Source organism: Grimontia sp. THUN1695 (genome assembly GCF_059704325.2).
This window is the reverse complement of record NZ_AP046577.1, coordinates 3056588-3113740: the sequence shown is the minus strand read 5'-3', so window position 1 is coordinate 3113740 and position 57153 is coordinate 3056588. Positions and strand designations below refer to the sequence as shown.

General features: G+C 52.4%; 60 protein-coding genes (2 of these 60 only partly in view). 21 read left to right on the top strand and 39 right to left on the bottom strand.

Going from position 1 to position 57153, the window contains the following annotated elements; translation table 11 throughout:
* The 15 genes from fliD to flgB form a co-directional block, all read right to left on the bottom strand.
* Positions 1-157, bottom strand: partial view of a flagellar filament capping protein FliD gene (gene fliD, locus AC6IB1_RS17725; RefSeq protein WP_497567718.1) — the 5' portion only. It extends 1406 nt beyond the left edge of the window; the window shows 157 of its 1563 coding nt (coding positions 1-157); it begins with the start codon at positions 155-157; the stop codon falls past the left edge of the window.
* A gap of 192 nt (positions 158-349) precedes the next feature.
* Positions 350-1648: a flagellin N-terminal helical domain-containing protein gene (locus AC6IB1_RS17720; RefSeq protein WP_497567717.1), complete on the bottom strand. Its 1299-nt coding sequence runs from the start codon at positions 1646-1648 to the stop codon at positions 350-352.
* A gap of 265 nt (positions 1649-1913) precedes the next feature.
* Positions 1914-3209, bottom strand: coding sequence for a flagellin N-terminal helical domain-containing protein (locus AC6IB1_RS17715; protein ID WP_497567716.1), 1296 nt, complete (start codon positions 3207-3209; stop codon positions 1914-1916).
* 245 nt (positions 3210-3454) lie between these two features.
* Positions 3455-4600, bottom strand: coding sequence for a hypothetical protein (locus AC6IB1_RS17710; protein WP_497567715.1), 1146 nt, complete (start codon positions 4598-4600; stop codon positions 3455-3457).
* 55 nt (positions 4601-4655) lie between these two features.
* Positions 4656-5579: a flagellar hook-associated protein FlgL gene (gene flgL, locus AC6IB1_RS17705; protein ID WP_497567714.1), complete on the bottom strand. Its 924-nt coding sequence runs from the start codon at positions 5577-5579 to the stop codon at positions 4656-4658.
* A gap of 17 nt (positions 5580-5596) precedes the next feature.
* Entirely contained in the window at positions 5597-6991 is a 1395-nt protein-coding gene (gene flgK / locus AC6IB1_RS17700) for a flagellar hook-associated protein FlgK (protein ID WP_497567713.1), read from the bottom strand.
* 20 nt (positions 6992-7011) lie between these two features.
* Complete coding sequence (locus AC6IB1_RS17695) at positions 7012-7545, bottom strand: rod-binding protein (protein ID WP_497567712.1); 534 nt, start codon at positions 7543-7545, stop codon at positions 7012-7014.
* Positions 7545-8693: a flagellar basal body P-ring protein FlgI gene (gene flgI / locus AC6IB1_RS17690; RefSeq protein WP_497567711.1), complete on the bottom strand. Its 1149-nt coding sequence runs from the start codon at positions 8691-8693 to the stop codon at positions 7545-7547. Before flgI ends, AC6IB1_RS17695 begins: the two co-directional genes overlap by 1 nt.
* The gene (flgH, locus tag AC6IB1_RS17685; RefSeq protein WP_497567710.1) at positions 8693-9394 is read right to left on the bottom strand and encodes a flagellar basal body L-ring protein FlgH; all 702 of its coding nucleotides are present in this window, start codon (positions 9392-9394) and stop codon (positions 8693-8695) included. Before flgH ends, flgI begins: the two co-directional genes overlap by 1 nt.
* Before the next feature lie 27 nt (positions 9395-9421).
* Complete coding sequence (flgG, locus tag AC6IB1_RS17680; RefSeq protein WP_497567709.1) at positions 9422-10207, bottom strand: flagellar basal-body rod protein FlgG; 786 nt, start codon at positions 10205-10207, stop codon at positions 9422-9424.
* A 27-nt stretch (positions 10208-10234) separates the two neighbouring features.
* The gene (locus AC6IB1_RS17675) at positions 10235-10966 is read right to left on the bottom strand and encodes a flagellar basal body rod protein FlgF (protein WP_497567708.1); all 732 of its coding nucleotides are present in this window, start codon (positions 10964-10966) and stop codon (positions 10235-10237) included.
* A gap of 11 nt (positions 10967-10977) precedes the next feature.
* The gene (gene flgE, locus AC6IB1_RS17670; protein ID WP_497567707.1) at positions 10978-12183 is read right to left on the bottom strand and encodes a flagellar hook protein FlgE; all 1206 of its coding nucleotides are present in this window, start codon (positions 12181-12183) and stop codon (positions 10978-10980) included.
* A 24-nt stretch (positions 12184-12207) separates the two neighbouring features.
* Positions 12208-12879, bottom strand: a complete 672-nt coding sequence (locus AC6IB1_RS17665; protein ID WP_497567706.1) for a flagellar hook assembly protein FlgD — start codon at positions 12877-12879, stop codon at positions 12208-12210.
* Positions 12880-12887: 8 nt separating this feature from the next.
* Positions 12888-13307 (bottom strand): flagellar basal body rod protein FlgC, encoded by a 420-nt coding sequence (flgC, locus tag AC6IB1_RS17660; RefSeq protein WP_497567705.1) that lies wholly within the window; start codon positions 13305-13307, stop codon positions 12888-12890.
* Positions 13308-13314: 7 nt separating this feature from the next.
* Positions 13315-13689 carry a flagellar basal body rod protein FlgB gene (gene flgB, locus AC6IB1_RS17655; protein WP_497567704.1) on the bottom strand — a complete coding sequence of 125 codons (375 nt, stop codon included), beginning with the start codon at positions 13687-13689 and terminating at the stop codon, positions 13315-13317.
* A 213-nt stretch (positions 13690-13902) separates the two neighbouring features.
* Between flgB and flgA the strand changes: the two genes are divergently transcribed.
* From flgA to AC6IB1_RS17640, 3 genes are all read left to right on the top strand, one after another.
* The gene (flgA, locus tag AC6IB1_RS17650; RefSeq protein ID WP_497567703.1) at positions 13903-14523 is read left to right on the top strand and encodes a flagellar basal body P-ring formation chaperone FlgA; all 621 of its coding nucleotides are present in this window, start codon (positions 13903-13905) and stop codon (positions 14521-14523) included.
* 96 nt (positions 14524-14619) lie between these two features.
* The gene (flgM, locus tag AC6IB1_RS17645; protein WP_497567702.1) at positions 14620-14898 is read left to right on the top strand and encodes a flagellar biosynthesis anti-sigma factor FlgM; all 279 of its coding nucleotides are present in this window, start codon (positions 14620-14622) and stop codon (positions 14896-14898) included.
* A gap of 18 nt (positions 14899-14916) precedes the next feature.
* Entirely contained in the window at positions 14917-15351 is a 435-nt protein-coding gene (locus tag AC6IB1_RS17640) for a flagella synthesis protein FlgN (RefSeq protein WP_497567701.1), read from the top strand.
* Positions 15352-15456: 105 nt separating this feature from the next.
* On the opposite strand, the gene AC6IB1_RS17635 is transcribed toward AC6IB1_RS17640, so the two are convergent.
* The 8 genes from AC6IB1_RS17635 to AC6IB1_RS17600 all read right to left on the bottom strand — a co-directional run bounded on the left by AC6IB1_RS17635 (position 15457) and on the right by AC6IB1_RS17600 (position 23264).
* The gene (locus AC6IB1_RS17635) at positions 15457-15894 is read right to left on the bottom strand and encodes a flagellar export protein FliJ (RefSeq protein WP_497567700.1); all 438 of its coding nucleotides are present in this window, start codon (positions 15892-15894) and stop codon (positions 15457-15459) included.
* A 2-nt stretch (positions 15895-15896) separates the two neighbouring features.
* Positions 15897-17237 carry a flagellar protein export ATPase FliI gene (gene fliI / locus AC6IB1_RS17630; protein WP_497567699.1) on the bottom strand — a complete coding sequence of 447 codons (1341 nt, stop codon included), beginning with the start codon at positions 17235-17237 and terminating at the stop codon, positions 15897-15899.
* Positions 17230-17916 carry a flagellar assembly protein FliH gene (gene fliH, locus AC6IB1_RS17625; protein ID WP_497567698.1) on the bottom strand — a complete coding sequence of 229 codons (687 nt, stop codon included), beginning with the start codon at positions 17914-17916 and terminating at the stop codon, positions 17230-17232. Before fliH ends, fliI begins: the two co-directional genes overlap by 8 nt.
* 16 nt (positions 17917-17932) lie before the next feature.
* Positions 17933-18928: a flagellar motor switch protein FliG gene (gene fliG, locus AC6IB1_RS17620; RefSeq protein ID WP_497567697.1), complete on the bottom strand. Its 996-nt coding sequence runs from the start codon at positions 18926-18928 to the stop codon at positions 17933-17935.
* Entirely contained in the window at positions 18915-20576 is a 1662-nt protein-coding gene (gene fliF, locus AC6IB1_RS17615) for a flagellar basal-body MS-ring/collar protein FliF (protein ID WP_497567696.1), read from the bottom strand. Before fliF ends, fliG begins: the two co-directional genes overlap by 14 nt.
* A 17-nt stretch (positions 20577-20593) precedes the next feature.
* Positions 20594-20938, bottom strand: a complete 345-nt coding sequence (gene fliE, locus AC6IB1_RS17610; RefSeq protein WP_497567695.1) for a flagellar hook-basal body complex protein FliE — start codon at positions 20936-20938, stop codon at positions 20594-20596.
* A gap of 68 nt (positions 20939-21006) precedes the next feature.
* The gene (locus tag AC6IB1_RS17605) at positions 21007-22413 is read right to left on the bottom strand and encodes a sigma-54 dependent transcriptional regulator (RefSeq protein WP_497567694.1); all 1407 of its coding nucleotides are present in this window, start codon (positions 22411-22413) and stop codon (positions 21007-21009) included.
* A complete protein-coding gene (locus AC6IB1_RS17600) occupies positions 22410-23264 on the bottom strand; it encodes an OmpA family protein (RefSeq protein ID WP_497567693.1) in 855 nt (284 codons plus the stop codon). The genes AC6IB1_RS17605 and AC6IB1_RS17600 overlap by 4 nt, the downstream gene beginning before the upstream one ends.
* A 785-nt stretch (positions 23265-24049) precedes the next feature.
* Here AC6IB1_RS17600 and AC6IB1_RS17595 point away from each other — a divergent pair.
* From AC6IB1_RS17595 to recG, 12 genes are all read left to right on the top strand, one after another.
* A complete protein-coding gene (locus AC6IB1_RS17595) occupies positions 24050-24940 on the top strand; it encodes a FliM/FliN family flagellar motor switch protein (protein ID WP_497567692.1) in 891 nt (296 codons plus the stop codon).
* 14 nt (positions 24941-24954) lie between these two features.
* Positions 24955-25305, top strand: coding sequence for a flagellar motor switch protein FliN (fliN, locus tag AC6IB1_RS17590; RefSeq protein WP_497567691.1), 351 nt, complete (start codon positions 24955-24957; stop codon positions 25303-25305).
* Positions 25305-26036 (top strand): flagellar type III secretion system pore protein FliP, encoded by a 732-nt coding sequence (gene fliP / locus AC6IB1_RS17585; RefSeq protein WP_005501604.1) that lies wholly within the window; start codon positions 25305-25307, stop codon positions 26034-26036. The genes fliN and fliP overlap by 1 nt, the downstream gene beginning before the upstream one ends.
* Positions 26037-26038: 2 nt before the next feature.
* A complete protein-coding gene (gene fliQ / locus AC6IB1_RS17580) occupies positions 26039-26308 on the top strand; it encodes a flagellar biosynthesis protein FliQ (RefSeq protein WP_005501606.1) in 270 nt (89 codons plus the stop codon).
* A gap of 3 nt (positions 26309-26311) precedes the next feature.
* Entirely contained in the window at positions 26312-27082 is a 771-nt protein-coding gene (fliR, locus tag AC6IB1_RS17575; protein ID WP_497567690.1) for a flagellar biosynthetic protein FliR, read from the top strand.
* Between the two features lie 4 nt (positions 27083-27086).
* A complete protein-coding gene (flhB, locus tag AC6IB1_RS17570) occupies positions 27087-28214 on the top strand; it encodes a flagellar biosynthesis protein FlhB (protein ID WP_497567689.1) in 1128 nt (375 codons plus the stop codon).
* Between the two features lie 9 nt (positions 28215-28223).
* Complete coding sequence (gene flhA, locus AC6IB1_RS17565; protein ID WP_497567688.1) at positions 28224-30329, top strand: flagellar biosynthesis protein FlhA; 2106 nt, start codon at positions 28224-28226, stop codon at positions 30327-30329.
* A gap of 142 nt (positions 30330-30471) precedes the next feature.
* Positions 30472-31095 (top strand): guanylate kinase, encoded by a 624-nt coding sequence (gene gmk, locus AC6IB1_RS17560; protein WP_497567687.1) that lies wholly within the window; start codon positions 30472-30474, stop codon positions 31093-31095.
* Between the two features lie 94 nt (positions 31096-31189).
* Positions 31190-31465 (top strand): DNA-directed RNA polymerase subunit omega, encoded by a 276-nt coding sequence (rpoZ, locus tag AC6IB1_RS17555; protein ID WP_005501616.1) that lies wholly within the window; start codon positions 31190-31192, stop codon positions 31463-31465.
* A 24-nt stretch (positions 31466-31489) separates the two neighbouring features.
* A complete protein-coding gene (gene spoT, locus AC6IB1_RS17550; protein ID WP_497567686.1) occupies positions 31490-33598 on the top strand; it encodes a bifunctional GTP diphosphokinase/guanosine-3',5'-bis pyrophosphate 3'-pyrophosphohydrolase in 2109 nt (702 codons plus the stop codon).
* 63 nt (positions 33599-33661) lie between these two features.
* Complete coding sequence (gene trmH / locus AC6IB1_RS17545; protein ID WP_497567685.1) at positions 33662-34354, top strand: tRNA (guanosine(18)-2'-O)-methyltransferase TrmH; 693 nt, start codon at positions 33662-33664, stop codon at positions 34352-34354.
* Positions 34355-34387: 33 nt separating this feature from the next.
* Complete coding sequence (gene recG, locus AC6IB1_RS17540) at positions 34388-36469, top strand: ATP-dependent DNA helicase RecG (RefSeq protein WP_497567684.1); 2082 nt, start codon at positions 34388-34390, stop codon at positions 36467-36469.
* A 47-nt stretch (positions 36470-36516) separates the two neighbouring features.
* On the opposite strand, the gene AC6IB1_RS17535 is transcribed toward recG, so the two are convergent.
* The 3 genes from AC6IB1_RS17535 to ompR form a co-directional block, all read right to left on the bottom strand.
* Positions 36517-36891: a GntR family transcriptional regulator gene (locus AC6IB1_RS17535; RefSeq protein ID WP_497567683.1), complete on the bottom strand. Its 375-nt coding sequence runs from the start codon at positions 36889-36891 to the stop codon at positions 36517-36519.
* Positions 36892-37023: 132 nt separating this feature from the next.
* Entirely contained in the window at positions 37024-38367 is a 1344-nt protein-coding gene (gene envZ / locus AC6IB1_RS17530) for a two-component system sensor histidine kinase EnvZ (RefSeq protein ID WP_497567682.1), read from the bottom strand.
* A 3-nt stretch (positions 38368-38370) separates the two neighbouring features.
* Positions 38371-39087 carry an osmolarity response regulator transcription factor OmpR gene (ompR, locus tag AC6IB1_RS17525; protein ID WP_005501628.1) on the bottom strand — a complete coding sequence of 239 codons (717 nt, stop codon included), beginning with the start codon at positions 39085-39087 and terminating at the stop codon, positions 38371-38373.
* Positions 39088-39318: 231 nt separating this feature from the next.
* Here ompR and greB point away from each other — a divergent pair, with 231 nt between their 5' ends.
* On the top strand, positions 39319-39804 hold the full coding sequence (gene greB, locus AC6IB1_RS17520; protein WP_005501634.1) for a transcription elongation factor GreB: 486 nt from the start codon (positions 39319-39321) through the stop codon (positions 39802-39804).
* 38 nt (positions 39805-39842) lie between these two features.
* Positions 39843-42170, top strand: a complete 2328-nt coding sequence (locus AC6IB1_RS17515) for a Tex family protein (protein WP_497567681.1) — start codon at positions 39843-39845, stop codon at positions 42168-42170.
* 66 nt (positions 42171-42236) lie between these two features.
* On the opposite strand, the gene AC6IB1_RS17510 is transcribed toward AC6IB1_RS17515, so the two are convergent.
* The 3 genes from AC6IB1_RS17510 to bioH form a co-directional block, all read right to left on the bottom strand.
* Positions 42237-42734, bottom strand: a complete 498-nt coding sequence (locus AC6IB1_RS17510) for an ATP-dependent Lon protease (protein ID WP_497567680.1) — start codon at positions 42732-42734, stop codon at positions 42237-42239.
* Positions 42735-42809: 75 nt separating this feature from the next.
* Positions 42810-43139: a hypothetical protein gene (locus AC6IB1_RS17505; protein WP_497567679.1), complete on the bottom strand. Its 330-nt coding sequence runs from the start codon at positions 43137-43139 to the stop codon at positions 42810-42812.
* 98 nt (positions 43140-43237) lie between these two features.
* A complete protein-coding gene (gene bioH, locus AC6IB1_RS17500; RefSeq protein WP_497567678.1) occupies positions 43238-44020 on the bottom strand; it encodes a pimeloyl-ACP methyl ester esterase BioH in 783 nt (260 codons plus the stop codon).
* 39 nt (positions 44021-44059) lie between these two features.
* Between bioH and AC6IB1_RS17495 the strand changes: the two genes are divergently transcribed.
* Complete coding sequence (locus AC6IB1_RS17495; RefSeq protein ID WP_497567677.1) at positions 44060-44740, top strand: phosphoribosyltransferase family protein; 681 nt, start codon at positions 44060-44062, stop codon at positions 44738-44740.
* A gap of 107 nt (positions 44741-44847) precedes the next feature.
* A complete protein-coding gene (gene nfuA, locus AC6IB1_RS17490) occupies positions 44848-45432 on the top strand; it encodes a Fe-S biogenesis protein NfuA (RefSeq protein WP_497567676.1) in 585 nt (194 codons plus the stop codon).
* A 61-nt stretch (positions 45433-45493) separates the two neighbouring features.
* On the opposite strand, the gene dinF is transcribed toward nfuA, so the two are convergent.
* From dinF to AC6IB1_RS17465, 5 genes are all read right to left on the bottom strand, one after another.
* The gene (dinF, locus tag AC6IB1_RS17485; protein WP_497567675.1) at positions 45494-46834 is read right to left on the bottom strand and encodes an MATE family efflux transporter DinF; all 1341 of its coding nucleotides are present in this window, start codon (positions 46832-46834) and stop codon (positions 45494-45496) included.
* 79 nt (positions 46835-46913) lie between these two features.
* Positions 46914-47831, bottom strand: coding sequence for a heme o synthase (gene cyoE, locus AC6IB1_RS17480; protein ID WP_497567674.1), 918 nt, complete (start codon positions 47829-47831; stop codon positions 46914-46916).
* Positions 47824-48882, bottom strand: coding sequence for a COX15/CtaA family protein (locus tag AC6IB1_RS17475; protein ID WP_497567673.1), 1059 nt, complete (start codon positions 48880-48882; stop codon positions 47824-47826). Before AC6IB1_RS17475 ends, cyoE begins: the two co-directional genes overlap by 8 nt.
* Positions 48883-48891: 9 nt before the next feature.
* Complete coding sequence (locus AC6IB1_RS17470; protein ID WP_497569169.1) at positions 48892-49419, bottom strand: redox-active disulfide-containing membrane protein; 528 nt, start codon at positions 49417-49419, stop codon at positions 48892-48894.
* Complete coding sequence (locus AC6IB1_RS17465; protein ID WP_497567672.1) at positions 49416-50138, bottom strand: SURF1 family cytochrome oxidase biogenesis protein; 723 nt, start codon at positions 50136-50138, stop codon at positions 49416-49418. Before AC6IB1_RS17465 ends, AC6IB1_RS17470 begins: the two co-directional genes overlap by 4 nt.
* A gap of 31 nt (positions 50139-50169) precedes the next feature.
* Between AC6IB1_RS17465 and AC6IB1_RS17460 the strand changes: the two genes are divergently transcribed.
* Complete coding sequence (locus AC6IB1_RS17460; protein WP_497567671.1) at positions 50170-50376, top strand: DUF2909 domain-containing protein; 207 nt, start codon at positions 50170-50172, stop codon at positions 50374-50376.
* 6 nt (positions 50377-50382) lie between these two features.
* On the opposite strand, the gene AC6IB1_RS17455 is transcribed toward AC6IB1_RS17460, so the two are convergent.
* The 5 genes from AC6IB1_RS17455 to lexA form a co-directional block, all read right to left on the bottom strand.
* Positions 50383-51258, bottom strand: a complete 876-nt coding sequence (locus AC6IB1_RS17455; RefSeq protein ID WP_497567670.1) for a cytochrome c oxidase subunit 3 — start codon at positions 51256-51258, stop codon at positions 50383-50385.
* Positions 51259-51274: 16 nt separating this feature from the next.
* Positions 51275-51823: a cytochrome c oxidase assembly protein gene (locus tag AC6IB1_RS17450; protein WP_497567669.1), complete on the bottom strand. Its 549-nt coding sequence runs from the start codon at positions 51821-51823 to the stop codon at positions 51275-51277.
* 9 nt (positions 51824-51832) lie between these two features.
* Positions 51833-53425, bottom strand: coding sequence for a cytochrome c oxidase subunit I (gene ctaD / locus AC6IB1_RS17445; protein ID WP_497567668.1), 1593 nt, complete (start codon positions 53423-53425; stop codon positions 51833-51835).
* Between the two features lie 12 nt (positions 53426-53437).
* The gene (coxB, locus tag AC6IB1_RS17440; protein WP_497567667.1) at positions 53438-54586 is read right to left on the bottom strand and encodes a cytochrome c oxidase subunit II; all 1149 of its coding nucleotides are present in this window, start codon (positions 54584-54586) and stop codon (positions 53438-53440) included.
* 438 nt (positions 54587-55024) lie between these two features.
* Positions 55025-55648: a transcriptional repressor LexA gene (lexA, locus tag AC6IB1_RS17435; RefSeq protein ID WP_497567666.1), complete on the bottom strand. Its 624-nt coding sequence runs from the start codon at positions 55646-55648 to the stop codon at positions 55025-55027.
* 245 nt (positions 55649-55893) lie between these two features.
* On the opposite strand from lexA, the gene plsB reads away from it, so the two are divergent.
* Positions 55894-57153, top strand: partial view of a glycerol-3-phosphate 1-O-acyltransferase PlsB gene (gene plsB / locus AC6IB1_RS17430; protein WP_497567665.1) — the 5' portion only. Its footprint extends 1173 nt past the window's final position; 1260 of the gene's 2433 nt are visible here — the first part of the coding sequence; it begins with the start codon at positions 55894-55896; its stop codon lies beyond the right edge, outside the window.

Genomic DNA, 57153 nt, shown 5'->3' with positions numbered 1-57153 from the left:
TCAGTGCCCCCTGAATTTCTTTCAGGGCATCCATTTCCGCCGTGTTCATGCCTTCCTGGCGGTTTAACTGGTTCTCGACCGGGGCGCGCTCTGCCGCCACGATCGCTTGAATCATCGCTTCGTAATCAATGCCTGATCCGAGACCTGTCATTAACATGGGATACTCTCCAAATACTGGGGGCCACGTCGACCTGCCGCCCTACGACTGTGTCGCGCGGCAGCAGGCCTTGAGCAATCTTTGTGCCAATTTCGCAGCATGAATTTTCAATGGGTTAATAAAAATAAAGCGGAAGTAAACCTTCCGCTTTTGGGTGTTTTATGCGGTAAATTCCGCCCAGACTGAAACGTATTAACGCAGCAGCTGCGACACCATGCTTGGCATCTGGTTAGCCTGTGACAGCACAGTGATCCCTGCCTGCATCATGGTGTTTTGTTTGGTCATATTGGCTGATTCTGCCGCAATGTCCGCATCCATAATACGGCCTTTGGCGACCGCCATATTCTCTGCAATATTGCCCAGGTTATTGATGGTGGACTGAAAGCGGTTCTGGGTCGCACCCAAATCAGCGCGGATAGAACCAACGGCATCAATCATGGCGTCGATCGCTTCCATCGCTTTACCAGCATCTTCAGCAGTAGAAATATCACCCAGCTTTTCAGTATCCAGCGTCACACTGTCTACTTTGACACTGATAACATTATGATCATGGCTCTTAAGTTCTTTACCAAGGCCCTCCATCGCACTTTGGAGAGCTGTCAGATCTTCACCTTGGTTGATGTCTTTAAGCTCACCTTTTGTCATGTCTACATTTTCTTTTAGAGCAGTCGCCAGTGTATTCAGATTAGTTGCTTTTTCCTTACCACCGGCGCTTAACTTGATCTTCACCTGAGTCCCACTATTAGTACCAGCGGATACTTCAGCATCGATACCAATCTCAGCCAATATATTTTCAACTTCTTCTTTTGAAGAAACACCAAGATCAGCTAACGTAATGTCATTCGATTGTTGTGTGTCCGTCAGATCCTTTGCTTTGTCTAAAACTTTACTGACCGCCGCCAGCTTTTTCAGATCTTCTTCAGATGTACTAAGTCCCAACTCCGCCAAACCAGCTTCTACAGCAGCCTGCACATCATATTTAGATAATTTACCTTCTGTTACATCATCTGCAGTCAAGACTTTGCTGTCTACATCCGCACCGACCTGGAAATCTACCCCAGCTTCCAATTTCTCAAACAGGTTTTCACCTTTACCGTAAGTGGTAGTTTCAGTGATACGGTCCAGCTCTTTTTTCATTTGCTGGAATTCTTTGTTCAGCGCTGCGCGGTCTGATTCTGAGTTGGTGCCGTTTTTCGCCTGCACGCCCAAATCACGCATGCGGTGCAGGATATTGGTGTACTCCTGCAGCGCACCTTCCGCCGTCTGCGCCATGGAAATACCGTCGTTGGCGTTACGTTTTGCCACGTTCAGGCCGTTAATTTGTGATGTCATGCGGTTGGCGATTTGCAGACCTGCTGCATCGTCTTTAGCGCTGTTAATACGCAGACCCGTCGACAGGCGCTGCAAAGATGTGTTCAGTGAACTCTGGGTTCCCAGCAGGTTACGCTGTGCATTCATTGATGCAAAGTTGGTGTTGATGGTCATTGCCATAAAGGTTTTCCTCTTTCATCGTCAAAAGGGATGTCAGTGCGGCACCATGGCCATCTGATCCCGTGTTCTTTTTCTGTCGATGAACTAAGACGACCGTTTTTTGGGGGACTTAAATAGAAAATAGAGATGAGCTTCGAGAGGCGAGAATCTATTCTATATTCTTTTGATTTTATTCTGTTTTAAAACAAAAGATAAAAAAGGCGGAAGCATTGCTTCCGCCCTGGTGACAAGGTGGGACAGCCCATCGCCACCCAAACTAAAAATATTAACGCAGCAGCTGCGACACCATGCTTGGCATCTGGTTAGCCTGTGACAGCACAGTGATACCTGCCTGCATCATGGTGTTTTGTTTGGTCATATTGGCTGATTCTGCCGCAATGTCCGCATCCATAATGCGGCCTTTGGCGACCGCCATATTCTCTGCAATATTGCCCAGGTTATTGATGGTGGACTGGAAGCGGTTCTGGGTCGCACCCAAATCAGCGCGGATAGAACCAACGGCATCAATCATGGCGTCGATCGCTTCCATCGCTTTACCAGCATCTTCAGCAGTAGAAATATCACCCAGTTTTTCTGTATCCAGCGTAACACTATCTACTTTGACACTGATAACATTATGATCATGGCTCTTAAGTTCTTTACCTAGACCGGTCATTGCAGTGTGCAATGCCGTCAACGCCTCACCTTGATTGATATCTTTAAGCTCACCTTTTGCCGTGTCTACATTTTCTTTCAATGCAGTTGCAAGAGAATCCAACTTACCTAATGCATCTTTATCACCAGTCTGCAAAGTAACTTTTACTTTTGTACTGTCACTGCCCTGTGCAACCGTAGCACCGATACCTAAATCAGCAAGAACTGCTTTCAACTCTTCTTCACCAGACACTCCTAGATCAGAATAGTTTATGTCTTGAGATTGGGCATTATCAGTTTCAGTTTTCAGCCTCGTGGTAATTTTACTGACTATATCCAACTTCTTCAGATCTTCTTCAGATGTACCCAAACCTAATTCCGCCAAACCTGCTTCTACAGCATCCTGCACATCATATTTAGATAATTTACCTTCTGTTACATCATCTGCAGTCAAGACTTTGCTGTCTACATCCGCACCGACCTGGAAATCTACCCCAGCTTCCAATTTCTCAAACAGGTTTTCACCTTTACCGTAAGTGGTAGTTTCAGTGATACGGTCCAGCTCTTTTTTCATTTGCTGGAATTCTTTGTTCAGCGCTGCGCGGTCTGATTCTGAGTTGGTGCCGTTTTTCGCCTGCACGCCCAAATCACGCATGCGGTGCAGGATATTGGTGTACTCCTGCAGCGCACCTTCCGCCGTCTGCGCCATGGAAATACCGTCGTTGGCGTTACGTTTTGCCACGTTCAGGCCGTTAATTTGTGATGTCATGCGGTTGGCGATTTGCAGACCCGCTGCATCGTCTTTGGCACTGTTAATACGCAGACCCGTCGACAGGCGCTGCAAAGATGTGTTCAGTGAACTTTGCGTTCCCAGCAGGTTACGCTGTGCATTCATTGATGCAAAGTTGGTGTTGATGGTCATTGCCATAAAGGTTTTCCTCTTTCATCGTCAAAAGGGATGTCAGTGCGGCACCATGGCCATCTGATCCCGTGTTCTTTTTCTGTCGATGAACTAAGACGACCGTTTTTTGGGGGACTTAAATAAAAAATAAAGATGAGAAGCGAGAATCTAGCAGAGTAGAGAATAAACGAGAGAAATGAAAAGGAGGGATGCAGGGCGGCAGGCGGGCTGGTGTATGCCTGCGGCGGATAATGTCCACCGCAGTACGGGTATCAGTGGCCGTTTTCGGTATCCAGCAGGGCCACGACATTGTGGCGGGTGGCGTTGGCCTGTGCCAGCAGGGCCGGTACGGCGTTATTGACCAGCAGCAGGGTAATGTCTTTGGGTAACTCAAACCAGCTGGCTTCAATGCTGCCATCCGGGGCGATCAGGGGTGCATGTTCGTCTGGAGTGTAACGTCGCACCAAGGGGCTGGCAGCCAGACTTTGTGCCAGTTCTACTTCCCTCTGTTTTTGTTGTTTATCCAGTGCTTGCAGGGAGTGATGGATTTTCTGTAACAGGCGCTCGATATCCGCCAAGGCCTGGCGGATGGTCTCCGGTTTGCTGAAGTCCAACCCGTCCAGATCGGGGCTGTGTGCTTCCTGCGGCTCGACTTTGGCCTTGACGGGGTTGCCTGCCGGAAGAACCTGACCATTACCCGACACCCAGATCCCGCCTTTGATGTCAGGCCAGCGTCCTTTGTCAATGGTGAAAATCAGCTCACCGTATTTGTCCAACGCCACCTGAATATCACGGGGTGCCAGTGCCTTATTCAAGGTTTCTGCCACGGCTTTGGGGGTGTCATCCCAGCGAATACGCGCCCGAACCGTGCTTGGCTGGCCGTGGTCAAACTGAAAACGCACCACTTCATCCTGATTGCGCCAACTATTCAGACGCACCCCTTTTATGGTAAAGCTGTGTTGATCATTGCTGCCGCGCAAGCGTGGTGACAAGTCATGGTGCAGCACAGGTTCACCGTCGTAGCGGGTGTCTTTGGCCAACCGGGTCAGCCGGCTTTTCAGGTGACTGAGCGACTGTTGCAACTGTGGCTTTTCATTTTCCCGAGCCTGCAAACTGCGGCGGGCAATCTGGCGCAGCTGTTCCAACAGGGCCACAGCCTCTTTCAATGCAGAAGCCGCACTTTGTGCATGGGCAGCCTCTTGATGTTTGACCTTGGTTTCGACCAAGGCTCCGCGCTGCCTCCCTTTCGCCAGCAGTGGACGTTCTGACGACGGCGATGGCTGTTCACGCTTTGCGGTGACACGGGCGGTTTCCGTCACTGGTTGTGACGTTACCGGATCCAGTGTGGCGCCTGACGGTGCCGTCACGGGTGGCTGCTGGATGTTGACTTTGTTGACCAAGACGCCCTCTTTTTTCACTGCATAGGGCAACCAGGGTTTGCCCTTTGGGTTAAACGCGCGGGTGTGTGTACTGTTACATCATCTTGAACAGGGACAGGTTTTGGATCTTGGTATAGGACATTTGCGTTGCCTGTAAGGCGGCCATATGCGTATTCAACCGTAAGATAGCTTCACTGTAATCCAGATCTTCAACGTCGCTGATCAAGTTTTCGTTCATTAATGCATTGTCTTCGTGCGCCCCAGCAATGCGATCCATTGAGGCACGTTGCGCCCCCACGTCTGTCAATACCTGTCCCATTCCCTCTCTCACAGCCGTGATATGGGTTTGGGCGCGCGATACGCTGGCGGTCAGGGCATCTCCGGTCACTGCTGGGTCACGCAAGTCGTCGATCACAGATTCCAGCGTGTTAAAAATATCACTGCCATCATCCGCACCATTGAAGTATAGGTCATGTGCGGTCTGGTTGGCGGGGATCTGGGTCGACTCGGCGACAGAGACCATGCGCTGCTCTTGGTTTCCCTGAAACACATACAAGCCGGTATCAGGATCGCGTGCCACGGCAGGGGTGTCTGTTTTGGTGCCGGAGAAAATATAATCCCCGTTCGGGTTTTGGCTGTTTGCCTCACTCAGCAACTGGTCAAGGATCCCTTCCAGCTCGCTGGCTATCGCCTCACGCCCTGTTTTATCGCTGTTGCTGGCGTTGAGTACACTGGCCACCAGCTCCTCTGCACGCAATAACGCATTGTTGGAGGCGTCAATGTGCGACTCCGTCAGGGTGAGCTGTTTTTCCAGGTTAGTGATATTTTTCTGGAACTGGGCAATGTTTGATTGCTCACGGTTGAGCATCATCACCTGCACAGCACCCAGCGGATCGTCCGACGCGGCCAACATTTTTTTCTGTGAGCCCATTTCTGTCAGAACCCGGTTCACGCCCGCTGTTGATGTCTGGATGCTGGTGAGCATCATCTCATTGAGTTGCGCTGAACTTAAACGCATGGCTGACTCCTCCGCGGTTAGTGGAACATGCCCATGGTGATATCCAACAGCTGCTGTGCCGTTGAAATCACTTTGGCATTCGCCTGATACATTTGGGTGAATTGCATCAAACTCACCGCTTCTTCATCCAGGTTGACACCGCTGACGCTATCACGCGCGTTTTCTGCATGTTTTACCTGGCTTTCTGCTGAAGCCATGTCCGTTTTTGACTGTGAGGTTTTGATCGCCCAATCGCCACACAGACCGGTGTAAGCGGTAAACAGCGTTTTGCCATTGAGCTTGTCAATGGTGTCGCCATATTGCGCTAAATCGGTCTCTGACAACCCTACTTTATCGAGGGTGATCGGCGCATTTTTCAGGCCAATCAATGCCTCCAGATTGTCGCTGTTACCCGGTTCATCCACCGTCCCGTTACCGGCAAAGGCCAGCGCTTTGGGATCGCTGACCAGCAGAGTCAGGTTTTTCGCTGCCCCTTCAATCTGATCCACGCCACCAAACAAGGGCTGTCCTGGCTCACCGTTCAAATCTACCCCTTGGATGTGCTGGGCGTTGAACTGGGTAGCAAAGCTGTAGGCCATCACATCCAGCTCCCGTTCCAGCGACTGGAGGTGACCGTCCCGGTAATTGAGCATGCCGCCAATCGCCCCCCCGGCACTGCTGCCGAGCGTGAATGTGCTCTCACCACGCTTAAGCACCAACCCACCGTCACTGTTTTTCGTCAGTTGGCTGGCACTGGCCCCATTCACCAGTGGCTGGCCTTGATCCAGAGAAACCGACACCGAACCATCACTGTGGTAGGTGGTGTTGATATCCATCATGCTGGATAACTCAGTCAACGTGGCATCCCGCGCATCCAGCAAGCTGGATTTTTCTGCTTCTGAGCCATTCGCTTCACGCAGGCTTTTGTTCAGGCTCGCCAGGTTCGCCATCAGGGTATTGGCTTTGTTCACGTTCGCTTCCAGTTGACCGTCAACCTGTTTCTTCTGGTTTTCCAGCTGTTGGCTCAGGTTGTTAAAGCGATCCACCATCGCCTCACTTTGGCTGATGATGGTCTGACGGTACGCAATATCCTGCGGCTGTGCCGACGCTTCATTCAACGCGGCATAAAAACGATCCAACCCAACATTCAGGCTGGTGTTATCACTGGTCAGCAGCGTTTCGGCCTGGCTGAGGTACTGCGTGGTTGCCTGATGGTAGCCAAACCCGCTGCGCTGACGCTGAATCTGCAGGTGGGTGAAGGTATCTGACATACGTTCAACGCTCGACACCTGAACACCACCATCCTGTGAACCAAAACTGATGCGCTGGCGACTGTAGCCAGGCACCAGGGATTGGTTGATGTTCTGGCCTGTAACAGAAAGACCGGCGCTCGCCGCATTCAATCCTGAAAGGCCAATGTTAAATAAGTTCATAGGTCATCTTTTCCCGTGATTCATTCATCACCATGCAGGGCAAGGGTATCCTCGCCTGCCTGAGGGTTAAATTGACGTTGTTGCAACAGTGAAACCGTGCCTTTTCCCCAATACTGGGCGCTGTGATTGGTCACAGCAGAATGATCAACCGCGTCTGACGTGGTAATGGCGAACGGTTCAACGTTACCGGGGGTGCTTTGGTTATCTATAACGACCGTTTTTTCATCTGTCTTAACCGTATTTTTTTGACTGAGCTGACGCGTCAGCATGTCAGCAATCCCCAGGCTCTGCTGTCGGCTCAATTCCACAGCCAACTGCCCATCCAGCATGTCACGGTAGAAAGTTTGCTGACGACTGTTAAACAGGCCGTCTTCTTCCTCTCTCAGTGCATCAGAGGCTTGACGCATGTGCTTGAGCACTGTTTGTAAAAACAGGGCTTCAAACTGTTGGGACGCTGTCTGTAACGCCGCGTCTTTATCAGGATTGGCTTTGATGTTTTGTAGCGTATGTGTGTCATTAAACAGGCGCTGCATATCGGTATCATTTACTTTCATTACAGGATCACCAATTCACCATCCAGTGCCCCGGCTTCATCCAGCGCGATCAGGATTGCCATCAAATCATTGGGAGAGGCCCCCAGGCTATTCACCGCATCCACCAGCGTTTGCAACGAGGTGCCTTCTTCACTTTCCGGCCAGATAAACACCTTGCCTTTTTCTTCGTCCACCGACACGGTAGAGTCAGGCGTGATCGCGGTGTTCCCCTGTCCAAACGCATTCGGCTGGCTGACATTGAAATTTTCCATCACGCTGACTGTCAGGTTGCCGTGGCTCACCGCAGCAGTATGGATATGCACATCCTGTCCCACCACCACAGTGCCTGTACGGGCGTTAAAGACCACTCGGTCTTTGCGGGTGGTTTCTTCGACGTCCAGCTCTTCAAGCATCGACAGAAAAGTGACACGCTGGCTGGTATCCAGCGGTGCCCGCACACGGATTCGGGCATGACTTTCCGCCACGGCCACATCCGGCCCAAACACTTTGTTGATCGCTTTTTCGACATTGCGCGCGGTACTGAAGTTGGGCTTTTTCAGATTCAGGACCACCTCTTCTTCTGTGGTAAACGAGGTCGGTACTTCCCGCTCGATGATGGCGCCGTTCGGGATAAGCCCCGCCGTCGGGATATTCACGGTAACACCCGACCCACTGCTGCCCTGCGCCTGAATGCCACCGACCACTAAGTTCCCCTGCGCCATGGCGTAGATCTGACCATCAGCCCCTTTCAGGGGTGTTAACAGCAGCGTACCGCCACGTAAGCTTTTGGCATCCCCCAGCGAGGCCACGGTCACGTCAAGCGCCTGCCCTTTGCTCGCCATGGCTGGCAGGGTGGCACTGACCGCCACCGCCGCGACGTTTTTCAGCTTTGGATCCGCGTTGGCAGGCAACTGCACACCAAACTGGCTCAGCATGTTTTTCACCGACTGCTGGGTAAATTTGGTCTGGTTTTTGTCACCAGTACCGCTCAGCCCTACCACCAGGCCATAACCGACCAGCTGGTTTTCACGGATCCCTTTGACATCCGCAATGCTCAATAAAGGACGGGCCATCGCCTGTGTCGAGATCACTGCTGAAAACAGGGTAAGTAATATCAGGGCACCCGTACCGAGATAGCGGGCAAACACGTTGTGTACTGTCTGTTTCATCACATTGGGAACCATGAGCTGTTGAAGAAACGGGTTAACCAGCCTGCTTCATTGGCATCCGCCAATGATCCACGGCCTGAATAAGTAATACGTGCATCCCCCAAACGCTGGGAAGAAACCTGGTTGTTACCGTCAATATCATCGACGCGCACCAATCCAGACAGACGGATAAATTCATCCCCTTGGTTCAGTCGTAACCACTTCTCGCCACGCACGCGCAACACTCCGTTTGGCATCACCTCATCCACCATGACGGTAATGCTGCCCGACAGGGAATTCTGTTGTGAGCTGGATGAGGCACCACTGAAATCGCGGCTGCCGCTCACGCTTACCTCACCCTGAGGGTAAGAGGTACCAAAGAGAGTCGGGACGCCCATTGCGATATCGCTTTTTTTATCAAAGCTGGTACCGGCTTTTTTGCTCGAACGTGTTTGCTCATCCAGCGTAATGGTCAGGATGTCACCCACGCGGAAAGCGCGTCTATCCTGAAACAAGGCCATGGAATAGTTGGCATTGAACAGCCCCCCATCGGGATCCGGGGTATATACCGGCATGTCCATTTTTGGCACCACCTCTTCCGGTTGCTGCTCCACCACTGCGGACACAGGGGCACACCCTACGACCAACAAGCAAAGTAACGCGGATAACCACATTACCATGCCGCTTTGTGAGCGACGGAAAATCGAAAAATTCACTGACATTCTGTTCATCTGCCGACTCTGGTTGGATTACATTGACTGGCTGATAAATTTCAGCATTTGATCTGCACTGGACACCACTTTGGCGTTCATTTCATAGGCACGCTGTGTGGTGATCATATTGACCATTTCTTCCACCACGCTCACGTTTGACCCTTCCAGCGTGTACTGGCTCAAATGCCCTAAACCTTCTTCGCCCGGCACGCCTTCAATCGGTGCACCTGAGGCGCCGGTTTCACGGTACAGGTTGCCGCCAAGGCCTTCCAAACCCGCAGGGTTGGTAAAGTTCACCAGGGTCAGTTGACCGATTTCCTGAGGCGCTGCCTCACCCGGCATCGTGATATTCACAACGCCATCTTTACCCACAGTAAAGCTCAGGGCGTTTTCCGGGATCTCAATATTCGGAACAAGAGGCAGCCCGGCGGCTGTCACCATCATCCCTTCGCTGTTACGGTGAAACTGGCCATTACGGGTATAGGCTGTGCTGCCATCAGGCATTTCAATCTGGAAGAAACCGCCGCCCATAATGGCTAAATCTGTTGCCTGCTGGGTGTTCTGGTACGCGCCGCTGCGCATCAGTTTCTGGGTACCCACCGTGCGTACACCGTTACCCAGTTGAATGCCACCCGGTACTTCATTTTGCTGATCAGCCATGGCCCCAGGCTGTTTTTTGGTCTGGTAGAACAGATCTTCAAACACAACACGGTCTTGTTTGAAGCCGACAGTGTTGACGTTTGCCAGGTTGTTAGAAATCACCTGCATTTGGGTGTCTTGCGCCGCAAGACCCGTTTTACTCACCCATAGTGCTGCGTGCATTGCTTTAAACCTCTGTACTTACTCTTATCAGTTGCCACGAACGAGACGGTTTCCGGTAGAGGCCAGTTCCTCTGCGGTTTTCATCATTTTGATCTGAAACTCAAAGTTACGTGACAGATCAATATTCTTGACCAACGCATCAATGGCGTTGACGTTACTGCTTTCCAAATACCCCACGGCAACCGTTACGCCCTGATCCGCATCGACAGGCTCACCGCTGTAGGTACGGAAAAGGCCATCCTCCCCTTTGCGGAGCTGGTTAGGCTCTGGCTTCACCAGTTTGAGTTTCCCGACTTCCTGCACTGCTGCTGAGCCCGCGGTCACCACAGAAATCGTGCCGTCCTGGCCAATCAGTAATTTTTCGTGTTCAGGGATCGCAATGGGCCCGCTATCACCCAGAACAGGGCGTTCGCCCAGCATCAGATCACCGTTCTCGTTAAGGTGAAAAGCCCCTGCGCGGGTATACGCTTCTCCGTCTTCCCCAACCTGAACTGCGAAAAAGCCGTTGCCACGGATTGCTACATCCAACGGGTTGTCAGTGCGCTTTAACACGCCGGGCGTGAAATCGCTCCAGGTACTGCCTATCCCCGTCAGCGTGCGAGTCTCCAGCCCCTTACCCTGAATCTCGACGCTTTTTGCCAAACCGATATCAGCGCGGAAACCATCGGTGTTCACGTTTGCCAGGTTGTTCGCCAGTACTTGCTGCGCCGTGATCACGCGTGTTGCGCCAGATACCGCTGTAAAAAGTAATTTATCCATGACTTAATCGGTTACATGTTCTGGAACAGGATCTGAACCATTTCCTGGCTTGCCTGAATGGTTTTCGCGTTGGCTTGGTAGTTGCTCTGCGCAGACATCAGGGACACCATCTCTTCGGTCAAATCGACGTTTGAACTTTCATATGCCCCCACACGCAATGCACCAAACTGGCCTGTACCAGGCTGGCCAAACAAGGCAGTGCCTGAGCTAAAGCTTTCTGTCCAACGCGTTCCGCCCGCTTGCTGCAACCCTTCCTGATTCGGGAAACGTGCCAGTACCAACTGGCCTTGAAGCTGCGTTTTCCCGTTGGAATAACGTGCATACACCGACCCGTCTGCATCAAAGTACCAGCCCGCCAGTTTGCCCGGTGCGTACCCGTCCTGTTTGCTTTCGTTAATAGAGAAATCGCTGCCAAACTGGGTAAATTCCGACACGTCCATCTCAATCTTCATCTCTGCTGAGCCGTTTTTTGGGGTTAAGGTCACGGAGATAGGCTTGTCAGGCTCAGTCAGCTTGCCGTTCTCATCAAACTCCAGCTGCGTATTTTTAGGATCTAATTCCTCACCATCGGCCACGTAATGCACATTCCAGGTGTTCTCATCAGTTTTGACAAAGTACTGGGTGATTTCATGTTCACCGCCCAGTGAGTCGTACACCGTGGTGGACGCACTGCAGGTAAAGGTTGACGGGTCATCTTTGTCGAACGGTTTATCTTTCGGAACAATAACCGCTGCACTCGCATCCAGGTTCACGCCCAGCGACACTTTGGTGGTCACTTTCGCGGCCATGTCAGCGGTAGAGATTTGCAAGTCGGTCAGCGCACCGTTTTGGATGCTGCCGGTTTCTGACACCCCATACCCCTGCAGGCGCAGACCGTCTGCGGTCACCAGATAACCATCAGAATCCAGATTGAAAATGCCGTTACGGGTGTACATACGCTGGCCATTTTGTTGCACCATGAAAAAGCCTTCACCGTTGATCGCCAGATCGCTGTTACGGCCGGTAGAGGTAGCGGCTCCACTGGTAAAACTCTGACGCACATTGCTGACTTCAACGCCGCCGAACTCACCGCCACCAAACTGGGGCGCATACACATCCTGAAACTCGGTGCGCGACGATTTGTACCCCACCGTGCCAACGTTAGAAATATTGTGCGAAATGGTGTTGATTTGATCTGATGTTGCGCGCAGACCACTCAAACCAATATTGATAGACATGACTTGGTATCCTCTCTGTAAATGTTATGCTGCGATTTCACGCATGTCGTACATAGACATCTTGCCGATGCCTTTCAGGTTCAGCATGATGACACCGCCATCAGACGGTATATTGACCGACTCAACGTCCGCCGCGATCATCATGCTGTGGGTGTCTGCGCTATCGCCGCGCTCACTCACCACGTCAAAATAAAATTCACCGGTGCCCAACTCCTGTGCGGATAGCTGGAATTCCACCATGCCAGCCGGCCTTGCCCCCAGCTTGATTTCCTCTACCACTTTGCCTTTATCGTCGTATACCACCACTTTGGCGTTATCGACCGCTTCATCAAACTGCACCCGGGCATCTACCGTCTGGTTTTCTTTCAATGTCAGGCCGTTATTCACGTCCATCAGCACTTTCTTGCCCACCAAACTGGTTGCCTGAAGCATTTCTACGTTGGTCATGCCAATGTTCAGGTTGTTCAGGCCCACTTTGACGCTTTCCAGACTTTCTACCGCTGACATCATGCCCAGTTGGGTCAGGTATTGCGTACCGTCAGTCGGGTTTAACGGGTTTTGATTCTGAACCTGTGCCACCATCATGGTGAGAAAGTCATTGCTCGATGGGTTCATCCCATTGGCACCGACTTGCGTTTCACTCGCCACCGACTGATGGCTGTAAAGGGATTCAGATCGTACTTGTGCCAAGCTCATACAAACTCCTAACCTGTCTGTCCAAGACGCAGAATGCTTTGCTGCATGCTGCGTGCACGCGTCATCACATCCACGTTGGTTTCAAAATTGCGTGATGCAGACATCATGTCGGCCATTTCTTCAACCGGGTTGACCTGTGAATAAAACACATAGCCTTCTTTATTCGCCAACGGGTGGTTCGGTTCATAACGGCGTTGCAACGGCGCATTGCTCTCTAACACTTCTTTCACGCGCACCATCGCACCCTGAGTGCCGTTGCCTTTGTCTACCATCACAGTTTCAAAAACCGGACGCTTGGCCCGGTAGCCTGTTTGCTCTGAACCCGACACCACATCGGCGTTTGCAAGGTTGCTCGCCACGGTATTCAGGCGAACCGTTTGCGCCGCCATTGCCGAACCGGCAATATCGTAAATAGTTGAAAAAGACATCGTTTACTTACTGCCCCTTAATTGCTTCACGCAAACCGTTAAGCTTCATGTTCAAAAACGTCATGCTGGTTTCAAATGCCATGGCGTTTTCTGCGAATTTCGCCTGCTCGACACCCAGCTCTACCGTGTTACCATCTTGCGAAGGCTGCATCGGTTCGCGGTACTGCAACGTATAGTGTTGCGATGCATCACGACGTTGGATGTGATTCATCCGCGCCTGATTCGCGATGCTGTCCATGGCTTGTTCAAAGCTGATATCCCGTGCTTTGTAATTTGGGGTATCGACATTGGCTAAATTGCCGGCAATAACCTTGGCACGTTGAATTCTGAAATCGACCGTGTTTAGGTGGACACCCAGCGCTTTGTCAAAATCAATCGTCATAGTGCTCTTCGTCTCAGAAAAATATCGCGGCACCTTTAGCAGCTTCCGTGCCAACATTTACCGGGGCAAATATCAGTGAGTTACAGTAGGTTCCACCCCAATTTTCCGACGAGGCGGAAGCAAAACTTCCTCTTTTCCGCCCTGAAAGGGGGACTGTTTTTGGTCGCCTGGCTGGGAATATTTTCCGCCTCTGCCCATGTCAGTACGCCCGCTGTGAGCCGTACTTCCGTGGTGGCATTTGTTGAGCAGTCGGTTGCTGACTTTGCACGCTCGGTAGGCAGTGACGCCTTCACTGTCACCGTCGATACGTTTGAGGTGCCGGGCACATGTGATACGCCAGTCACGATGGCGCTGAGTGACCCAACCCGCCCTGTCGGGCGCTTTACGGTGATCCTCAGTTGTGAACAGCCGAAATACTGGAAGGTACGGGTAAAAGCAGAAGCGGCGGTCATGGCCGATGTGGTGGTGGCCAAATCGCCACTGAAACGGGGGCAGGCTATTCAGTTGACGGACATCGCCACAAAAGCCGTCAATATTGCCTATATCCGACATGGGTATTTCACTGACACGGAGCCACTTATCGGCAAACAGGTTCGCCGGAATATCTCGCCAGGGCGGATCTTAACGCCTAAGCTTATTGATCGGCCCGTGTGGGTGAAACGCGATCAGGAAGTCATTATCGAGGCCCGCCGGGATACGATGATCGCCCGCATGAAAGGTATTGCACTGGAAAATGGCAGTGAAGGTGACATCATCCGGGTAAAAAACAGCACGTCAGAAAAGGAAATCCAGGCCCGGGTTTCCTCTCCTGGCACCGTAAGTACGATCTTCTGAGCCATTTAAGCCACTTTTTTCATTTATGAGTTTAAGGTCTCGACAAAGTTGGTCGTTCTTCAAAGACCAGAATTCGGAGCATTTGGGCGTTAGGCAATGATCGGAAAAATTGGATTGAATCAATCGGTAAACTACCGACGTGAAATAAACAATACAGAAACAGTGAAAACACAACGTAAGCCAGAATCAAATATCGCGCTAAGTGAAGAAATGCGCACACTGAATGCTGCAAAAGCATCAATGGAAAACACACAAGACGTAGATATGGATAAAGTGGCAGCCATGAAAGCCATGCTGGAACGTGGTGAGATGACTGTCAACCTCGACAATCTGGCGAACAGTATCATCAACTATTACGAACCGGCGAAAAAATAGCCGACACCGGGGGCGAATATGAACGACCGTACCACCCTTGTTAAGACGTTGCTGTCAGATCTGGCGCAGGACGCAGCAAACTATGACAAACTGGATTCCCTGTTGGCAAAGCAGCATGCGCATTTAACCCGCCGTGACAGCCAGGCATTGAATGCGATAAGCGAAACGGTGCTGCCTTTAATGGACGCATTGAACAGCAATGCGCAGCGTCGCGTGACATGTCTGGAAACACTGGGCGTTTCAGCGGATGATGAGGGAATGCGTAAAGTGCTGACGGCATTGCCTGAGACATATGGTCATCAAGGATTGGCACACTGGGAGCGTATTTATGCGTTGGCAAAACGCTGCCAGGAACAGAACAATGCCAATGGCCGTTTATTAGCACAGCAAAAACAGTTGTTCGATAAACTGCTCAAGCCTGAACACGCTTTCAGTTACGCACCCAGCCTATAAATAAGCAAACACCCGCCGACACAAAACAGTATGTCGGCGGGTGTTTATTTGCTTATTCGATCCATTCACCGCACCATCAATCCACATAAAAGTAAAGCGCGCGCGTCAACAGGACTGATGTCGGCGGGCGCTCGCTTGCATCGCCAATTCATCCAGCATTTTCTGCTCGGCTTTGGCTTTTTTCTGGTTAATGGCGTTCATCCTTTTTTCTATAACCTTGTCGCACATTTTCACCTGACGGTGCTGAGTAACGACACGTTCATTCACACTGCGCAGTTCTATCTCTGACAGCATCATTTCCTGCTTTTGCATCAGGCTCAGGTTGTCAAGCTGGCCGCGAAAGCGCGCCGTCCCCTTCATCAGCAAGGACGACACCTGTTCGCCAGCAGAAAACGCGTATTGCGTCTTCAGGTTTTCCAGCAAATTAAGACGCTCCTGATGTGCCTGATGGAGGCGGGCTGCTTCTCCCGCTTGGGTTTTCAAATCATCCAGCCGCTTTTGTTGCTGATCCCGCCAACGGCTAACTGCTGCTATTCTCCGCATGATTAATCAACGCCCGGTATTTGCATGAATTGATCCATGCTGTCCGTGAGCGTAACGTTTTCATGCATGGTTTGCTGAAGAAACTGGCAAATCGACGGGTATGCCTGCACAGCCAGATCAAGCTCGTGATCCGCGCCTTGCTGATACCCCCCTAACGAGATCAACTCCTGAACCTGCCGATAACGGGCATACAATTGTTTCACCCGCTGTGCGCGTTTCAGATGTTCTGATGACACAATTTGCGGCATGGCACGGCTAATCGATTGTTCAATGTCTATCGCCGGATAATGCCCTTGCTCTGCCAACGCACGGTTCAGGACAATGTGCCCATCCAGGATCGCCCGCGCCGCATCGGCAATCGGATCCTGTTGGTCATCCCCCTCTGACAACACGGTATAAAACGCCGTTATCGACCCACCGTCACTGGCGCCATTGCCTGCCCGCTCGACCAGTTGGGGCAGCAAGCTGAATACGGAAGGCGGATACCCTTTCGTCGCCGGGGGCTCCCCTACCGATAAGGCGATTTCGCGCTGTGCCTGCGCATAACGCGTCAGCGAGTCCATCAGCAGCAAGACGTCTTTGCCCTGATCGCGGAAATATTCCGCAATACGGTGACAAAGTACCGAGGCACGCAGTCGCATCAGCGGCGGATCGTCAGCAGGAGAGGCGATCACTACGGCGTTGCGCATGCCTTCTTCACCCAGCGAATGCTCGATAAATTCACGCACTTCCCGTCCACGCTCCCCGATCAATCCCACCACGGTGATCTCGGCAGAGGTATTGCGCGTCATCATACCGAGCAGCACACTCTTTCCGACACCCGAGCCTGCAAACAGCCCCAAACGCTGGCCTTTGCCCACACTCAGCATGGTATTAATCGCACGCACGCCAACATCAAGCTGATGGGTAATAGGCTGACGTTTCAGCGGATTAATGGTATCGCCCTGTAAAGGCACACGCTGTTCGCAACACAATGGCCCCAGACTGTCTAGCGGCTCACCCAATCCGTTGAGTACACGCCCCAACAGGTTTGGACCCACCGGAATTTTGCTGTCACCAAACAGTGGCAAAACGCGGCAACCCGGACGCAGCCCGGTGGTGTGACGGATTGGCATCAGTACCGTCGCATGGCGGTCAAACCCGACAGCTTCCGCTTCCACCATGTCACCGTGATCGGTTTCAATCAAACAGCGCTGCCCCGTGGACAAGCGGCAGCCCACCGCTTCCATGGTCAATCCGGCCATACGCACCAAACGTCCGTAGCTGCGCGCAACGGGAACCTCAGGAATATGCTGACCTGCGCTCAACAGGCGTGCGGACAGTTCCGCGGCATAATCACGCATCGCCCATCACGCTCTCACGTACCGAATCCATGCAGACCTCCAGACGTTCATCGATATCGGCAATGGCCTCAGTATCATCACTGACGACGCGACAGCTTCCTGTTGTCAATAATTCATCCTGTTTCAGCGTCCAGCTTGCTACCGCATCTGGCATTAATTCAATCAGACGCTGGCAGTCCTGCGGATTTAAATACACGGTGACATTTTTCTGTTGCTCAGGGATCTCAGCCAATGCTTCATTGATAAGGCGGATCATATGGCTAGGCTGCAATGTTAATTCGGTACGAATCACCTGGTATGCCACCTTTTCCACCAAATCACAGATCATTTCACTTTGATCACGAACATACTGGTGAAACAGCGTTTCTGTCTGCTTCATCAACTGATCAACCGCGGTGACAGAGCTGTGCATTTGTTCTTTCACTTGCTCTATCCCCTGCTGAATACCTTGTTGCAGCCCTTCCTGCCTACCTGTTTCAACACCCTGGTTCATCCCTTCCTGATAACCTTGGTCGAACCCTTTTTGGTGGCCATCATCAAAGCCACGCTGAAACTCATCCTGATAGATGCCACCTTCATTGCCATACACGTCATCCTCTGCAGAAAACAGCGAGGGGAAATGGTAGTGTCGATACTGCCCAGGCGTTGGATGCATAATTAACGGCGCCCTCTTATTCATACTGAATCCGCCCTTTTTATTCACTGAACAGTTGCAATTCGATTTCTCCCGAATCAGCCAACTGACGCAGCAAGGTAACGATCTCTTGTCGTGCTTCTTCAACCGCACTCGCACGCACGCGCCCACTGCTTTCGATAGCATCTTGCAAAAATTGCGCAGCGCGTTTTGTCATGGTGGCAAAAATCTTGTCCTGCAGGGCTTGGCTTGCGCCTTTCAGTGCCACTGCCAGGGTTTCCTGATTAACATCCTGTACCAGGCGCTCCAGCGTTTCTTCACTCTGCTGCTCAAGAATACTGAAGTTGTACATTTTACTTTCCAGCTTCCCAACCAGCTCAGGATCGTGCTCTTTCATGCCTTGCATGACTTTGAGACTGTAATCAGGCTTGAGACGATTAATGATCGCTGTCGCCTGATCAGTGCCGTCAATCGGCGTGCTGCTTTGCTGCGCAGGCAATTCAAGGAAACGGTTAATCAACACCTGAACCTCTTCCACCATACTTGGATGGATTTCACTGAGGTTCGCAACACGATAAAGCAGATCGTCCATGCTGCTTTCCGGCAGGTGCATCAATACCTCCGACGCCACATCCGGATCGAGGTAAGCCAGAAACACCGCCTGCATTTGTGGGTGTTCGCCACTGATAAGCTCAGCAATTTTTGACGGCTCAAGCCACTGCAACGATTGCAGGTTCTGTTTCAATGTGTCGCCATAAATTGCATTCAGCAAAGGCTCAGACAACGAGCGCCCCAACGCTTTGTCCAGCGTGCGTTCAAGATACGCACGCGACGCACCTGAAATGCCGGACTCCGCTCTGAAATCATCAAAAAATCGACGATATACGTTCGACACTTCATCATTTTTTAATGCAGGAAGGCTGGCCATTGTCATTGTCAGCTGCCGCACTTGTTCGCGGTTAAGCTGCTTCAGCACATTCGCTGCAGCTTCTTCGCCCATACTGAGCAAAAGAATGGCGGCATGTTCTACGCCTGTATTAAGATCAAATGTCTGCATTTTTCGGGGTCATCCACTGTTTCACAACATGGGCAACACGCTCTGGCTCTCGCTCAGATAGCATTTGTAAATACGACGACTGACCTTCAAGTCCCGTTTCTGGTGTCGGCAAGTCTGGCATGTCATTCATCGCAGGCGTTTTACTGCCCTCTGAACCGACCGCCATATCAGTACTCCCGCCCACCAACTCGCCCGCAACGGTTCGACTCAGCGCGCCCTCATTGGCGCCTGCATTCATCGTTTCCAGTGACACGTTCTGCTGACGCGGCGTTGAGGTTGTCAGAGCGCGGACAGCGGGACGAATAACCACCAGCAATATCACCAGAGATACCACCGCTGACAAAATGTAACGCAGGTAATCCAACCAAATATTATCCATCCACCAGGACGGCGTTGACGCCAACAACTCAGGCGCATCCGTATTAAATGGATGCACAAACAGACTCAGCTTGTCACCACGCGCCTCATTCAGCCCCAATGCATCAATCAGCATGGTGCGGATACTCTCGCGTTGTGCATCACTAAAGCTCTCCGCCTCGCCGTTAAGCAACACCGATACCGTCAGGCGTTCAACCGAACCTTGTTGGTACTTGATGTGCTTTAACGTACGGTCAACCGCATAGTCTTTTGACGATTCACCACGCTTGTTAACCAAGGTGTCATCACCGTCTTCTTTCCCTTCTGGCAGTCGGTTACTCTGTGTGCCCGGCACGCCTTCTGGCTCCTTCTGCCCCTCATTATCAAACGAACTGAATTCGTTACGCACCGTTCCTTTCGGGCCATAGGATTCTTCCGTCGCTTCCACGCGGTCAAAATTGACACTTGCCGCGACTTCTACCTGAAAGTTGTTGACGCCCACCATCGGCCGCAGCATTTTGGCGGCGCTTTCAATGTACTCGGCTTCCAGTTTTTGTGTGTAGCTGAGGTACTGGCTGTTCCCCAGTTCACCGATACCGGTCCCCTGCCCAATCTGGTTGGACAATAAGTTACCGTGCTGATCAATCACGTTAACGCGATCAGCCTGTAGATCAGGCACGCTGCCTGATACCAAATTGACGATGGCGGCGATGTTGTCACTATGCAGCACGTAACCTGGCGTCAACACCACCACAACGGATGCCGATGGCAGCTCCTTATTACGACCGACAAACAAGGTTTGCTTGGGAAGCGCCAAATGAACGCGCGCATTACTGACACCATCGAGCGTCATAATTGAGCGGGCCAGTTCCCCTTCAAGACCATGTCGGTATCGGGCGTTTTCGATAAATTGACTGGTGCCTAAGGCAAAATCTTTATTCAGAATTTCCAGTCCGGCAGGTACTTTTGCCTCTATACCCGCCGCAGCCATTGCAATACGCGCTGCCGCCACCTGACTGCGCTCAACCATGATGTTGCCTTTTTGTGGCTCAACGTAGTAGTCGAAGCGATTTTGCTCAAGTGCAGCAATCACCTGATTGCGATCATATTGCTCCTGTTCGCCATAAAGCGGACGGTACTCCCCTCCTTGCCAGAGTCCTAATACCACGGCGACAGCGACTGCAACCGCAATAGTGCCCAGCAGCGCAACAGTGCGGGCGCCACTAAACACACGCTGCGGTGAAACCGCCATATTCAGCGTGGCTAATTTGTTTTTGAGTACGTTGATCACCTACGTCACCTATTACACTACACCGGCATTTTCATGACATCGTTGTAGGCCGTCATCAGGCTGTTTCTCACCTGCACCATGGCCGAAAATGACAAACTGGCTTTCTGGCTGGCAATCATGGCTCCCACCAGATCATCACTTTGACCGGTGTCGACGGCATGCATTTGGGCTGATGCTTCTTTACCCATGTTGTCAACACTGCGAATCGTGCTAGAGATGACATCAGAAAATGACACGTTCCCCACCGCCCCTTGATTGATAGGGTTAGGTGCAATCGACAGGGTATTAATGTCCGCAACCTGCTGGCGGATATCATTAATTTGACTCACAACACTGTCTACGTTCTGCAGTTCTTTTTGCATTTCATCAACCTCAAACGTTTGGTCATACCGTTAATGATGGAACAGGCTTTTTTCGAATCGCCCAGCTCTTACGCCAGTATCTGATCCACATCCCATCCGTTTTCACGCATGGTTTGGATCTTGTAACGCAGGGCGCGCGTCGTCACCCCTAGTGCTTGCGCGGTCTTACTACGATGACCATCAAAGCGGCGCAATGTATCGATGATGGTGTCAAACTCGGCCCGTTTTCTACTTTTCCGCAAAGACGGACTTTCTTCCTGAGCCACATAATGGCGTTGAGACTCTACGGCTGGCTCTGCAAACATGACTGTCTCTTCTCGCTCACTCATTTGCATTTGTGTCGCCAGATACATCGTGCCCGGCAAATTCAAGTCTTCACTGCGAATTTCACATCCACGACTTAATACCAATGCACGTTGAACCACGTTTTCCAACTCACGGACATTCCCCGGCCAACCATAGTTTTCCATTGCCCGTTGTGCGTCATCAGAAAAGCAAATCGACTGGTGAAAATCCGGCATGTACCGTTTCACCATGTGTTCCGCCAGCGGCAGGATGTCTTGTCGACGCTCTCGTAACGGTGCGCACTGCAATGGGAACACATTGAGGCGGTAATAAAGATCAGAGCGAAAACGCCCTTCAGCCACCGCCTGTTCCAAGTTTTGGTTAGTGGCTGCCACCACTCGGATATCCAGCTTGATCTTTTGATTGCACCCCAGGCGTTCCACTTCACGCTCTTGAAGTGCACGTAGCAACTTGGCCTGCATCGTCAGTGGCAACTCCCCGATTTCATCCAGCAACAGGGTGCCATGGTTGGCGATCTCCAATTTGCCCGGATAGGCCTGGGTCGCTCCCGTGAATGCCCCCTTGGCATGGCCAAACAAAATAGATTCCACCATGGTTTCAGGTAACGCCGCGCAGTTAATCGCCACAAACGGCCCTTTTGCGCGGGGAGAGGCATTGTGAATAAAACGTGCCAACACTTCTTTACCTGTGCCGCTTTCTCCTGTGATCAATACAGAAGCATCCGTTTGGGCAACACGCTGTGCCATTTGAAAAAGCTGTCGGTTGTATTGTGATTCCGCGACCACTTCGCCACCCGCGCCTTCCAGCATTTTCAGCCGATTGACCAACTGGGCGAGATGAAACGCTTCAAACGGCGCCAATAAATAATCGGCTGCACCATGCTGCATCGCGCGTGATACAGAACCCGCCTGATCCACGTTCGCCACCACAACCACAAAACCCCCAAACCGATTAAACGGCGCTTTTGTCAGACACTCCGCAACATCTGAGCCATCGTCGAGTTTGCTCGGTACCAGCACCATATCCCAGTGACGTGATGCCATCACGCGTGAAAACGTGTCAAAACAGGGGGCATCCACCAGTTCAAAATCGGTATGTTGTACCTGCACCAGATTGCTCAGGTTTACCGTAGAACTTTGAAGCATCAAGACTTGCCATTTCTGTTTCATGAATCACCCGACACGATTTTTTTGATTAAACGCACTGTGACATATCGTTTTTTATCGCTTTGCTGTTCCTCCGTGACGATGTATCTGTCTCCATGCCAGCGAATTTCTAATTTCGATAACGGCACACCCGACTCAACCAGCAACGAAGCCACTTCCTCCGCACGGCTTTGCGAAAGACGTAAGTTCGCAGAACGGTCTGAATAATCGCCTGCATAACCATCAATCAGTACCTTGTTGATGGTGCTGTCACTGGCAATCAATTCCGCAATTGACGCCAAATCTTTTGCATTACCCGCATCCACCTCAAACGCGCCATTGGCGAAGTTGAGAACGGTATTTCTTGCTGTTCCATAGCTGATAGGGAGTAGTTGTGCGCGACAGGCATTGAATGCCTCTGCAGCAACAGAAAAATTCACATTGGTAATTTGTAAGCTCTGGATATCCCCCTCACGACCTTGAAGACTGAGCCAAATCCAATCTCCATGTGATAACGCGTCATAAATTGGCTGCGCCTTATTGAGAGAGATCCCGCCATCCAAACGTGCCTGGGTTTTGCCAGCGTAAGTCAGAGGTCCAGCCACATCGGTATGCCAAGGTGGGGCAATAGACTCCACCGACATCAAGCTTTTTACCTTATCGCCAGACGTGGGCTGAATTTCAACGCTGACAGACACCCCCGGCTCAGCAACAAAATTGACGTTGCCAAAACCATCAATCCAATACGTCAATTCACAACGGTTATTGTCACCACTGAACAACCAACGGGTGCTATCTAGATCAGAAAACCAAAGTCTTTCCGCAGAGAAAGCCAGTGGTGAAAACAAAAACAACAAACAGAGCAAGCGCCTCATCAGATGCCTCATTCATGCAGTAACTTTTATCTTCAACACAATGCAATCCCCAGAAGGGAGGATTAGATCCAACGCTACACAGTTTTTTCACGAATGCACCGTTGGAGGGTTTGCAACGTCAGGCTAAGGAAAAGACAACGCCAGCGCATCTGACCACAAAACCAGACAAACCCATTCACCTACTTTCAATGCAGGTGACATTCTTTTTTTCATCAATCACCAGATATCGAAAAAGATGAATTGATCATTTTTTAACCATATCAAGCGCGGACAGCTTTAAACCATAATCACTCCATCATGTCAAGAGACATTTAACTTTCATGCATTATAAGCCTCAAAAAAGCCGTGAAAAACCTCTTTGTTTAAAATTTAAACATTCGATATTTTCGTCTTTTTTATTGCTTTAAATAAAAATGTTTTGATTTTTTATTCTAAAAATATTGTTCAATACAGATATTAATTCCTAATAAACAAATAAAATCTCATTTTTTCATAGCATTAGAGCATGTGATATCAATCACCATCAAAACATGAAAATCGATAAAAAGTCGTGCATTTCTCATTGACAAACCGCTGCTCAATATTTAGTCTCCGCACACTTTTTGTCCACTTGCGTTCATGATTTTCGTGAATGGTGCTGTTACATACCGGATAATTTCCGGAAAAAAGAACAGGCAAGTGATTAAGAAAACAGACATTTGATTTGAGCAACAGCGGCCTGCCCCCAGGCATCTGTTATGTCTTCAGAAGTACGACTGCATCGGATTAATTGGTTGTGAGTGGTTATGACAAAGAGAAGCAAAATCATCGCAGAAAACGATCTGGCCGATGTAAGGCCTTACGACCTTACCAGCCCAGAGCACCGCATCGGAGCCGTTCTGGCAACCATTGACAACGTATGCAAACAGTTCGAAACCCTGGCTCAGCAGGTATTCCAACATATTCTGCGTTGTCCGGTTGAATTTAAGCATCAGCAACAACACACCGCGACGCTTCAGGAACACCTGAAAGCCATGAGTGAACAGTCACTTTATCGTGAGTTTACGGTGTCACCACACCACTTCAATGGGGTGCTGGTCATTGAGAAAGAATTGCAGTTTCTCTTGGTGGATTTGTTTTTTGGTGGCAAAGGGGTTGTCAAGGAACACACAACCATCAGTGATACAGAATGGCGCATGATGGAACGTTTCTTTGGTCAAATACTGGACCAATACGCCATCGCCTGGCAATCCGTTTCACCCTGGCAATGTCAGTTGCAGCCCAAAGAGAGTCTGGACCGTGAAAATACGCTTCAAGACAGCCAGCTGCATCAGATCTGCCGGTTTATGATGAATGTCTGTGGTCATCAGGGTTGGATTGATATCAGCTTGCCACTCAACGGGCTGGATTTTCTTCGCTATCAGCACACCACAGATGAAGAGGCGGCGACAGCCCCTGAGCTGCAACACATTGTCAACGCAACATTGAAAAAGGCGCCAATACGCCTGTTAAGCACGCTTTGTGAACGCCAATTATCGCTTGGAGACATCATGGCACTGAAAGTCGGTGATGTGATCCCGGTAGAACTACCCGGTGAAGTGGTTGTTCGGGCAGGCAGGACACCTTTGTTTACGGCCAAGGTCGCTGAACAGAACGCGGCTCTCGTGCTTCAAGTGCAAAACGTAATTGAACAGTAGTAGTTAAGAGCATCATGACTGACTTAAATAACGATTTGAATCTGGATCTTAATGATCTTGATCTGGGTGGCCCGAGTTCAGACGCTCCCGCTCCCGTCAGCAACAACGACATGCGTTTTATTCGCAACATTCCTGTCAATCTGACATTGGAAGTGGCGAGCACCGAACTCAAGGTGGGCGATCTGATGAATATCAACGTCGGCTCGGTGATAGAGCTGGATAAGCTCAGTGGCGAACCGATGGATGTACGTGTAAACGGCACACTGCTCGGTCACGCAGAAGTGGTGGTTGTGAATAACAAATATGGCTTGCGCCTGGTGAACGTTGTCGATGAAAAAGACATGCTGAGAGGATTGGCCAATTGATGCAACAGAAGCCTCTGTTCATTATTTTCTTTTTGTTGTTCAGCTTGCCCGCATTTGGGCAGGACTTGCCTGTGCTCACTGTAACAGGCCCAGACGGTACGGAAGAATACAGCGTGAAGATGCAGATTTTCCTGCTCATGACCATGCTGAGCTTCCTGCCAGCCATGCTCTTAATGGTCACCAGCTTTACGCGGATCATTATTGTGCTGGGTATTTTACGCCAAGCCATTGGCTTGCAACAAAGCCCGCCCAACACCGTGTTGGTCGGCATTGCGCTTATTCTCACGCTGTTTACGATGCGTCCGGTGTTAACCGATATCCATGAGAATGCCGTCAAGCCTTATCAAAATGGGACGCTCTCGCTGCAACAGGCCGTCTCCGTGGCAGAAAAGCCGCTGAAGGCCTTTATGCTGCAACAGACGCGTGAAACGGATCTTGACCAAATTCTGCGGATCGCAAACGAACCACCGCATCAAGCCGGAGAAGACATTGACTTACTGTTACTGATGCCTGCGTTTGTACTGAGTGAACTTAAAACCGCCTTTCAGATCGGTTTTATGTTGTTTGTGCCGTTCCTCATCATCGACATCGTTGTTTCCAGCGTGTTGATGGCGATGGGGATGATGATGCTGTCACCACTGATCATTTCATTGCCATTCAAGCTGATGATTTTTGTGATGGTCGATGGTTGGAGCATGTTGGTTGGTACCCTTACTGCGAGTTTCGGATAATGATGGGATCTGAATTTGTCTCGGCGTTTTTTGGTGACGCCCTGTTCATGATTGTCAGTATGGTTTGTGTCCTTATCCTGCCAGGCCTGCTGGTTGGCCTGGTGGTGAGCATTTTTCAGGCTGCCACGCAAATCAACGAACAAACGTTGAGTTTTTTGCCACGTCTTTTGGTCACGCTCGCAATGCTGGGTTTTGCCGGACCATGGATGATGCGCACTTTCAGCGATCTTTTCGCTCGCCTGTTTCAAGACATTCCCCACCTTATCGGGTAACCCATGTACACGCTCACTGACGCCCAGGTCATGGCGTGGTTTGGTCAGATATGGTGGCCGTTTCTTCGGATCGGTGCCTTTTTGACCATGATGCCGATCTTTGGTGGAATGAATATTCCCGTGCAAGTGCGGATCGGTTTGACGTGGTTGATTGCCGTCATTGCCGCGCCCTTGATGCCGCCTATGCCAGAGGTTGAACCTTTGTCATTGCAAGCCGCATTGTTGTCAGCGAAAGAAATTCTCATCGGCGGCATTATGGCGTTTATGCTGGAGTTGCTATTCTCTGTTTTTATGACTCTCGGCCAAATTCTTTCCACTCAGATGGGATTGGGGATGGCGATGATGAATGACCCCGTCAATGGCGTCAGTATTGCGTCTATCGGTAAGTTCTATCAGCTTTTTGCGATTTTGCTGTTTCTTGCTCTCGATGGTCACCTCATCGCATTGGAGGTGATCGTAACGAGTTTCGATATCTGGCAAGTCGGTGAAACAATGAGTCAAATGGCGCTCAAAACCGTATTCATGCAGTTTAGCTGGATGATAGGCGCAGCTTTGCTACTGTCCTTACCCGCAATGATCGCTATGCTACTCGTGAATATTGCTTTCGGTGTCATGAACCGTGCCGCGCCGCAGTTGAATGTTTTTGCGCTTGGCTTTCCCATGACCTTGCTGCTGGGCCTCGCATGCCTGTTTCTGACCATGTCGGGCATTCCACATAACTTTGCGAATTTCTGTGGTGAGATTCTGGCCCTGATGACGCATTTGGAGGGCTGATAATATGAGCGATAGCAGTGCCCAGGATAAAACGGAACGCCCCAGTGAACAGAAAATTCGCAAGGCGCGCGAGGAAGGTAATCTTCCACGCTCCAGGGAATTGGTCACGGCGTTAATGATGGTTGCCAGCGCGCTGCTGCTCAGCGCCTTTTCATCTGCAATACATCATACGATTGTTTCCGTGTCTGAAATGACACTGAATATCGATAAGGACACGGTTTTCTCTCCAGATAAAATGGGCGAACTTCTGTGGCAAAGTGCCATTTTGGCTACACAAGCCTTGGCACCCTTATTTGCGCTGATCATGCTGGTTTCGATCGGCGCAAATCTGCTTCGGGGTGGCTGGAATATATCGACCAAAGCCATGATGCCCAAGTTGTCGAAACTGAATCCCTTATCCGGTATCAAGCGTATTTTCTCTGCCAACTCTCTGGTTGAGCTGATTAAAAGCATATTGAAAGTCACCTTTATTGGTGGCGCGCTCTATTGGCTTATTAATCACTACTTAAATGAAATCATTGCCCTTCAGCACACCCGCCTCAGTGCGGCTATTCCGGCTTTCCTGGATTTATTATGGACGGGCTTGTTTGTCTATGGCCTGGTGCTTTTATTTATCGCGGTGCTGGAAATGCCCTACTCTTCTTATGAATACATCAAAAAGCTGAAGATGACGAAACAAGAGGTAAAGGAAGAGCACAAAAACACAGAAGGCCGACCGGAAATCAAAGCGCGTATACGACAGCTCCAGCGCCAGATGTCACAACGTGCGTTTGCCAAAACAGTACCGACCGCCGACGTGATTATTACCAACCCAACCCATTATGCGGTCGCGTTGAAATATGATCTCAGCAAAGCTAACGCACCGTTTGTGATTGCAAAGGGTGTCGATCAGGCGGCGCTGCAAATCCGACAAATTGCGCAACAACACGGTTTACCGGTCGTTGAGGTACCGCCTCTTGCCCGCGCGGTGTATTACTCTACCAATGAATGGCAAGAAATCCCGGCACAACTGTATGTCGCTGTTGCCCATGTACTGAACTATGTCTTCCAGTTGGATCAATACAAGAAAGGCAGGCAGAGTAACCGGCCTACGTTTCCTACAGTGGTTGTCCCTGAAGAACTCCGACGATAAGCGGTGATCATGAAAACGAAATTTGCCTCTATCAATCAAGTAGTAGCCAAAGGAAAACTGGGGATCCCTCTCCTGCTGATGACCATTCTGGCGATGGTGATGCTGCCCATGCCACCTTTCTTGCTGGATATCCTGTTCACCTTCAACATTGTGCTGGCATTGATAGTCATGCTGGTCGCCGTTTACAGCAAAAAGCCGCTCGATTTCTCTGTGTTCCCCAGTATTTTACTTGTCGCCACCCTGTTGCGTCTGGCACTGAACGTGGCCTCAACCCGTGTTGTATTGTTGCATGGCCATGAAGGTGGCGATGCCGCCGGTAAGGTGATCCAGGCGTTTGGTGATGTCGTTATCGGCGGTAACTACGTGGTCGGTATGGTGGTGTTCGTTATTTTAATGATCATCAACTTCGTTGTGGTCACCAAAGGGGGCGAACGCATTTCCGAAGTGAGTGCACGCTTTACACTTGATGCCATGCCCGGCAAGCAGATGGCGATTGATGCAGACCTCAATGCCGGCATTATTGATCATCTGGAAGCCAAAGCCCGGCGTGAAACCATTGCCACCGAAGCCGATTTCTATGGTTCGATGGACGGTGCGTCGAAGTTTGTCCGTGGCGACGCCATCGCCGGGATGTTGATCCTGTTCATCAACATCATCGGTGGTATCGCGATCGGTGTGTTCTCTTACGGTTTAGACTTTTCCTCCGCGTTCAAAACCTACGCCCTGTTAACCATTGGTGATGGTCTGGTTGCGCAGATACCATCCCTTTTGCTTGCCACCGCCTCTGCGATCATTGTGACCCGCGTGAGTGATGCGTCAGACCTTTCCGGTCAAATTTCGCGTCAGATGCTGGCCTCTCCCGTTGTTATCTTAGTGGTAGCAGGCATTATGGTAGTGCTCGGCCTGATCCCTGGTATGCCACACCTTGCCTTTTTGAGCTTCGCTGCCGTGCTGGGCCTGGTCGGCTGGAAATTGCAACAACGGACGGAAAGCCCGCAAGTCGCGGAAGATCTGGCCCGTGCAGAGGCCCTGGTTGAAGCCGCTCCTATTGCACAAGAACACCATGAAATCAGTGCCAGTGATATTCCGCGCGTACATGCGATCACACTGAGTGTCGGATACCGGTTGGTGAACCTTATCGATCGTCGTCAGGGTGCAGAGCTGCTTAGTCGGCTGGCAGGCATTCGTAAAACCCTGTCAGAGAAACGTGGCTTTGTGATCCCACAGATTCATGTCCGTGATGATTTAGGGCTGGAGCCAAATGAATATCAAATCGCAGTACGCGATGCGAACGTGGAAAAGGTGGAGCTGGAACTGGACCACCTGCTGGCAATTAACCCAGGTCAGGTATTCGGCGAGATCGACGGCATTTTAACCCGCGACCCGGCTTACAACATGGAAGCCGTCTGGATAAAAACGGCAAACAAAGACAAAGCCATCAACCTGGGGTATACCGTCGTTGACCATGCCACTATCATCTCGACACATATCAGCAAAGTCTTCAACGAGTATGTTGATGAGATTATCGGGCCCGATGAAGTCGACAGCGTGATGAATCGGCTGAGCCAGTTGAACGCGCGTCTTGCCGACGATTTACGACAGAAACTGACACCACAACAATTGTTGCGCGTATTCCGCCAACTGGCCGTAGATGGCGTATCACTGAACGATATCGTGACCATCGCAAACGCCCTGGTGGAATCGTCAGAATTGTCAAAAGACCCCATCTTTCTTGCCGCCGACATTCGCTGTGCACTGCGTCGGAATATTCTCAGTGCGTTAGTCGGCACGGCACGGGAAGTGGCGGCTATTACCCTCTCTGGTGAATTAGAAAAGATGCTATTGGACGCGCTCAGTCAGGCACAGGCCAGTGGACACGTTCAGCTGGATGGCTTTGCACTGGAACCCAGCCTGATCGATAAGCTGCAACGCAGCCTGCCTGACGTATTGGATTCCATGCGCATCAATGGCCATCCCCCTATTTTATTGGTCATGCCGCAGTTACGCCCATTGCTGGCCCGCTACGCACGCGTCTGTGCGCGAGGGCTTTACGTACTCTCGTTCAACGAAATTCCCGATGACAGAAATGTGTCTGTTGTTGGCAATATGGGCTGATAACACACATCACCCAACACGTGGTATGCTTTCTAACACCACAGGAAGCGTGAGAAAAGCACGCAACGCAGTCAAGGTGGATTTTTTTTAGCGGGCGTTCATGGTAACCTGCGCGCCCTTTCATCTCACAGTGATCATGACCATGAGCCAAGGTACGCTTTATATCGTTTCAGCGCCCAGCGGTGCCGGTAAATCAAGCCTGATTTCGGCCCTGCTGAAAGACAATCCCCGTTATGACATGAAAGTGTCTGTGTCCCATACCACCCGCGCAGCACGCCCGGGAGAGGAAAACGGCGTTCACTACCATTTCGTGTCTGTTGACGAATTTAAAGCGCTGATCGAGAAAAATGCGTTCCTAGAGTATGCCGAAGTGTTCGGTAACTTCTATGGCACATCACGCCTGTGGATTGAAGACATGCTGGCAAAAGGTATCGACATTTTCCTCGATATTGACTGGCAAGGCGCCCAGCAAATCCGCGAGAAAATGCCCAATGCAAAAAGCATCTTCATTCTGCCGCCAAGCCGTGAAGAGCTTGAACGTCGCCTGAATGCGCGTGGTCAGGATACCGATGAGGTCATCGCAAAACGGATGGAAGAGGCCCGCTCCGAGATCTCCCACTATAACGAATATGATTACGTTATCGTAAATGATGATTTCGATGTGTCCCTGATGGACATGAAAGCCATCCTTCGCGCCGAGCGGATGAAACAAGACAAGCAATACAGTCGTCATCACGATATGATTGACAGACTACTGGAGCAATAAAGCGCGCTGATAGCAAAAGATGTTTGTTGTTTAGGCCAGTTCGCTTTTGTATAATTTTCGGTCATTTTGATTTTATTACTTACTGGAGTTCTTCATGGCACGCGTAACCGTTCAAGACGCTGTTGAAAAAATTGGCAACCGTTTCGACCTAGTATTGGTAGCAGCTCGCCGCGCACGCCAAATGCAAACTGGTGGTAAAGATGCACTGGTTCAGGAAGAGAATGACAAACAAACTGTTATCGCTCTGCGTGAAATTGAGGAAGGCCTGATCACCAAAGAGATCCTGGATGCCCGTGAGCGTCAAGAGCAACAAGAACAGGAAGCAGCAGAAATGGCTGCTGTCAGCACCATCACAGGAACTCTCCGCTAATCTAACTTCAGGGAAGCAGGCAGATTGTATCTCTTTGATAGCCTGAAAGAAGTCGCTGCACAATATTTGCCGGAGCCTCACCTAGAGGCACTCCGGCAAGCGTATTTGGTCGCACGAGATGCCCACGAAGGGCAAACCCGCTCAAGCGGTGAACCCTATATCATCCACCCTATCGCCGTTGCCCGCATCCTTGCGGAAATGCGTCTCGACCACGAAACCCTGATGGCAGCCCTGCTGCATGACGTGATTGAAGACACCGAAGTCACCAAAGAAGACCTGCAACAGCGTTTTGGCGATACCGTCGCCGATTTGGTGGATGGCGTCTCCAAGCTTGATAAACTCAAATTCCGCGATCGTCAGGAAGCGCAGGCGGAAAACTTCCGCAAAATGATCATGGCCATGGCCCATGATATCCGCGTTATCCTGATCAAACTCGCTGACCGCACACACAACATGCGCACGCTGGGCGCACTGCGTCCGGATAAACGTCGCCGCATCGCCCGCGAAACTCTTGAGATTTTCTCCCCGCTGGCACACCGGCTGGGTATTCACAATATCAAGGTAGAACTGGAAGAGCTCGGCTTTGAGGCCCTCTACCCAAACCGCTACCGCGTATTGCGTGAAGTGGTGATCCAGGCGCGTGGTAACCGCAAAGAGATGATCCAGAAAATCCACGCCGAAATTGAAGGCCGTCTCCAGGATGCGGGCATCAATGCCAAGGTGCTGGGCCGTGAGAAGAACCTCTACTCCATCTACAACAAGATGAAGAACAAAGAGCAACGCTTCCACACCATCATGGATCTCTATGCTTTCCGGGTGATTGTCGACACGGTCGATACCTGCTACCGGGTGCTGGGGCAGATGCATAACCTGTACAAGCCACGTCCGGGCCGGATGAAAGATTACATTGCGGTGCCAAAAGCGAACGGCTACCAGTCCCTGCATACCTCGATGATTGGCCCCCATGGCGTACCGGTTGAAGTACAAATCCGTACCGAAGATATGGATCAGATGGCGGACAAAGGGGTGGCAGCTCACTGGGCATACAAAGACGGTGCAGAGCGCGCCGGTGGTGGCGGCACAACCGCACAGGTCCGGGCACAGCGCTGGATGCAAAGCCTGCTGGAGCTCCAGCAAAGTGCCGGCAGCTCGTTTGAGTTTATCGAAAGCGTGAAATCAGACCTGTTCCCCGACGAACTGTTTGTCTTTACGCCGAAAGGACGCATTGTCGAATTGCCGGTCGGTGCGACGGCGGTGGACTTCGCCTATGCAGTACACACCGATGTGGGCAACTCCTGCGTCGGTGCCCGGGTGAACCGCCAGTCTTACCCGCTCAGCCAGCCGCTGAAAAACGGCCAGACCATTGAGATCATCACCGCCCCCGGTGCACGCCCCAATGCTGCCTGGCTGAATTATGTCGTAACCTCACGGGCGCGCACCAAGATTCGCCAGGTGCTGAAAACCAAGCGCCGCGAAGAGTCGATTATCCTTGGCCGCCGCCTACTCAACCATGCCCTGGGCGAAAAGAACATCCAGGACATTGAGCAGGTCAATATCGATAAGGTCCTCGTGGATCTGAAACTCGAGACCGTCGACGACCTGCTGGCCGCGATTGGTCTGGGTGAGTTGATGAGCGTGGTGATCGCCAAGCGCCTGCTGGGTGATGCAGACAGTCTGGAAGAGCAAGGCGGATGCCTGCCTATCCGGGGCGCTGAAGGCATTCTGCTGACCTACGCCAACTGCTGCCGCCCAATCCCGGGCGATCACATTGTCGGTCACGTCAGTCCGGGCAAAGGTCTGGTTATCCACCGCGAAGAGTGTGCCAATATCCGCGGTTACAGCCAGGAGCCGGACAAATACATGTCCGTGGAATGGGGTGCCGATATCGATCAGGACTTTGCGACTGCACTGCGTATCGATATGCACAACCACCAGGGTGCACTGGCAGACCTGACCAACGCTATCGCGGCCACAGGCTCCAATATCCAGGGGCTGACCACCGAAGAGCGCGACGGCCGCCTGTACACGATTTACGTTAAACTGACGACCAAAAACCGCGTACATCTGGCCAATATCATGCGTCGCCTACGGATCATGCCGAATGTGGTGAAAGTGGTTCGACGAAAAAACTGACCTGAGCGTCCACGATCAACCAAAGCGCCCGCTGATGCGGGCGTTTTTATAAACGGGAAACACATGACACCAGAACGTTTTGCACGCATTCATGAGGTACTGGCCACCCGCCAGCCCGATCTGACAGTGTGCATGGAAGAAGTCCACAAGCCGAATAATATCTCTGCCATTATCCGCACGGCGGATGCCGTAGGCATTCACCAGGTTCACGCTGTCTGGCCGAAAAACAGCAAGATGCGCACCTTGGGCGGCACCTCTGCCGGCGCCCGCAACTGGGTGGATGTTGTCACTCATGACAACACATCGGACGCCTTTGCTGCCCTTAAAGCCAAAGGGATGCAGATTCTGGTCACCAACCTGTCCGAGAGCGCAGTAGACTTTCGAGAGATTGATTACACCAAACCGACAGCTATTGTGATGGGGCAGGAAAAAACCGGGATCAGCCAGCAAGCGCTGGCACAGGCCGATCAAGACATCATCATTCCGATGGTAGGTATGGTACAGTCGCTGAATGTCTCGGTCGCCAGCGCATTGATTCTTTACGAAGCACAGCGCCAACGCCAGAATGCCGGCATGTACCAGCGCACCCGTACCCTGATCCCACAGGCGGAGGTTGACCGAATCCTTTTTGAACGGGGCCATCCGGTGCTGGCAAAAGTGGCCAGGCGCAAAGGCCTGCCGTACCCAGCGCTCGATGAAGAAGGCCAAATCGTGGCAGACCCAACCTGGTGGGCCATGATGCAAGCCGCCAAGTAATTTCAATGCAAATGCAGGAGAGATGAAACCGCCATGCGCGCTTCAATGTTAGATGCCGTCCCCGTCACCTCATTGACCGGTGTGGGCGGGAAAATGGCCGAAAAACTGGAAAAGCTCGGACTGTTTACCGTGCAGGATCTGCTGTTCCATCTCCCCTACCGCTATGAAGACCGTACCCGTATCTGGCCCATCATGAGCCTGATGCCTGGACAACACGCCACTGTAGAAGGGGAGGTGGTCAGCAACAACACCGTCTTTGGCCGCCGCCGCATGCTGACGGTGAAAATCACCGATGGCAACGGCTCACTGACCCTGCGTTTTTTCAACTTCAACGCGGCAATGAAAAACAGCCTCGAACAGGGCAAACGCGTCAAAGCCTATGGTGAAATCAAACGCGGTCAGGGCGGCCTTGAAATCATCCATCCGGAATACAAAATCTTCTCCGAGCCCACCGAGCTCACACTGGAAGAGACCCTGACACCGGTTTACCCGACTACAGAAGGCCTGCGCCAGCTCACGCTCCGTAACCTCACCGATCAGGCACTCAAACTGCTTGATAGTGCTGCCGTGCAGGAATTGCTGCCAGAAGGCTTATACGACAGGCAAATCACCCTGCGTGATGCCCTGAAAATCCTGCACCGTCCCACGCCGGATATTTCTGTCGCCCAGTTGGAAAAGGGCGAACACCCGGCGCAGAAGCGCCTGATCCTGGAAGAGCTTTTAGCCCAGAACCTGTCCATGCTCGCCGTTCGCAGCAAGTTGCAGCAAGATCCGACATTTTCGCTGCCGCCTTCGACCGAATTAAAACCAAAGTTGCTTGCCTCACTGCCCTTCTCTCCAACCGGCGCGCAATCCCGTGTAGTGGCGGATATCGAGCGGGATATGGGGCTGAATAAACCCATGATGCGACTGGTGCAGGGCGATGTCGGCTCAGGCAAAACCCTGGTGGCTGCACTCGCGGCCTTGCAAGCGATTGAGCAAGGTTATCAGGTCGCCCTGATGGCCCCGACCGAACTGCTTGCCGAACAGCACGCCATAAACTTCGCCAATTGGCTGGAGCCACTGGGCATTTCCGTTGGATGGCTGGCAGGCAAACTGACCGGAAAAGCCAAAGAAACCCAGCTTGCCAGTATTGCCAGCGGCGAGGCCAAAATGGTGGTCGGTACCCATGCCCTGTTCCAGAAGCAGGTGGAATTCGACAAGCTGGCACTGGTGATCATCGACGAACAGCACCGCTTTGGTGTCCACCAGCGCCTTGAACTGCGCGAGAAGGGCATGAAGCAGGGCATTCATCCGCACCAGCTTATCATGACCGCCACACCGATCCCCCGTACGCTGGCGATGACCGCCTATGCCGATCTGGATACCTCCATTATCGACGAGCTGCCGCCGGGCCGTACCCCGATCCAGACCGTCGCAGTGCCGGATACCCGCCGCATCGACATCATCAACCGTGTCCACGCCGCATGCATCGGGGAAGGGCGGCAGGCGTACTGGGTCTGTACCCTGATTGATGAGTCTGACGTGCTGGAAGCGCAGGCCGCCGCAGACACCGCCGATGATTTGGCCCGTGCCCTGCCCGACCTGAAAATTGGTCTGGTGCACGGGCGGATGAAAGCAGCCGAAAAGCAGGCGGTAATGCAGGCATTTAAAGCCGGAGAGCTTCACCTTCTGGTGGCAACGACGGTGATTGAAGTCGGCGTGGATGTGCCCAATGCCAGTCTGATGATCATCGAAAACCCGGAGCGTCTGGGACTTGCCCAGCTTCACCAGCTTCGTGGCCGGGTTGGCCGGGGCTCGGTGGCCAGTCACTGTGTGCTGTTGTACCACGCGCCACTGTCAAAAACCGCCACCCAGCGCCTTGGTGTTTTACGTGAAAGCAGCGATGGCTTTGTGATTGCCCAGCGCGATCTTGAAATCCGGGGGCCCGGAGAGTTGCTGGGCACCAAACAAACGGGAATAGCCGAGTTTAAGATTGCAGATCTGGTGCGTGACCAGAAACTGATCCCGGAAGTACAGAAACTGGCGCTCTACCTGCACCAGCACTATCCGGATAACGCCAAAGCCATCATCACACGCTGGCTCGGCAGTAAAGACAAATACAGCAACGCATAAGGGCGGTCTCCCGCCCTTTCATTTCCATTATAAACCCGGTTCCGGTGTTACCCCTCATCCCAGTGTTGCATCACCAGAGCCATTACTTCCGATTTGCTGTAACCCACCTCTCTGGCATCAGCAATCAGCGCGTTCAGCGTTGGCTTGATAAACCCGAACCTGTCTTCCATCCTACCCTGTAAACCCTGACGGGCGACAATCATGCCGACACCGCGTTTACGCTCCAGCCAGCCTTCTTTTTCCATCTTCTGGTAGCAACGGGAAATCGTCATCGGATTGATATTGAGCGCTGCGGCCAACTTTCTGACAGACGTCAGTTTCTCACCAGGGATCAGCGTACCCGCCACAATCTGACGCTGGATTTGCGTCATCAACTGGCGAAACTTTGGCGACGGGTCATGCGGGTCGATGATGATCTTCATATTTGATCCCTGCTGTATCGGCGTTTTATTACAGTATTAGCAGATGACGCAAAAATGAGACATATATATGCATTATTTTCCATATCAGAAAAGAAAAAGTGCAGGACAACCCCGCACTTTTTCTAGGAAGGTTCACAGACGTTTCCGCCCTTGCCGCTTGGTTACCGGCAACACGATTTGGGCCCGTAAACCACCTTGTGAACGCTCACTGAGCTTTAACGCACCATTGTGTTGCTCGACAATGCGTTTGACGATAGCAAGGCCAAGGCCTGTACCTTCAGAGCCTCGCGCGGTGTCACCACGGGTAAAGGGCTGCATCACGGTCTCAACCTGATCAGCAGCAATCCCGGGGCCGTTATCCTCCACCGCAATCCACTGGTGACGGCGATCCGCAGATGTGCCGGTGCTGATTTTCACCCAGCCATCGCCATAACGCACCGCATTCACCACCAGATTGGTCACCGCACGGCGGATAGCCACTTCGTTGGCCTCAAGGTTCCCCACCAACTCCCCTTTCACCACTTCAAGCTCATGACCGGTTGCACCATCAGCCACTGAGACATCTTCCGCCACCAGGTTCAGGTCAATCTCGCTCATGTCCTGAAGCTGTACCGAGCGCAAGTAGTCCATAAACTGATTGATGATCTCGTTACACTCCTCGGTGTCCTTAATCATGCTCTCAGCCAGATAACTGTCTTGCGGTGACATCATCTCTGTCGCCAAGCGGATACGGGTCAGTGGCGTCCGCAGATCATGGCTGACACCGGCCATCAGCAGCGCTCTGTCTTCCTCAAGCTTACGAATACCGTCACTCATCTGGTTAAACGCCCTGGTCACCGCGCGGATATCAGAGGCTCCGCACTCCGGCACAGGAGGGGGAAACTTGCCATGTCCCACTTCCAGCGCTGCCTTTTCCAGCACCGCCAGTGGGCGGTTCTGCACCTTGATAAACATCCATCCCCCGCCAATCACCAGCAGGGCAATAAACATCGAATAGAAGAACAGGGGCTGGAAATCATCCTGGTGCAATTCAGACAGCGGGATACGCATGACATACCCCGGAAACGCTGCGCTCTCAAGCCAGAGCACATAATTTTTCGATTCCAGACTGATGCGGGCTTCCGTCGGAGCATTGAGTTTTTCCGACATGTCGGCGCTCAGGTAATCCACTTCCGCCGCATGCTGAAATTCCTCCATCATCACGGGGTCAGCGTCATCATGCATGGTCACACCCAGCTTTTCTAACAGCTGGCGACGCAGCCCTTCATCGAGGTGGTATACCTTGCCATCCGACAGTGTCATGTCCCCGTTCAGCATCACCTGGATTTCATGGGCAAGGATTTTGTTGAACTGCTTGATACTCGGCAGCAGGGCGTAATTCAAGATGGTGAGATAGGAGAAAATCTGGCTGGCAATCAGAAGGCCAGCCATCACCACGAGTGTACGGGCAAAGTTACTGCGTGGAGAGAAGCGCATGGATTAGGCTTCTCCATCCGGTACGAATACGTAGCCCAGCCCCCATACCGTCTGGATATAGCGGGGTTTGCTGGGATCTTCTTCAATCATGCGGCGAAGTCGCGAGATTTGCACGTCAATGGAACGCTCCATAGCAGAATACTCACGGCCGCGGGCCATGTTCATCAGCTTATCGCGTGACATCGGCTCACGGGCGTTGGTCACCAAGGCTTTCAGCACCGCAAATTCGCCGGACGTCAGGGTCAGCGGCTCATCGTTGCGGAACATTTCGCGGGTACCGAGGTTTAAACGGAACTGGCCAAACTCCACCACTTTCTCTTCACTGGCTGGCGCCCCGGGGGCTTCAACCGTCTGGCGGCGCAAAACGGCACGGATACGTGCCAGCAGCTCACGCGGGTTAAACGGTTTTGGCAGATAATCATCAGCGCCAACTTCCAGACCGACAATACGGTCAATCTCATCGCCTTTGGCGGTGAGCATCAGGATAGGCAACTGGTTATTAGCCTGGCGCAGGCGGCGGCAAATGGACAGGCCATCTTCACCCGGCAGCATTAAATCCAGCACCATCAGGTGGAAATTCTCGCGGGAGAGCAAACGGTCCATCTGCTCGGCATTCGCCACACTGCGCACCTGAAAACCTTGCTCTGACAAATAACGCTCAAGCAGCGAACGTAGACGCATATCGTCATCAACAACCAGGATCTTATGATTATCTTGCATGACTTACCTTTCTCTCCGGAGGGTGGGAACACCACCAATATTAACGCTGATATAAGACACCAGACTATGACACTGTGGGAAGAAAAACTGTTACCAGTTGTAACCCTGCCCCAAAAAAACAATGTGTTTTTCATGCCTCAATATAACGTTGTAAGGCGCGATGACTTTAATCATGGCAGCAAAGCGGTTATAACTCTGGCCAGAAAACCACGATAGCACTCGGAACGCAGAATGAAAAAAACCGATTTGGTTACCCGAGAAGGTTATAACAAACTCAAACAAGAGCTCGATTATCTCTGGAACGAGCGCCGGCCTGAAATCACAAAAATTGTGTCCTGGGCTGCCAGTCTTGGCGATCGCTCTGAAAATGCCGACTACACCTACAATAAACGCCTGCTGCGCGAAATCGACCGCCGCGTCCGCTATCTCAGAAAGCGCCTCGAGGTGTTGCGTGTGATTGACTATAGTCCGCAACAGGACGGCAAGGTGTTTTTCGGCGCCTGGGTCGATGTCGAAAACGACGACGGCGACACCCTTTCTTTCCGCATTGTCGGCCCGGACGAAATTTACGGCCGCAAAGACTATATTTCTATCGACAGTCCGATGGCCCGCGCCCTGATCAAAAAAGAAGTCGATGACGAAGCCGTGGTCGCCACCCCTGAAGGGCCAAAAGTCTGGTACGTCAACCGTATCCGCTACCAGCAAGACGAACAGTAACGTCATGCCCTGGCGTGACAGTGAACCAAAGGAATACCATGACAACCTCTATCTACCAACAAATCGCCACTGAGCTCAATGTACGCGACGCACAGGTGGTAGCAGCCGTCAACCTGCTGGATGACGGCAATACCGTGCCGTTTATCGCCCGCTACCGTAAGGAAGTGACCAACGGCCTTGATGACACCCAGCTGCGTATTCTGGAATCACGTCTCAGCTACCTGCGTGAACTGGAAGATCGTCGCCAGGTGATACTGAAATCGATTGATGAGCAGGGTAAGCTGACCGACGCACTGAAAAAGGACATTCTCGACGCCGACAGCAAAAACCGGCTGGAAGATTTGTACCTACCCTACAAGCCCAAGCGCCGTACCAAAGGCCAGATTGCCATTGAAGCGGGCCTTGAGCCGCTGGCAACCCTGCTTTGGGAGCAACCCGACCACGATCCGGAAACCGAAGCGGCCAACTATCTGAATGAAGAAGCAGGCTTTGCAGATACCAAAGCCGTGCTGGATGGCGCGCGCGCTATCCTGATGGAGCAGTTCGCCGAAGATGCTGCCCTGTTGGATAAAGTGCGCCGCCATTTAAACCAGAATGCCGAAATCCAGTCCCGTGTCGTGGCAGGCAAAGAGGAAGAAGGCGCGAAATTTAAAGATTATTTCGCCCATGATGAACGGCTCAGCAAAGTGCCATCGCACCGCGCCCTTGCCATGTTCCGCGGCCGTAATGAAGGTATCCTGCAACTCTCACTCAATGCTGACCCGGGTCAGGATGAAAAATCCACCGGCTCCTACTGTGAAACCCTTATCTGTGATCACTATGGCGCGAAACTGGGTACCGCCCCTGCCGATCGCTGGCGCAAACAGGTGGTGAGCTTTGCATGGCGCATCAAAATCCTGATGCACATGGAAACGGAGCTGATGGGCAACCTGCGTGAAAGCGCGGAAAACGATGCCATCAAGGTGTTTGCCGATAACCTGAAAGACTTGCTGATGGCTGCCCCGGCAGGTCCACGTTGCACTCTGGGCATCGACCCGGGCCTGCGCACCGGCTGTAAAGTCGCGGTGGTTGACGCTACCGGTAAGCTGCTGGACACCGCCACCATCTATCCCACCCCGCCACAGAACAAGATTGCCGAATCTGCCCGCGTGGTGATGGCGCTGATCAAAAAGCACAAGGTAGATTTGATTGCGATTGGCAATGGCACCGCATCCCGTGAAACCGATGCCTTCGTCGCAGGAATGCTCAAAGATGCCGGCGAAAAAATCCAGACGGTGATGGTCAGTGAAGCTGGCGCATCCGTCTATTCGGCTTCAGAGCTTGCTGCCACCGAATTCCCACATCTCGATGTCTCACTGCGTGGCGCGGTATCTATTGCCCGCCGTCTGCAGGACCCACTGGCAGAGCTGGTGAAAATTGATCCTAAATCTATCGGTGTTGGCCAATACCAACATGATGTCAGCCAGACCCAACTAGCCAAGCGTCTGGATGCGGTGGTGGAAGACTGTGTCAACGCCGTCGGCGTTGACGTGAATAGTGCCTCGGCGGCGCTGTTAACCCGTGTGGCTGGCCTTTCGACCACCATGGCGGCAAACATTGTGGCGTTCCGCGATGAAAATGGCCGCTTTGAGGATCGCAAAACCTTGCTGAAAGTGCCGCGTCTGGGGCCGAAAGCCTTTGAGCAGTGCGCAGGCTTTTTGCGTGTCATGAATGGCAAAAACCCACTCGACGGTTCTGCGGTGCACCCGGAGGCCTATCCGGTAGTAAAACGCATTGCGGAGAAATCCGGCAAAGCGGTTGATGCCATGATTGGCAATCATGACTTCCTACGCACATTGAACGCGGCAGATTATGCCGATGACACTTTCGGCATCCCGACCGTCACCGACATTCTGGCGGAACTTGCCAAGCCGGGCCGCGACCCACGCCCTGAGTTTAAAACCGCGACGTTTGCCGAAGGCGTGAACGAAGTGAAAGACCTGATCCCCGGCATGGTGCTGGAAGGGGTGATCACCAATGTCACTAATTTTGGTGCCTTTGTCGATGTAGGCGTCCATCAGGATGGTCTGGTTCACATCTCAGCCCTGTCCGACAAATTTATCTCGGATCCCCGCGATGTGGTTAAAGCCGGTGATGTGGTGAAAGTGAAGGTGATGGAAGTTGACCTGCAGCGCAAGCGCATTGGGCTGTCTATGCGTCTGAGCGATGAGCCGGGCGCGGACAGCAAGCCTGCACGTGAATCACGTCCACGCAATCAGGATCGCAACGCCAACGGCAATGGCCGTCGTGACAACAACCGTGGTGGGCAACCGTCTGGCTTCGGTGGCGCCTTCGCCGATGCCTTTGCCAACGCCAAGCGCCGCTAGCCCCTGTCTCGCCCAAACCAAAACAGCGCCCGTCAAGGCGCTGTTTTTGTCTCTGGGCGTTTATCCCTAAATCACAATCAGGACTTCCGACGGCAAGTTGGCAACCGTTGATTGCTGGTAACGCATCGCCACCACCGCGCCGGTGCGCTGTGAGGCTTTGAGCTGTTCGATTTTATCCAGCACTTCTTTGGGCAACTTGATACGCATCGCATAACCATTGTCATCCGGCGACGCATAAGAGGCACCTGCCAGCATGGCAGAAAACTGGCTCAGGGCTTCATGTGCAGCCAGTCCGTTGTCACCGTATTGGTGAGGGTTTTGTTGCGTGACCTCCGTGTAGTCCGGATGCTCCGAGGGATCCCACGATGGTTTGCGAAGTTGTTTCTCTTGCTGGGAAACCGCTTTTTCTTCGGCGCTGGCACTGGCCTGGCGTGGAGGGACAATTTTTTCACGCACGCGATTTTCCCGCGCAACTTGCTCCGTTGGCGGGTTTACTGACGGTACGACAGCAGGGATGCTGACGTTTGCGGGCGAAATGTTCATGCCAATGTTTACTCCGAACATTGACCGAAGGCGAACCGCCTGCGTGCATGAGCGGGGAATCCCCGCCCATGCGCGTGCTATATCTCTATAGCGAAACTAAACCAATACTGCGATCAATCCGCCAATAGTCCCGAGTGCAGAAAGCACCTGACCGGCAGAATACGCCATATCGTCGTTGTTTTTCACTTCTTCAGGATGGTCCATACCGAGCGCCCCGTAAGTGAAAGATTCAACGCTAGACGAAGATTTGCCTTCGGCTTCCGTTGCTTGGTTAACAGCCTTACCGTCAGCCACCTCCTTGGTGGTCTGTGCATAAGACTGCTTGGTACCCTCAGCAGCTTGCGCCTCATTCGTCTTTGCAGTCTGGTTTGGCTGCACCGGTTTAGCGTAAGCGTGCTGGGAATACCCAACGTTACCTATGTTCATTATGGTCTCTCCTGATGCCATAGCAAGTAACTTGATTAAAGTATCGGCAGCTAACGATTAAAATTTAGCCCCAACTCACTTTATTTTGCTACTTTCCATTAACGGGATGGCAAACATTTTCCGCAAAACGCCAGAAGCGCCTGGGTAAAATGAGCAGGATCCGAAATGAACGGTGCGTGCGACGCTTTGGCAAAAATTTGCCGCTGCGAGCGCGGTGCAAGCACATCCAGCTCTTGTGCCACTTTTACAGGCACGAGGCCGTCCAGCCGACCGTACATTCTCAGCCAAGGCATTGACAGTTCACGCAATCGTGGACGCAAGTCAGCATTGGCTAGAATATCAAGACCGGCGCGAAGCGCCTCTGGCTGAGGAGACGGGAGAGAGAACACCGCCTGCTTCAACCACTTGATATCTTGTCTTGCTGTCGGGCTTCCCATTGCCTGAAGCGCCATAAAACGTTCAACCGTTGCCTGAAAATCGTCCGCTAATTGTTCAGTAAACGCTTGTAACACCTCGGATTTAATCCCTCGCCATCCGTGTTCTGCAGCAAACCTTGGAGAGCTGGCAATCGTGACTAGCCCTTTCACACGCTCCGGTGCGAGCAGCGCAGCCTGAGTGGCAACCATTCCTCCCAGAGACCAACCGGCCCATATAGATTCCTGCGGTAAGTTATCAAGCAAGCATTGTGCCATATCCTCGAGCGAAAACGCCTCCGCTGGTTGGCTCCGGCCATAGCCAGGCAAATCCACACAATGTACCCGGTAGTGGGAAGTGAGAGCCGGCAGGATGTTTTGCCATACAGCACTGTTCATCCCCCAGCCATGAATGAGAATCAGATCGGAGCCCTGGCCTTCCGTATGCCAGTAAAGATTGGTTGCCATTTACACTGCCTACACCGTTTAGAAAATACGCATAACGCGATGCTGAACATTATCTTACGTGCTTTGCCCCTACGCTGTCAGCTTTGCCAGCATAGCCTGGAGCAATCCAAACACCCTTGGTGCGAAACGTGTCACGCCAGCCTGCCGCGCCAACCCCGCTGCCTTCGCTGTGGACTCCCCACCCCTTACTTAATAGAAAGTTGTGGTCGCTGCCTGAATAAGCCGCCGCTCTGGGACGGGTTAATCTGCGTCGGCGCTTATACCTTCCCTTATGACAAACTGCTGCACCGTTTCAAATATCAGGGGCATTACTGGCTGGCCCCTGCGCTTGCCACCTTACTGGCGACAGAAATCGAGGAACCTGCACCCTTGTTGTTGCCGGTTCCGATGCACTGGCGACGCCGGATCTCACGCGGATTCAACCACAGTGGCGTGTTGGCCCGCGAGCTTGCGAAGATTCTGGAGACCCAATATGCGTCCAACATCTTAAAACGCACCCGTGCCACTCGCCAACAGCAGGGATTAAACCGACAATTACGCCTTTCCAACCTGAAAAGTGCGTTTTCCGTCAACGGAAAACTGCCGCCACATGTCGCACTGGTCGATGATGTGGTGACAACAGGCGCAACCATCGCCCAGATTTGCAGCTTGCTCAGGCAACATGGTGTGGAACGCATTGATGTGTATTGCCTTTGCCGTACCCCACCCGATGCCATCTAGGCTTCCGTGCCCGGTGAGGAAAAAGTAACCCCGATGCTTGAGGGGTGATAGTGGACAAAAACAAGCGTACAATGTAAACAAATACTGGATAAATCAGGTAAGAAGCCGTGTCACAAATTACTATTTCAGAAAGTGCACAAAGCCATTTCGTTAAGCTGCTTGAGCAGCAACCGGAAGGGACAAACATCCGCGTATTCGTGGTTAACCCAGGCACGCAAAACGCTGAGTGTGGCGTCTCTTACTGCCCACAGGATGCAGTGGAAGCGACCGACACCGAAATCAAATTCAATGGTTTTTCAGCGTATATTGATGAGCTGAGCCTTCCTTTCCTGGAAGATGCAGAGATTGACTTTGTTACCGACAAAATGGGCTCGCAACTGACACTCAAAGCGCCAAACGCCAAAATGCGTAAAGTGGCCGATGATGCGCCCCTGTTGGAGCGTGTTGAGTATGTCATCCAAACCCAGGTGAACCCACAACTGGCAGGTCACGGCGGTCATATCAACCTGATTGAAATCACCAAAGACGGTGTGGCTGTGATTCAGTTTGGTGGCGGCTGTAACGGCTGCTCAATGGTTGATGTCACCCTGAAAGACGGCATTGAAAAACAATTGCTGGAAGAGTTCAGTGGTGAGCTGAAAGGTGTTCGCGATGTGACGGAACACGCACACGGTGACCACTCCTACTACTAACCGCAGCATACGCAAAGAGGCGCCCGATGGCGCCTTTTTTGTATCGGTGAGGAGCGTCATATCAATGAACAGCGGAAAGGAAAGTGCCTCTTCTCCACTGGTAGACAAACAGCGCACCAAGCGTCAGCCCGCGTAATGCCATAAAGCCCAGCATCGCCGCCCACAGTGCGTGGTTGCCAAAGCCACTCAGCGACCACCAAATGGCGAAAAAGCCTGCCATGGCGACAAACATGGTATTGCGCATCTCCCAGCCCCGTGTTGCGCCGATAAACACCCCATCAAGCAGGAAACACCACATCGCCACCAACGGCATCGCAATCAGCCAGGGCAGGTAGATGATCGCTTGCTCACGCACCGCTGGAATATCCGAAATAATGCCGACAATCCCTTCTCCCCACAAAAGAAAAGCGCACGTGATCAACAGGGATATCACCAGGCTCCAGAAGGTGGTGGCCACCAGCGAGTCCATCAGTTCATTGCGGCTGCGAGCGCCGACCGCTTTCCCCACCATGGCCTCCATCGCATAGGCAAATCCGTCCATTGCGAACGACACCAACATCAGGAAATTCATCAGCACCGCATTGGCTGCCACCACATCATCCCCCAGCGTTGCGCCCTGGAAGGTCATAAAAGTGAACGCAAGTTGCAGGCACAGGCTTCGAAGAAAAATATCCCGGTTGAGCTTTAACAGCCGCCCCATTCCCGCACTGGCTTTTTTCCACTGTGCCACGGGCGACGGTAGCCCCTCGCTTTTCCAGCGTTGCGCCACGAAATAGAGCCCCAGCGCCATCCCGCTGTAATCGGCAATCACACTGGCTGCGGCTGCCCCCTGCACTTTCCAGCCAAAACCGACCACAAACAGCACATCAAGCACGATATTGATGACATTCACCACTATCAGCAGGGTCATCGGCTTTTTCGCGTTCTGGGCCCCGAGCAGCCAGCCCATGATCACCAGATTGGTCAGCGCAGCAGGCGCGCTCCAGATCCGCACCGAGAAATACTGTTCGGCATAACGTTTCACTTCGGTGCTCGCGTCACTGTAGGAAAAAACCCAGTCTGCGATGAGCGGATGCAGGGCAATAATAGCCAGAGCCAACAGCCAGGCCAGCGACATTCCCTGCAGGAAGACATTGGCCAGGCCGGTTTTGTCATTGGCACCATAGGCCTGCGCAGTCAGCCCGGTGGTCGCCATGCGGAGAAAACCCAACAGCCAGAAAGTCACGGCAATCATGGTACTGCCGACAGCAACGCCACCAAGATACCAGGCATGGTCAAGATGACCGATAACAGCCGCGTCCACCAATCCCAACAGGGGGACCGTGATGTTGGAGAGCACCATGGGAAACGCGAGCGAAAACACCCGCACATGAAGGGCTTTTTGTTGCAGCGCAGACAGCATAAATTGGCTCAGGAGACGGTTCAAATGACGGCAGTTTATCAGAAAGCGGGGGGGATAGAGACGCTGCCGTTAACCGTTCTTATCCTACCGCCCGCCACGCATGGTCGGCGAGCAGCACAACGAACAAACCAAACACATGCCAGATGGAATACTTGAAGGTGTCCCAGGCCAGTCCTTTACGGTCATGGAATTTCAGTTGCCATGCATACCAGACAAACCCCAGATTCAGTGCCAGGCTACCAAAGAGATAAACCAGACCACTCATTCCCGCCAGCCACGGCAACAGGCCCACCACGACCAGAAGCTGGGTGTAGAGTAAAATCATGGTCTTGGTGAAGTCCACACCGTGGGTCACCGGCAGCATAGGCACACCGGCTTTGGCGTAATCTTTCCGGCGGTGGATGGCAAGCGCCCAGAAGTGGGGTGGCGTCCAGGTAAAAATCAGCATCACCAGCAGCAGCGCATGGGGGTCAAGTGTACCGGTGACAGCGACCCAACCCAGCAGCGGCGGCATCGCCCCCGCCAGCCCGCCGATCACAATGTTTTGCGGGGTGGCGTGTTTCAGCCACGCCGTGTACACCACGGCATACCCAATCAGGCTGGCAAAGGTCAGCCAGGCCACCAGCGCATTTAACGCCCACAGCAGGATAAAGCCTGCCACCATGAGCGCACAGCCAAATGCCAGTGCCTGCACCGTCCCCACTCGCCCCCTGGCAACCGGCCGGTGAACCGTGCGCTGCATTTTCCTGTCGATACGCTGGTCAATCACATGGTTGAACACCGCTGCCGCCGCAGATTGCATACCAATACCGAGAAGCCCCAGAATCACCGCATGGGCTGGGGGCAAGGCAGGCACGGCAAGGCACATCCCTACCATGGCAGTCAGCAGCAACATGGCGACCACTTTGGGTTTGGTCAGCTCGAGGTAATCGCGCCACTCGGCAGAGTGTGTGTCCGGGGTGCTGTTTACCAGCGAAGGCAATGTGGTTTTAGCCATGGCTTAACCTCCCTGAATCTTCCAGCGGTGACCGCGCAGCACTCACCCAAAAAGGCGAAAACACATTTATCACTGTCCGTACTGTCACCAGCAATAAAAACAAACCGCACACGTTATGTGCCACCGCGACGGACAACGGCAACAGCGCCACCACGTTGGTGACACCAAGTGTCACCTGAATACCAAGCGCCACGACCAGCAGCGAAGAAGCGCCCAATCCCAGCGGTTTCCTGACCGCCAAGGCAAGCAGTAAAAGCAGGACAGTGACCACCATCGCGCCAATGCGGTGGGTCGCATGAATCGTCACACGCTGATCGAAGTTCAGCACGCCATACTGGTAGGTATCGCTTTTCGGACTGATGGGATGAAACGCCGAAGCATCATATTTCTCTACCCAATCAATTTCACAAACAGGTAACTGGGTACAAACCAGCGCCGCATAGTTGGCCGATGTCCAGCCACCGAGGGCTATCTGCATCACTACTGCCAGAAGCGCAGCGACAGAAAGTGTTTTGAGCTTCCCACTGACAGTGATCCCCTGAGTTTCGAGATCTACCTGAGCCGGTTCTTTGATACACCGCCTTTCCAGCAACGCCAACATAAACAGCAAAGTGACTGTGGAAAATCCGCCAAGCAAATGTCCCATCACCACCACCGGCATCAGGTTCATGGTCACCGTCCACATGCCAAGGGCAGCCTGAAAGATCACCACACCAAGCAACACCGTGGGCAACACGCGGTTTCGCTGTGGCCTGCGCCATGCCAGCCAGGTAATCGCGGCGACCGCCAAACCGAGGATACCCGCCACATAACGGTGGATCATCTCGTACCAGGCTTTGTGGATTTCCACAGGGGCGTGCGGGAAAGCGTCTGTTGCCGTGGCGATGTTGCCTGCTGATTGCGGCACGGTCAGAAACCCATAACACCCCGGCCAGTCAGGGCAGCCCAACCCCGCTTCTGTCAGGCGGGTAAAGGCACCGAGCGCCACTACCACCACAGCCAGCAACAGCGCGCCATATATCAGTCCGAGGTAGCGTTTTTCATTCTCCATTACGACCTCCTACCCGACCTTGGACAGCTTCATCAGCTTGCGAAGATCAGACAGCAATCCCTTGCTCTGTGCCACCTGCGCTGCTTTTTCCTCAGGCACAGGATAAGCAAGGATGAGGTAATTGAGCGGGTCAACCAGATAGATAGCCTGACCGGGAAATGGCAGGGATGACAGAGTTTTCAGCATCGCGGCATCCATATTCTGGCGGGTCATATTCATTCCCTCTTTTACTGGCGAGGCTTCAGGCGTAAGAAGAATGCTGGCAACCCGCTCACGCTCACGTCCGACCGCTACCGGGATCTGGTTAAGCTGAAACAGCGCACTCTCACACTGACTGCTGCAACGCTCTGGCAGGGCATAAACCAGCCGCCACTGCCCGTCATGTTCCAGCCAGTCTGCTTTTACTTCTTCAGCAAGTAATTCGCCGTTGTTGGTGACGCCTTTGGTATACCAGCCCATCTCAAGTATCAGCTTGGCGGCCAGCACCGGCAGAACAAAAATCACCGCGACCAGTATCAGTGCTTTTTTCCCTGTCATCGCCATGCTTTCCTCCACCAGAATCCTGCCCCAATCACAACCACCAGCGTCAGCCCAAACCACTGCATGGCGTAGGCGTAATGTTTTTCCGGCTTCATCACCACAGGCTCCCACACGTTTTCTGTCCCGGTGTTGAAGCGCACGCCCTTTTCATCTTGCAGGTTGTTACTGCGAATAAGCCAAGGCTGCAACGCCAATCCAGAGGCCTTGCCCAGTTGCTCTACATCAATTGACTGCACCCGTCTGGGCCAACCCTGTTCTGATGCATCTTCCGTCAATACCACACGGTCAGAAGGAAAACCGAGAATGCCGCTGACCGTAAAGCGTCCATTGAGCCCGACCAATTCTGGTAAGCTTTCCCGGCTGGTGGGTGCCGGCACCCAACCCAGTTCCACCAGCACCCAGCGGTTGTCTGTCATAAACGGCACCATCCAGCGGTAACCGACCCAGCCTTCAAAAATCTGGTTGTCGAGCAACACGCTTTTGCTGTCATCAAACCGCCCTTCAAGCACAACGCTGATGCCTGTCACGTCAGCAGGCAACCTTGTCAGTGCGGTGACCTGTTGCTGGGAACGCGCTGCAAGTTGCGACAACAGGGCTTCTTTTTCGGCCCCCCGGGACATTTGCCACATCCCCAGCTTGACCAACAGGGCGGTCATCACCACAGTAAACAGAAGGAAACCCATCCGTCTGCATTGCCGTATGTGGAACTTAGACATCCAGTCACCTTTTCGACGCTCAGGAGGCAATATGCTGCTCAAAGGGATCCTCATCTGCCTTTTAATCTTTATCGTTTTTAACCTGTTCCGTGCCTTGCCGATAATGTTCAAAGGCCAAACCGAAGTGCCGATGTCGCGCTACCTTGGCCGCCGTGTGCTGTTCTCTGTGATTGTCTTTATGATCCTGCTGGTTGCGCTGGCGACCGGGGTGATTGAGCCCAACCCCCGTCCCTATTAACCGGCGTTACAGGATGTAGACGAACACAAACAGGCACAGCCAGACCACATCGACAAAGTGCCAGTACCAGGCGCCCGCCTGAAAGGCAAAATGGTGTTTTGGTGTCATATGCCCTTTCAGTACCCGCAGCCAGACAATAAACAGGATGATTGATCCCATCAGCACGTGCATGCCGTGAAAACCGGTGAGCATAAAGAAGGTGGTACCATAGATACCGGAATCCAGACGCAGGTTCAGTTCTTGATAGGCATGGACATACTCTTCCACCTGAAGCCCCAGAAAGAGCCAGCCCAGTGCCACCGTTGCTGCCAGAAACACAGTGAGCTTTTTGCGGTTGCCCTGCTCCATTGCCACATGGGCAATATAGACAGTGACGGAAGACGTCAGCAGAATCAGGGTATTCACCAGAGGCAAACCCCACGCACCCATAGCGGTGGTTTCAATACCACCCGGGGTTTTCTCCAACGGCCAGGCTGGAATGAATTCTGGCCATAGCAAAGCCGCTGTCATGGCGTTATTGCTTGCCCCACCCAACCAGGGCACGGCAACCAGACGGGCATAGAAAAGTGCGCCAAAAAAGGCGGCAAAAAACATCACTTCCGAGAAGATAAACCAGCTCATGCCCTGTCGGAATGAGCGATCCATCTGCGCGGAGTACATGCCATTCATCGATTCATGAATCACATCCCGAAACCAGCCGAATAACATAAACAGCAGCACGCCGATGCCAATCAAAAGCACCCACGGGCCGTTGCCACCAAACAGGCCTGCAACTGTCGATCCTGCGCCCATCGCAACAAAAAACAGCGCAACGGCACCGACAATCGGCCATTTGCTCTGGGCAGGCACATAGTAATTTTCGTACTGGGTATCTGTTGTCATGATGACCTCACTGCATTTACTGGGCCACAGGCTCAGTCTTTGCGCTAAACAAGGTATATGCCAGCGTCAGGGTGCTGATATCGTCCGGCAATGCTGGGTCGACATAAAACACCAGCGGGAGTTCGGCGTCCTTTCCTGCTTCCAGCGGCTGGCGGTTGAAGCAGAAACATTCAATTTTGTTCAGGTACTGCGCAGCAAGGCCCGGGGTGACGGAAGGTACCGCCTGACCGACTGAATTCTCATACGTGTTATTGGTGGCGCGGTACGCAATGGTGCGGGTTTCTCCCGGATGGACAGTCAGCTTTTTCACTTCCGGAACGAAATCCCAGCCAAGACCGGGGTTGATGTAAGCGACAAATTCCACCGTCACCGTACGCGAAAAATCTACCTGACTGCTTTCGGTCGCAGCTACATCACGGGTTTTCCCGTTGATCCCCGTGATGTCACAGAACACGTCATAAAGTGGCACCAGCGCGAAGGCAAACCCAAACATCAGCACAGCAATGCCTGCCAGCTTAAGTGCTGAACGGCCCGCTTGTTGTGTCTGTTTTCCCTGATCTGCCATGTGTAATCCCTACTCGATTTTCGGTGGCGTAGAGAATGTGTGGTATGGCGCTGGCGAGGGTATACTCCACTCCAGTCCTTCTGCCCCCTCCCAGGGCTTGGATGACGCTGGCTGGCCACCACGGGCACATTTGACCACCAATACCAGAAAAATGAGCTGGGAAAACCCGAACAGGAAGGCACCAACACTGACAATGGCATTGATATCGGCAAACTGCAGGGCGTAATCCGGAATACGGCGCGGCATACCCGCAAGCCCAAGGAAATGCATCGGAAAGAACAGGATATTGACCGACACCAGCGAGCACCAGAAATGCCAGTTGGCGAGTCTCTGGTCATACATATGGCCGGTCCATTTCGGCAGCCAGTAATACGCCGCCGCCATGATGGAAAAAATCGCGCCGGAAACCAGCACATAGTGGAAGTGCGCCACCACGAAGTAGGTATCGTGATACTGGAAATCCACCGGCGTTATCGCCAGCATCAATCCTGAGAAGCCTCCGATGGTGAACAGCACAATAAAGGCCAGCGCAAACAGCATGGGGGTTTCAAAAGTCAGTGAGCCCCGCCACATGGTCGCCACCCAGTTAAACACTTTTACCCCGGTCGGCACCGAAATCAGCATGGTGCAATACATGAAGAAAAGTTCGGCAAATACCGGCATCCCGGTCGTGAACATGTGGTGCGCCCACACGATAAAACTCAGGCCCGCAATCGATGCTGTCGCATACACCATTGACGAGTAACCAAATAGCTTCTTACGTGAAAATGCGGGGATAATCGCCGAAATGATGCCAAAACTCGGCAGGATCATGATGTACACCTCTGGATGGCCAAAGAACCAGAAGATGTGCTGGAACATCACCGGATCGCCACCGCCAGCGGCATCAAAGAAAGACGTGCCGAAGTATTTATCGGTCAACACCATGGTCACCGCCCCGGCGAGTACCGGCATCACCGCAATCAATAGAAACGCAGTGATGAACCAGGTCCAGACGAACAGCGGCATTTTCATGTAAGTCATACCCGGCGCACGCAGGTTCATGATGGTGACAATCACGTTGATCGCCCCCATGATCGAGCTCATCCCCATGATATGAACCGCAAACACAAACAGTGCCGTACTGTCAGGTGAATAGGTGGTGGAAAGCGGTGCGTAGAAAGTCCAGCCAAAATTAGGACCGCCTCCTTCCATAAACAGCGACATAATGAGTATCAGGAACGCAAACGGCAAAATCCAGAAACTCCAGTTATTCATCCGCGGCAACGCCATATCCGGTGCACCAATCATCATTGGCACCATCCAGTTGGCAAGGCCGGTAAATGCAGGCATTACCGCCCCGAAGACCATAACCAGTCCATGAACCGTGGTCATCTGGTTAAAGAAATTGGGTTCCACCAACTGCAAGCCGGGCTGGAACAGCTCAGCACGGATCACCAGCGCCATTGCCCCGCCCAGTAAAAACATAGTGAAGCTGAACACCAGGTACATGGTGCCGATATCTTTATGGTTGGTCGTCAACAGCCAACGCATCAACCCGCGGGGTTTATGATCATGGTCGTGGTCATCGTGACCGACCTGATCAGGCGTCATATCTGTCATTGCCATTTCTCCTTAGAGATCGTCACCGTTTAGCACTGCATTGATTTGAGATGCCTGAACCACATCTCCCGTGTTGTTACCCCAGGCGTTACGTTCATAAGTAATCACCGCCGCCAGCTCTTTCAAGCCCAGTTGGGCACCAAATGCCTGCATTGCCGTGCCTTGTTTCCCGTGAATAACAATATTGAGATGGTCGAGCAGACGCTCAGGATCTGCGGATATTCCCTGTCCGGCAAGCGCGGGAAACACGCCAGGCAAACCAAGGCCATTGACCTGGTGACAGGCAACACAGCGGGCGTTGAACACCTCCTCACCCAGCGCCATCAACTCGTCCATGCCCATGTTCATTGCCAGCAACTTCTGCTCTTCTTCTTTTGCCTTAGCCTGCACGGCAGCCGTTTCTGTTACCCAAGCGTCGAATTCATCCACCGGTTTGGCGATCACCACAATCGGCATAAAGCCATGATCCTTGCCACAAAGCTCTGCACACTGGCCGCGATAAATGCCGGGTTTGTCGATACGGGTCCACGCCTCATTGATAAAGCCCGGATTGGCGTCTTTCTTCACTGCAAAATCCGGCACCCACCAAGAGTGGATGACATCTTCAGAAGTAATGAGGAAACGTACTTTCTTGCCGGTTGGCACTACAAGCGGCCGATCGACTTCCAGCAGGTAAGCTTCCCGTTTAGTCGCTTCACCATCAATTTGCGCAGCAGACGTTGCCAGCAACGAAAAGAATTCGACATCATGATCAAAATAGCGGTAGTGCCATTTCCACTGTGAACCGGTGATTTGGATGGTCAGATCGGAATCAGACGGGTCTTCCATCGCCAGCAATACCTTAGTGGCCGGTATCGCCATACCGATAAGGATAAGAAAGGGGATCAGGGTCCAAAGGATTTCCACTTTGGTGCTTTCATGGAAATTGGCTGCCACAGCGCCTTTGGACTTACGGTGATGAATAATGGCCCAGAACATGACGCCAAACACCACCACACCGATGGCAACACAGATCCACAAAATCGTCATGTGAAGGCCATAAACCTTTCCACTGATTTCTGTCACACCGGGCGTCAGGTTAAACGAGGATGCTTCGCTGGCAGCATGGGCTGTCAACGAAGAGAAAATTGCGAGCGCGTACAGAAGTTGGCGAATCTTCACCGGTCTCCTCCTCAAAGTCACTTCGCAGTGAAAGATGTAAACAGGTGCTAAAAAACAAAAAACAATTAACAATCCATTTACAATTAAAGCTAGGCAAGGAACCGGGGAAGAACAAAGTTTGTACAATAGAATACCCAGAAATATGATGCCAACCTCAAATTTAGGGGATGAAGACAACTGTTTCATTTACGATGTTTTTACGCTGTATTTTGCGACAATTAGACGTTTTATGACTCAGCCAAACATCAAGAAAATGGTTGTTTTTCTATTAGAGTCTGTTGACCCTAGTTACACAGCATGCAAGGTAAGAAGGGATAAAAGAAAAAGCGATATCACACGTGGAGTACACAAAAGAAAAGCAGCCAGAGACATCAGTCCCAAGCTGCCTTTTTCTATTCTTGCCACCTTCTATTCTTGCCACCTCGTAATGGCGGGAGGTTACATCCAGTCCGTGTTGCGAATCACACCGACTGCGATACCCTCAATAGTAAACGGTTGCTGTGACAAGTCGACCACAATAGGAGCAAACTCCTCATTTTCAGCATGCAGCAACACCTGATTACCTTTACGCTCCAGACGCTTCACCGTCACATCATCTTCAACCCGCGCCACCACCACCTGGCCATTACGTACTTCCTGGGTTTTGTGTACTGCCAACAGGTCGCCATCCAAAATGCCGATGTCTTTCATACTCATGCCGCTGACACGCAACAGGAAATCTGCATTGGGTTTAAACAGGTTAGGATCGACCTGATAATACATTTCGACGTGTTCTTGCGCCAGGATAGGCTCACCCGCTGCCACACGGCCAATAAGGGGCAGCCCTTCCTCATCTTTGGCGGCCTCGGTGTCAACTAGCAGGCGAATACCGCGCGACGCACCGGGTACGATTTCCAGCACACCTTTACGCGCCAGTGCTTTTAAATGTTCTTCAGCCGCATTGGCAGAGCGGAACCCCAGTTCTTTCGCGATCTCAGCACGCGTCGGTGGCATACCGGTGTCATCAATCTTTGCTTTGATTAAATCAAAGACTTGCTGTTGTCTTGCGGTTAACGGCTTCATATTATGAACCTGTCTTTTTATACAGTTAACTGTGAGTATATCCAGTGTTTAACCGGTTGAAAAGGCGGATTTTGCGCCAATGCGTAAGAAAGACCTTGCCGGGTTCACATTTTTTCTGACTGCCTGAGTAAACAGATGCTGGCTCAGGGCTGACATAATGACGCCAAACCACGTCATTTCCCTGCAAGTTCGGGGACGTTTTCTGCTAGACTTGCCACGCATTAAATATAAGAGGCTGCGATCAGATGTCTGCTTGCCAATCGATATATCACACGTTACTGAATTTACCCCTGTCGGTGCTGGTAAAAACCATCAGTATTCCGTCAGACCCTATAAACCAGCTGGATCTGGATTTGACCCGTCCAATGGTTTACGTACTGCCTTTCCGCTCTCATACCGATCTGCTGACCCTACGCAGCAGCTGTCTGCAACTGGGACTGCCCGATCCGCTTGAGCCACTTGAACTTGGCGGAAAAAGCCTGCCACGTTATGTGTTTGTCTCCGAAGGCAAGCGCATCTTTAAAGACAGCGATCCGATACCGGCAGATTCCCTTGCCCTGTTCACCGAATGGCTGGAACTGCACAAGCGCGATAGCGAACTCGATATCCAGATGGTGCCGGCATCTGTCGTCTGGAACCGCGATCCCGGCAATGAGTCACGCCCGGCAGCCCCTGCCCTGCAAGCGCTGAATGCCTTCCAGAAGTTTTACACCATCCTGACCCTGGGCCGTGACAGCATGGTACGCCTGAGTAACGCCGTTTCCCTGCGCTACATGGCGGACAAACATGGCACGGACACCACGATTGCCAACAAACTGGCACGGGTAGCGAAAATCCATTTCTCGCGCCAGAAAATGGCCGCATCCGGCCCTGGCCTGCCCAACCGCCAGCTGCTGTTCAAACGCCTGCTGGCATCGAAAGCTATCGACAAAGCGGTGCAGGACGAAGCGGCAAGCCGCAATGTGCCGGTAGAAAAAGTGCGTAAAGAAGCCATCGAGATGATGGAAGAAATTGCGGCGGACTTCTCACCGAGCCTGATCCGCTACGGTGATCGCATCCTGACCTGGCTTTGGAACAAACTGTATCAGGGCCTGAATATCAACAACGCCGAACGCGTACGTAAGCTTGCGCAGGATGGACACGAGATTGTCTACGTGCCTTGCCACCGTTCGCACATGGACTACCTGCTGCTGTCCTACGTGCTGTATAAAGAAGGACTGGTGCCACCGCACATTGCTGCGGGTGTTAACCTGAACTTCTTCCCGGCCGGCCCGATTTTCCGTCGTGGCGGTGCGTTTTTCCTGCGCCGTACGTTTAAGGGCAACCGCCTCTACTCCACCGTGTTCCGTGAATACCTGGCAGAGCTGTTTGCCAAAGGCTACTCCGTGGAATATTTCTCTGAAGGTGGGCGCTCGCGTACCGGCCGTCTGCTGCCGGCCAAAACCGGCATGCTGGCAATGACCATCCAGGCTATGTTGCGCGGCCTGAAACGCCCGGTCACCCTG

Excerpts from the sequence above, each read along its gene's own strand:
- AC6IB1_RS17675 (WP_497567708.1), bottom strand. The coding sequence starts at position 10,966 with ATGGATAAATTACTTTTTACAGCGGTATCTGGCGCAACACGCGTGATC.
- ompR (WP_005501628.1), bottom strand. The coding sequence starts at position 39,087 with ATGCAAGATAATCATAAGATCCTGGTTGTTGATGACGATATGCGTCTA.
- flgL (WP_497567714.1), bottom strand. The coding sequence starts at position 5,579 with ATGCGTTTAAGTTCAGCGCAACTCAATGAGATGATGCTCACCAGCATC.
- AC6IB1_RS17515 (WP_497567681.1), top strand. The coding sequence starts at position 39,843 with ATGACAACCTCTATCTACCAACAAATCGCCACTGAGCTCAATGTACGC.
- flgE (WP_497567707.1), bottom strand. The coding sequence starts at position 12,183 with ATGTCTATCAATATTGGTTTGAGTGGTCTGCGCGCAACATCAGATCAA.
- dinF (WP_497567675.1), bottom strand. The coding sequence starts at position 46,834 with ATGCTGTCTGCGCTGCAACAAAAAGCCCTTCATGTGCGGGTGTTTTCG.
- rpoZ (WP_005501616.1), top strand. The coding sequence starts at position 31,190 with ATGGCACGCGTAACCGTTCAAGACGCTGTTGAAAAAATTGGCAACCGT.
- AC6IB1_RS17640 (WP_497567701.1), top strand. The coding sequence starts at position 14,917 with ATGAACGACCGTACCACCCTTGTTAAGACGTTGCTGTCAGATCTGGCG.
- bioH (WP_497567678.1), bottom strand. The coding sequence starts at position 44,020 with ATGGCAACCAATCTTTACTGGCATACGGAAGGCCAGGGCTCCGATCTG.
- fliR (WP_497567690.1), top strand. The coding sequence starts at position 26,312 with ATGTACACGCTCACTGACGCCCAGGTCATGGCGTGGTTTGGTCAGATA.
- AC6IB1_RS17535 (WP_497567683.1), bottom strand. The coding sequence starts at position 36,891 with ATGAAGATCATCATCGACCCGCATGACCCGTCGCCAAAGTTTCGCCAG.
- AC6IB1_RS17695 (WP_497567712.1), bottom strand. The coding sequence starts at position 7,545 with ATGAAAGTAAATGATACCGATATGCAGCGCCTGTTTAATGACACACAT.
- AC6IB1_RS17460 (WP_497567671.1), top strand. The coding sequence starts at position 50,170 with ATGCTGCTCAAAGGGATCCTCATCTGCCTTTTAATCTTTATCGTTTTT.
- cyoE (WP_497567674.1), bottom strand. The coding sequence starts at position 47,831 with ATGGCTAAAACCACATTGCCTTCGCTGGTAAACAGCACCCCGGACACA.
- AC6IB1_RS17450 (WP_497567669.1), bottom strand. The coding sequence starts at position 51,823 with ATGGCAGATCAGGGAAAACAGACACAACAAGCGGGCCGTTCAGCACTT.
- flgK (WP_497567713.1), bottom strand. The coding sequence starts at position 6,991 with ATGAACTTATTTAACATTGGCCTTTCAGGATTGAATGCGGCGAGCGCC.
- fliI (WP_497567699.1), bottom strand. The coding sequence starts at position 17,237 with ATGCGTGATTATGCCGCGGAACTGTCCGCACGCCTGTTGAGCGCAGGT.
- AC6IB1_RS17600 (WP_497567693.1), bottom strand. The coding sequence starts at position 23,264 with ATGAGGCGCTTGCTCTGTTTGTTGTTTTTGTTTTCACCACTGGCTTTC.
- AC6IB1_RS17475 (WP_497567673.1), bottom strand. The coding sequence starts at position 48,882 with ATGGAGAATGAAAAACGCTACCTCGGACTGATATATGGCGCGCTGTTG.
- AC6IB1_RS17455 (WP_497567670.1), bottom strand. The coding sequence starts at position 51,258 with ATGACAACAGATACCCAGTACGAAAATTACTATGTGCCTGCCCAGAGC.
- AC6IB1_RS17470 (WP_497569169.1), bottom strand. The coding sequence starts at position 49,419 with ATGACAGGGAAAAAAGCACTGATACTGGTCGCGGTGATTTTTGTTCTG.
- AC6IB1_RS17505 (WP_497567679.1), bottom strand. The coding sequence starts at position 43,139 with ATGAACATAGGTAACGTTGGGTATTCCCAGCACGCTTACGCTAAACCG.
- gmk (WP_497567687.1), top strand. The coding sequence starts at position 30,472 with ATGAGCCAAGGTACGCTTTATATCGTTTCAGCGCCCAGCGGTGCCGGT.
- AC6IB1_RS17665 (WP_497567706.1), bottom strand. The coding sequence starts at position 12,879 with ATGAGCTTGGCACAAGTACGATCTGAATCCCTTTACAGCCATCAGTCG.
- flhB (WP_497567689.1), top strand. The coding sequence starts at position 27,087 with ATGAGCGATAGCAGTGCCCAGGATAAAACGGAACGCCCCAGTGAACAG.
- fliQ (WP_005501606.1), top strand. The coding sequence starts at position 26,039 with ATGGGATCTGAATTTGTCTCGGCGTTTTTTGGTGACGCCCTGTTCATG.
- flgI (WP_497567711.1), bottom strand. The coding sequence starts at position 8,693 with ATGAAACAGACAGTACACAACGTGTTTGCCCGCTATCTCGGTACGGGT.
- AC6IB1_RS17605 (WP_497567694.1), bottom strand. The coding sequence starts at position 22,413 with ATGAAACAGAAATGGCAAGTCTTGATGCTTCAAAGTTCTACGGTAAAC.
- flgH (WP_497567710.1), bottom strand. The coding sequence starts at position 9,394 with ATGTCAGTGAATTTTTCGATTTTCCGTCGCTCACAAAGCGGCATGGTA.
- AC6IB1_RS17720 (WP_497567717.1), bottom strand. The coding sequence starts at position 1,648 with ATGGCAATGACCATCAACACCAACTTTGCATCAATGAATGCACAGCGT.
- trmH (WP_497567685.1), top strand. The coding sequence starts at position 33,662 with ATGACACCAGAACGTTTTGCACGCATTCATGAGGTACTGGCCACCCGC.
- AC6IB1_RS17715 (WP_497567716.1), bottom strand. The coding sequence starts at position 3,209 with ATGGCAATGACCATCAACACCAACTTTGCATCAATGAATGCACAGCGT.
- fliP (WP_005501604.1), top strand. The coding sequence starts at position 25,305 with ATGCAACAGAAGCCTCTGTTCATTATTTTCTTTTTGTTGTTCAGCTTG.
- ctaD (WP_497567668.1), bottom strand. The coding sequence starts at position 53,425 with ATGACAGATATGACGCCTGATCAGGTCGGTCACGATGACCACGACCAT.
- greB (WP_005501634.1), top strand. The coding sequence starts at position 39,319 with ATGAAAAAAACCGATTTGGTTACCCGAGAAGGTTATAACAAACTCAAA.
- flgC (WP_497567705.1), bottom strand. The coding sequence starts at position 13,307 with ATGTCTTTTTCAACTATTTACGATATTGCCGGTTCGGCAATGGCGGCG.
- envZ (WP_497567682.1), bottom strand. The coding sequence starts at position 38,367 with ATGCGCTTCTCTCCACGCAGTAACTTTGCCCGTACACTCGTGGTGATG.
- AC6IB1_RS17635 (WP_497567700.1), bottom strand. The coding sequence starts at position 15,894 with ATGCGGAGAATAGCAGCAGTTAGCCGTTGGCGGGATCAGCAACAAAAG.
- recG (WP_497567684.1), top strand. The coding sequence starts at position 34,388 with ATGCGCGCTTCAATGTTAGATGCCGTCCCCGTCACCTCATTGACCGGT.
- fliH (WP_497567698.1), bottom strand. The coding sequence starts at position 17,916 with ATGAATAAGAGGGCGCCGTTAATTATGCATCCAACGCCTGGGCAGTAT.
- fliE (WP_497567695.1), bottom strand. The coding sequence starts at position 20,938 with ATGCAAAAAGAACTGCAGAACGTAGACAGTGTTGTGAGTCAAATTAAT.
- fliG (WP_497567697.1), bottom strand. The coding sequence starts at position 18,928 with ATGCAGACATTTGATCTTAATACAGGCGTAGAACATGCCGCCATTCTT.
- AC6IB1_RS17595 (WP_497567692.1), top strand. The coding sequence starts at position 24,050 with ATGACAAAGAGAAGCAAAATCATCGCAGAAAACGATCTGGCCGATGTA.
- flgG (WP_497567709.1), bottom strand. The coding sequence starts at position 10,207 with ATGCACGCAGCACTATGGGTGAGTAAAACGGGTCTTGCGGCGCAAGAC.
- lexA (WP_497567666.1), bottom strand. The coding sequence starts at position 55,648 with ATGAAGCCGTTAACCGCAAGACAACAGCAAGTCTTTGATTTAATCAAA.
- flgM (WP_497567702.1), top strand. The coding sequence starts at position 14,620 with ATGATCGGAAAAATTGGATTGAATCAATCGGTAAACTACCGACGTGAA.
- flhA (WP_497567688.1), top strand. The coding sequence starts at position 28,224 with ATGAAAACGAAATTTGCCTCTATCAATCAAGTAGTAGCCAAAGGAAAA.
- AC6IB1_RS17495 (WP_497567677.1), top strand. The coding sequence starts at position 44,060 with ATGCTGAACATTATCTTACGTGCTTTGCCCCTACGCTGTCAGCTTTGC.
- AC6IB1_RS17465 (WP_497567672.1), bottom strand. The coding sequence starts at position 50,138 with ATGTCTAAGTTCCACATACGGCAATGCAGACGGATGGGTTTCCTTCTG.
- flgB (WP_497567704.1), bottom strand. The coding sequence starts at position 13,689 with ATGACGATTGATTTTGACAAAGCGCTGGGTGTCCACCTAAACACGGTC.
- AC6IB1_RS17510 (WP_497567680.1), bottom strand. The coding sequence starts at position 42,734 with ATGTTCGGAGTAAACATTGGCATGAACATTTCGCCCGCAAACGTCAGC.
- fliN (WP_497567691.1), top strand. The coding sequence starts at position 24,955 with ATGACTGACTTAAATAACGATTTGAATCTGGATCTTAATGATCTTGAT.